Annotated in this window: 35 protein-coding genes (1 of these 35 cut by a window edge); 18 read left to right on the forward strand and 17 right to left on the reverse strand. The window is 73.2% G+C overall.

Annotation, left to right across the window (positions count from 1 at the left end; genetic code table 11):
- The 5 genes from FGW31_RS07685 to FGW31_RS07715 form a co-directional block, all read right to left on the reverse strand.
- On the reverse strand, positions 1 to 16,891 hold the start of the coding sequence (locus tag FGW31_RS07685; RefSeq protein WP_233452440.1) for a lonely Cys domain-containing protein. It extends 23,273 nt beyond the left edge of the window; only the first 16,891 of its 40,164 coding nucleotides appear in the window; the start codon lies at positions 16,889 to 16,891; the stop codon falls past the left edge of the window.
- A gap of 114 nt (positions 16,892 to 17,005) precedes the next feature.
- A complete protein-coding gene (locus tag FGW31_RS07700) occupies positions 17,006 to 17,380 on the reverse strand; it encodes a hypothetical protein (protein WP_142192617.1) in 375 nt (124 codons plus the stop codon).
- A gap of 2 nt (positions 17,381 to 17,382) precedes the next feature.
- Positions 17,383 to 17,838: a YbaB/EbfC family nucleoid-associated protein gene (locus FGW31_RS07705; RefSeq protein WP_142192618.1), complete on the reverse strand. Its 456-nt coding sequence runs from the start codon at positions 17,836 to 17,838 to the stop codon at positions 17,383 to 17,385.
- A 480-nt stretch (positions 17,839 to 18,318) separates the two neighbouring features.
- Positions 18,319 to 19,242, reverse strand: coding sequence for a CPBP family intramembrane glutamic endopeptidase (locus FGW31_RS07710; protein WP_142192619.1), 924 nt, complete (start codon positions 19,240 to 19,242; stop codon positions 18,319 to 18,321).
- Between the two features lie 203 nt (positions 19,243 to 19,445).
- Entirely contained in the window at positions 19,446 to 20,297 is an 852-nt protein-coding gene (locus FGW31_RS07715) for a helix-turn-helix domain-containing protein (protein WP_220450356.1), read from the reverse strand.
- A 266-nt stretch (positions 20,298 to 20,563) separates the two neighbouring features.
- Between FGW31_RS07715 and FGW31_RS07720 the strand changes: the two genes are divergently transcribed.
- Both FGW31_RS07720 and FGW31_RS07725 read left to right on the forward strand, forming a co-directional pair.
- Complete coding sequence (locus tag FGW31_RS07720; RefSeq protein WP_142192620.1) at positions 20,564 to 22,000, forward strand: amidase; 1,437 nt, start codon at positions 20,564 to 20,566, stop codon at positions 21,998 to 22,000.
- A gap of 78 nt (positions 22,001 to 22,078) precedes the next feature.
- Positions 22,079 to 22,468 carry a cupin domain-containing protein gene (locus tag FGW31_RS07725; protein WP_142192621.1) on the forward strand — a complete coding sequence of 130 codons (390 nt, stop codon included), beginning with the start codon at positions 22,079 to 22,081 and terminating at the stop codon, positions 22,466 to 22,468.
- Positions 22,469 to 22,492: 24 nt separating this feature from the next.
- Here FGW31_RS07725 and FGW31_RS07730 read toward each other — a convergent pair whose 3' ends face one another.
- Complete coding sequence (locus tag FGW31_RS07730; RefSeq protein ID WP_308432282.1) at positions 22,493 to 23,542, reverse strand: LacI family DNA-binding transcriptional regulator; 1,050 nt, start codon at positions 23,540 to 23,542, stop codon at positions 22,493 to 22,495.
- 167 nt (positions 23,543 to 23,709) lie between these two features.
- On the opposite strand from FGW31_RS07730, the gene FGW31_RS07735 reads away from it, so the two are divergent.
- The 4 genes from FGW31_RS07735 to FGW31_RS07750 all read left to right on the forward strand — a co-directional run bounded on the left by FGW31_RS07735 (position 23,710) and on the right by FGW31_RS07750 (position 28,662).
- Positions 23,710 to 25,038: an extracellular solute-binding protein gene (locus FGW31_RS07735; RefSeq protein ID WP_142192622.1), complete on the forward strand. Its 1,329-nt coding sequence runs from the start codon at positions 23,710 to 23,712 to the stop codon at positions 25,036 to 25,038.
- A 59-nt stretch (positions 25,039 to 25,097) separates the two neighbouring features.
- Positions 25,098 to 26,015: a carbohydrate ABC transporter permease gene (locus FGW31_RS07740; RefSeq protein WP_233452437.1), complete on the forward strand. Its 918-nt coding sequence runs from the start codon at positions 25,098 to 25,100 to the stop codon at positions 26,013 to 26,015.
- Positions 26,012 to 26,860, forward strand: coding sequence for a carbohydrate ABC transporter permease (locus FGW31_RS07745; RefSeq protein WP_142192623.1), 849 nt, complete (start codon positions 26,012 to 26,014; stop codon positions 26,858 to 26,860). The genes FGW31_RS07740 and FGW31_RS07745 overlap by 4 nt, the downstream gene beginning before the upstream one ends.
- A gap of 110 nt (positions 26,861 to 26,970) precedes the next feature.
- Positions 26,971 to 28,662 (forward strand): glycoside hydrolase family 13 protein, encoded by a 1,692-nt coding sequence (locus FGW31_RS07750; RefSeq protein ID WP_142192624.1) that lies wholly within the window; start codon positions 26,971 to 26,973, stop codon positions 28,660 to 28,662.
- Between the two features lie 89 nt (positions 28,663 to 28,751).
- On the opposite strand, the gene FGW31_RS07755 is transcribed toward FGW31_RS07750, so the two are convergent.
- On the reverse strand, positions 28,752 to 29,627 hold the full coding sequence (locus tag FGW31_RS07755; protein ID WP_142192625.1) for a carbon-nitrogen hydrolase family protein: 876 nt from the start codon (positions 29,625 to 29,627) through the stop codon (positions 28,752 to 28,754).
- Positions 29,628 to 29,844: 217 nt separating this feature from the next.
- Here FGW31_RS07755 and FGW31_RS07760 point away from each other — a divergent pair, with 217 nt between their 5' ends.
- Positions 29,845 to 30,771, forward strand: a complete 927-nt coding sequence (locus tag FGW31_RS07760; protein WP_142192626.1) for a LysR family transcriptional regulator — start codon at positions 29,845 to 29,847, stop codon at positions 30,769 to 30,771.
- Positions 30,772 to 31,297: 526 nt separating this feature from the next.
- Positions 31,298 to 32,659: a histidinol dehydrogenase gene (gene hisD / locus FGW31_RS07765; protein ID WP_142192627.1), complete on the forward strand. Its 1,362-nt coding sequence runs from the start codon at positions 31,298 to 31,300 to the stop codon at positions 32,657 to 32,659.
- 96 nt (positions 32,660 to 32,755) lie between these two features.
- On the opposite strand, the gene FGW31_RS07770 is transcribed toward hisD (FGW31_RS07765), so the two are convergent.
- Positions 32,756 to 33,754 carry a LacI family DNA-binding transcriptional regulator gene (locus tag FGW31_RS07770; protein ID WP_142192628.1) on the reverse strand — a complete coding sequence of 333 codons (999 nt, stop codon included), beginning with the start codon at positions 33,752 to 33,754 and terminating at the stop codon, positions 32,756 to 32,758.
- Positions 33,755 to 33,969: 215 nt separating this feature from the next.
- Between FGW31_RS07770 and FGW31_RS07775 the strand changes: the two genes are divergently transcribed.
- From FGW31_RS07775 to FGW31_RS07805, 7 genes are all read left to right on the forward strand, one after another.
- The gene (locus FGW31_RS07775) at positions 33,970 to 35,109 is read left to right on the forward strand and encodes a cupin domain-containing protein (protein ID WP_142192629.1); all 1,140 of its coding nucleotides are present in this window, start codon (positions 33,970 to 33,972) and stop codon (positions 35,107 to 35,109) included.
- 5 nt (positions 35,110 to 35,114) lie between these two features.
- Positions 35,115 to 35,861, forward strand: coding sequence for an alpha/beta fold hydrolase (locus tag FGW31_RS07780; RefSeq protein ID WP_142192630.1), 747 nt, complete (start codon positions 35,115 to 35,117; stop codon positions 35,859 to 35,861).
- Positions 35,862 to 35,913: 52 nt separating this feature from the next.
- Entirely contained in the window at positions 35,914 to 37,224 is a 1,311-nt protein-coding gene (gene hisD, locus FGW31_RS07785; protein WP_142192631.1) for a histidinol dehydrogenase, read from the forward strand.
- Positions 37,221 to 37,994 carry an SDR family NAD(P)-dependent oxidoreductase gene (locus FGW31_RS07790; protein ID WP_142192632.1) on the forward strand — a complete coding sequence of 258 codons (774 nt, stop codon included), beginning with the start codon at positions 37,221 to 37,223 and terminating at the stop codon, positions 37,992 to 37,994. The genes hisD (FGW31_RS07785) and FGW31_RS07790 overlap by 4 nt, the downstream gene beginning before the upstream one ends.
- Positions 37,991 to 38,812: an HpcH/HpaI aldolase family protein gene (locus FGW31_RS07795; protein WP_233452438.1), complete on the forward strand. Its 822-nt coding sequence runs from the start codon at positions 37,991 to 37,993 to the stop codon at positions 38,810 to 38,812. The genes FGW31_RS07790 and FGW31_RS07795 overlap by 4 nt, the downstream gene beginning before the upstream one ends.
- 310 nt (positions 38,813 to 39,122) lie before the next feature.
- Positions 39,123 to 40,469: an MFS transporter gene (locus FGW31_RS07800; protein WP_142192634.1), complete on the forward strand. Its 1,347-nt coding sequence runs from the start codon at positions 39,123 to 39,125 to the stop codon at positions 40,467 to 40,469.
- A gap of 164 nt (positions 40,470 to 40,633) precedes the next feature.
- Positions 40,634 to 41,632, forward strand: a complete 999-nt coding sequence (locus FGW31_RS07805) for a nuclear transport factor 2 family protein (protein ID WP_142192635.1) — start codon at positions 40,634 to 40,636, stop codon at positions 41,630 to 41,632.
- Between the two features lie 309 nt (positions 41,633 to 41,941).
- On the opposite strand, the gene FGW31_RS07810 is transcribed toward FGW31_RS07805, so the two are convergent.
- From FGW31_RS07810 to FGW31_RS07855, 9 genes are all read right to left on the reverse strand, one after another.
- Positions 41,942 to 42,808, reverse strand: coding sequence for a cytochrome c biogenesis CcdA family protein (locus FGW31_RS07810; protein WP_233452439.1), 867 nt, complete (start codon positions 42,806 to 42,808; stop codon positions 41,942 to 41,944).
- A complete protein-coding gene (locus tag FGW31_RS07815; RefSeq protein WP_142192636.1) occupies positions 42,805 to 43,617 on the reverse strand; it encodes a DsbA family protein in 813 nt (270 codons plus the stop codon). Before FGW31_RS07815 ends, FGW31_RS07810 begins: the two co-directional genes overlap by 4 nt.
- Before the next feature lie 162 nt (positions 43,618 to 43,779).
- Positions 43,780 to 44,217 (reverse strand): hypothetical protein, encoded by a 438-nt coding sequence (locus tag FGW31_RS07820; RefSeq protein ID WP_142192637.1) that lies wholly within the window; start codon positions 44,215 to 44,217, stop codon positions 43,780 to 43,782.
- 94 nt (positions 44,218 to 44,311) lie between these two features.
- Complete coding sequence (locus FGW31_RS07825; protein WP_142192638.1) at positions 44,312 to 45,031, reverse strand: GNAT family N-acetyltransferase; 720 nt, start codon at positions 45,029 to 45,031, stop codon at positions 44,312 to 44,314.
- A 300-nt stretch (positions 45,032 to 45,331) separates the two neighbouring features.
- Complete coding sequence (locus tag FGW31_RS07830; protein WP_142192639.1) at positions 45,332 to 45,679, reverse strand: putative quinol monooxygenase; 348 nt, start codon at positions 45,677 to 45,679, stop codon at positions 45,332 to 45,334.
- A 103-nt stretch (positions 45,680 to 45,782) separates the two neighbouring features.
- Entirely contained in the window at positions 45,783 to 46,808 is a 1,026-nt protein-coding gene (locus FGW31_RS07840) for an NAD(P)-dependent alcohol dehydrogenase (protein WP_142192640.1), read from the reverse strand.
- Positions 46,805 to 47,599: a metal-sulfur cluster assembly factor gene (locus FGW31_RS07845; RefSeq protein WP_142192641.1), complete on the reverse strand. Its 795-nt coding sequence runs from the start codon at positions 47,597 to 47,599 to the stop codon at positions 46,805 to 46,807. Before FGW31_RS07845 ends, FGW31_RS07840 begins: the two co-directional genes overlap by 4 nt.
- A 1-nt stretch (position 47,600) precedes the next feature.
- Positions 47,601 to 48,599 carry an amidohydrolase family protein gene (locus FGW31_RS07850; RefSeq protein WP_142192642.1) on the reverse strand — a complete coding sequence of 333 codons (999 nt, stop codon included), beginning with the start codon at positions 48,597 to 48,599 and terminating at the stop codon, positions 47,601 to 47,603.
- Positions 48,600 to 48,654: 55 nt separating this feature from the next.
- Positions 48,655 to 49,449 (reverse strand): acetoin reductase, encoded by a 795-nt coding sequence (locus FGW31_RS07855; RefSeq protein ID WP_142192643.1) that lies wholly within the window; start codon positions 49,447 to 49,449, stop codon positions 48,655 to 48,657.
- Between the two features lie 218 nt (positions 49,450 to 49,667).
- Between FGW31_RS07855 and FGW31_RS07860 the strand changes: the two genes are divergently transcribed.
- From FGW31_RS07860 to FGW31_RS07870, 3 genes are all read left to right on the forward strand, one after another.
- Positions 49,668 to 51,557: a sigma-54-dependent Fis family transcriptional regulator gene (locus tag FGW31_RS07860; protein ID WP_142192644.1), complete on the forward strand. Its 1,890-nt coding sequence runs from the start codon at positions 49,668 to 49,670 to the stop codon at positions 51,555 to 51,557.
- 222 nt (positions 51,558 to 51,779) lie between these two features.
- Positions 51,780 to 53,009: an NAD(P)/FAD-dependent oxidoreductase gene (locus FGW31_RS07865; RefSeq protein ID WP_142192645.1), complete on the forward strand. Its 1,230-nt coding sequence runs from the start codon at positions 51,780 to 51,782 to the stop codon at positions 53,007 to 53,009.
- 17 nt (positions 53,010 to 53,026) lie between these two features.
- On the forward strand, positions 53,027 to 53,517 hold a 491-nt coding region (locus FGW31_RS07870), incomplete at its 3' end, for a sigma-70 family RNA polymerase sigma factor (protein WP_185907421.1).

The following is a 53,517-nucleotide window of genomic DNA, read 5'->3' on the forward strand; positions in this document are numbered from 1 at the left end:
CGCCGTCCGCGATCCGGCCCAGGGCGTCGGCGAGGTGGTGCGTGCCGGTGACCTCCACCCCGTCGGAGGCGTTGACCGGTGCGGTGGCCACGAGGCCGGTACGGGGATCGCGGAAGACCATGTGGGACGTGCGGGCGTTGTCGGCCAGCATGTCGGCGAAGTCCCGGCAGACCTCCTCCGAGGACTGCCCGGAGCGGGTCAGGAAGTCCGGCGTCACACGGAACAGCCGCTTCGTGCCGCCGTCGGGGGTGGGCAGCAGGATGCCGAGGTCCTCGTCGACCCGCAGACGTAGCGCCAGACCCGCCCGCGCCAGATCGACCGAGGCGCGGGCGACGGCCTCCGCCGTCGCGAAGACCTGCTGCCCGTACGCGCCGTTCTCGACCGCGAGCGTGCGGTCCGAGGAGATCCGCAGCACGGGCCGCTGGGTGGCGAGTATCTCGTGGTACTGCTGCACGGACAGGACCAGTTGGGGGGCGCCCTCCGTGTCGGCCAGCGCCTGCGGGGTCCGCCAGGTGCCTTGGAGTTCGCCGGCGGGCTTGCGGAAGAGCACGCCGTCACCGCTGCGGTCCACGACCCCGTAGTCCCTCGTGGTCAGCGGCTCGGGCCGGCGTGCCTCGATCCCGTCGGCGGGCGCGGACCCGTCCTCGTACAGCTCGACGATGTCCGAGACGTTCGCTTCGCTCGCGCGGTCCGTGTCCGGTCCGACGGAGGTCCATGCCGTGTCGGCGCCGTCGGGGACCGGCCCCAGGGTGATGTGGTCGGTGCCGGACCGCCAGTCCGTCGCCGGTCGGGGGCCGTGTTCCGAGTACCAGACCCTGGAGCCCGTCAGATCGGCGACGTGCCGGGCCAGGAGCGCGATGTCGCCGTGGGGGAAGGCCAGGACGACATCGGCTCCGGGGGGCCGTGCGGGGTCCCGCGCGACGAGCCGTGCGAACTCACCGGCGTCGTCCAGGGTGAGCTCGCCGCCGGGCGTCACCAGGTGGACGGCGTCCGCGCCCGCCCGGGCGAGGACGACGTAGGAGTCGCGCCAGGGCGCGGTCCAGGTGACCAGGCTGCCGTCGTCGCTCTCCACCGCGTACGAGTTCAGGGACGGCACCTGGTCGCCGGTGCCGGTCCAGTTCCGTCCGCCGCCGGCCTCCGGCGGCAGCCGGGTGCCCTCGTCCAGGGCGGTGTCGTACTGGGTCAGGTAGCCGGCGAGGGCGTCGGCGTCGGCCAGTTCGTCCGGAGAGGCGCTCAGGGCCAGGGAGCCGAGGAGCAGCAGGTCCCGTCCGCGTACCGGCGTGTCCGGGCCGAGGCCCAGCACCCGCCTGGTCAGGGCGTGCAGTGCGGCCGGCCCGTCGGGGGCCGTCGCCACGGATGACGGCACCGTCCCGCCCAGCGCGAGTTCCCGCAGGGAATCCACCGTGTCGACGAGTGTCTCGGGCGAGTGGTCGTGCCTGGCCGCAGGTCCGAAGAGGAGGTCGAGCCAGGTGTCCCGGGCTGCTCCGGGGCCCCCGTCATCGCTGTCGGAGTAACTGCTCTCGTCGTCGGTGAGAGGGAGTCCGGCTGCCGTGTCGGGTTGGGAGTACCGGGAGCTGGGGGACGGCGGCACGGGGAACGGTCCGTCCTCGGCGCTCTCCGTCTCCAGGGCCTTGGTGACTCCGGCACCGGAGAGGGTGCTCAGCTCGTACGCCTCCTCCTCCCCGGGGAGCCCCGGGAGGTCGCTGCCGTCCGGGGACGGGGGCAGGGGAACGGAGGCCGGATCCTGACGCGTGCCCGACGGGGCCGGGCGCGGGGTGGGGGACGAGTCCTGACGCGTGCCCGACGACGGGGCCGGGCGCGGGGCGGGGGGCGCGGGGGTGCGCGGGAGCAGGGGGACGAAGTCGCCGCCGCGGCGCCGCAGTCGGAGATGGGGTCCGTCGGCGGACGGACCCGGATAGGTGTGGGCGGTGCCGTTCTCCTCGACCAGGGTGACGGTGGTGCCGGTCACGGCGGCGGCCCACTCGGCCACCGCACGGTCGGCCTCCGGGCCCCACGGCGCCTCGGCGAGGTGGCGGCGCAGGTGTCCCTCACGGGCCTCCGTGCTCGGCGTGGGCGCGCCGCGGCGGACGTTCATCGGTGGCGGCGTGAAGAGCGAGTCGCGTTCGGCCGGGGTGCCGGGCAAGCCGTTCAGGCGCATCAGCTGGGCGGGCGATGCCCCGGCGCGGGTGCGCAGCCGTCCCGCCTCGCGGCGGTCCAGGCCGGGCTGCTCGGCCGCCCGGCGCAGCGCGGTGGACAGCGCGCCGAAGAAGCCGTTGCCGCGGCCGGTGACGGTGCCCTGGGTGTAGGTGGCGCCGTCGGGTGCGGTGAGCACGCCGTCGCGGGCGAGGCGGTAGTGCGGGCCGGTGCTGTCGGCGGGCGGCGTCCAGGGCGGGGTGGCGTGGCTGCGGTGGACGGGCGGCTTCGCGGGCTGCTGCTCGCGGGCGGGGCGCGCGGGGTCCGGGTTCGACGTGTCCGTGGACGCGGGGTCCGGGTTCGACGTGTCCGCGGTCGAGGGGGCCGTGGACGCGGAACGGGCCGGGGCCGGCAGCGGAGTGGCGGCCGGGGGCGGTGTGCCGGGCGGGAGGGCGGCGTGGAAGAAGCCGTCGGCGGTGAACAGCACCGGATCGGCGGCCGGGTCGACGGCGGACGGGTCGGTGCCGGGCGGGAGGAAGAGCTGTTCGCGGCCCTCACCGGTCACCACGGTGAGCGGGGTGCCCAGGACCCGCGCGGCGAGGGCGGGCAGCAGGTCGGCGCCGCCGTGGTCGCCGGCCCGCCGCTCCGGCGGAGCCGGGGAGCCGGCCGCGTCCTGCACGCCACGCCGTGTGCCGTCCTGCGTGGCGTCCTGCGTGGCGTCCTGGCGGGGCTCGCTCGCGAAGGGCCGGGACAGCGCGGCGACGGCTAGCGCGACCCGCTGCCCGGGGTTCGGCCAGAAGGTCACCGGGAGCCGCCCGAACGCGTCGAACTCGGCCTGCTGCGCGGGAGTGAAGGTCACTCCCGCGGCGTCGATCTCCTCCTGGGTGAAGGTGTCCGCGACGTCCAGGGCGAGGGCGTCGAGGAGATCCTGGTTGCGGTCCTCGCCGAGCGCCCACGCCAGCCGGTCCCGGGCGGCACCGACGGCCTCGGCGGTGACCTCCGGGTCGCCGGGTGCCGCGGTGAAGCGGGCGGCGAGGTCGGGGCCGAGCAGCTTCGGCAGCCTGCCGCGCTGCCCGGCGGCGGCGAGCAGCGCGTGGAAGAACGAGGCGCCGTCGTGCGGCACGTCGTGCAGTTCGCGCACGGTCACGCCGTCGGGCGAGGTGAGGGTGCGCGGTGTCGAGCCGGTGCCGTCGCTGATCCGGTACGGCTCCGGCGCCTCGGACCGCCACTCCGGCTCGGTGTAGTCCTGCGGCAGGTCCGGCACCGTGACCGCGGGCGAACCCTGGTGGTGCGCGGTGAGGCGGGAGGCGGCGAGGTGCAGCCGGTGGTGGTCCGCGGCGGCGGCGGCGGTGCGCTGCTGCCAGCGGCGCACGTCGTCGCGGGCGGCCTGCCAGGCGGCGACGGCCGGGGACTCGGCCACCTCCCGCGGCAGGACGGTCGGCCGGTCGGGTTCGCCGTCGCCGAGCGCGGCCTGCTCCTGCGCGCCGAGGCCGAGCCAGGTCTCGCGGGCCCGCGCCCGGGCGTCGTAGTAGCCCTTCTCGGCGGCGACGAGGTCGTCCGCCGCCTTGGCCTGGTCGTCCCAGGCCGCGGCGACCTCGTCGGGGAACGTGGTGTCGTCCAGCAGCCCGTACTCGCGGGCGAGGTCCTCGCGCAGCCACACCAGGGCCGTCGTCCCGGCCTCGGCGGCGCGCGGCCCGCGCCGTGCCTTGCCGAGGGTCCGCAGCGGACGGCTGTCGGTGATCCGGTGGTCCACCTCGGCCACCGACAGCCAGCTCACCGGCAGCGCGAACAGCATGCTGCGGTCGGCGGCCGCCTTCACGTGGGCGGCGACGGTGGTGTCCGTGGCGTCCTTGGCGGTGATGCCGTCGTTGGCGCCGGCGACGGGCACCGTGACTCCCGGGTTGACGACGCCCGCATTGCTGGTGCCCGCCAGCGGCGCGGTGCCCACGGCGGCCTCGGTGTTGTCGGAGGTGCCGCCCTCCAGCGCGTCGGAGGTCTTCGAGCGCCGCATGGCCTCCATGCGCGGCTTGTTCTCCACGGCGAGGAGGCGGGCGCCGGTGCGGTGCATCTTGGCGTAGAGGCGGGAGTCGGCGGTGTGGAACTGGCCGAAGAGGCGGGCGGAGGCCTGGGTGGGCAGCGTCGAACCGTCCGCGCTCAGCGCCTCGCGGAAGCCGGAGGTGAGGCCGACCTGGGTGGTGGCATCCTGCTGGGCCTGGGCGGGTGCGGTGCCGAGGCCGGTGAGCGGGGTGAGGCGGGCCATGCGCACCCGCGCGTCGAGGGGGTCGCCGGTGTACCGGCTGCCGAGGGCGCCGTCGCCCGTGCCGTCCGCGCGGGCGGTGGCGAGGGTGAGGGCGTCCTGCACGTTGGCCGCGCCGCGGATGTCCACGGCGAGGATGCCGGTGCCGATCCGGTGGTCGAAGGGCAGCACGTCCGACACGTCCGGCGCACCGGCAGCCACGCCGGTGCCGCTGCCGGAGGTGCGCCAGGCGGCGACGGCCTCCGGGCGGGCCTGTTCGGCGGTCAGCAGCCGTACCGCGCGCTCCGGTTCCGGCACGTCCTGTTCGGTGAGGGCACCGTCGGAGCCGTCGCCGTCCGGGGTGAGCAGTCCGGCGGGGAGGATCTGGTGGAGGCTGCCGACCCGGGCGACGGCGCGGGGCGGCAGCGGGTCACCGGCCGCGTCCGTCATGGTGACGGTCAGGGTGTAGCCGGTGACGACCTCGGCGTGCGCCTGCGTGGTGGCGATGTTCGGCGTCACGGTACTGCCGCTGGTCTCGGTCCGGGTCGACGACCGCTGCCCGGCGGCGGTGCCCTGCACCGCCGGGTTGGCGAGCAGGGCGCCGCCCGTCGCGCGCTGGCCGACGGCGATCGTCACGTCGCCGCCGCGTTCCTGGGTGACGCCGTCGGCGTGGTCGCGGGCGGTGGTGCGGTAGTCCTCCAGCTCGATGCCGGTGCGCAGCCGCTCCACGGTGGTGGTGACGGGGGTGAGCTTGATCCGGACCTGCGCGGGGCTGCCGCCGGTCGGCAGGTGGTGCGGCCGTGACCAGGTGCGGTAGTGGACCGGCAGGCTCATCCCGTCGGTGGTCAGCTCGTGCACGTGGGAGCGCAGGAAGTCCGGGGAGAGCCGCTGCAGGACCTGCTCGCGGTCGTGCGAGGGAACTCCGGCCTTCTTCAGCCGGTCCATCAGCTGCGGCGTCGCCCCGCTCGCGTCGAGCTGTCCGCTGGAGTGGCCGGCGAACTGGCGCCGCAGGAAGGCGGGCACGCGGTAGCCGCCGCCGAGGTTGCGCGGCGTGTCGGTGCCCAGGCCGTCGGGCGCGAGCCCGGCCTCGATGGCGTCCTGCATGGGCAGGTGGAACATCACCGCGTCGCGGATGCGCTGGAGCGCGGCGGCGGCCCGGCGCGGGGCCAGGCCGCGGCCCAGCCGCTCGGAGATCCGGCCGGCCGCGGAGCTGACACGGGCTCCCGCGCGGGTGCCGACGGCGCCCATCGCGGCCGTCCACCGGTCCCGTACGGCGATGGTCTCGGCGGCGTCGGCGACCACCAGGTACATGCGCCCGGCGAACGTGACGGTGGTGTTGCGTCCCTGGGTGAGGCTGCTGGAGATGCTGCGGCCGGTGGCCCGCGCGTACTGGAGTGCCGTCGAGTAGGAGCCCACGACGGCCGGCTCGCCGGCGTGCTGGAGGGGCATGTCGGCGCCCTGGACGCCGAGGGTGGTGCGCGCGACGGTGCTTTCGCTGCCGGCGATGCGGTGCTCGTTGCCGAGGGTCGCTTCCAGGCTGGACGGTTTCGGGTCGCTCATGACCCGCAGGTTGTGCAGTTCGCCGCGGACCGCGGCCTTCAGGTAGTGGGTGCGGAAGGGGCCGGCGCCGTTGAGTCCGGTGACGCGTGAGCCGAACGGGCCCAGGTACTGGCCGAGTTGCCCGGCGATGGACAGGTTGGCCATCGCCCGGCGCAGTGCGCCGCGCACCGGGGTGCCGGGCGCGCCGACGTGCCAGGAGCCGCCGGTGGCCCGGTCGGCGGTCTCCTGCATGAGCTGCTGCCGCTCCCGGCCGCCCTCGGTGCCGAGCACCACGTGCGGGGCGCGCAGCAGCCGCTGGACGAGCCGCCGGTCCGCGGTGTCCTGACGCGGCAACGGCCGTGTCCCGTCGAGGAGTTGGTCGGCCTCGTCGGCGGAGAGCCGCTGCGGTGCGGGTGCCGGGGCCGGCGCTCCTGCCGGCGCGTCGACGGGGGCGTGGCGCTGCGAGCCGTGCGCCGCGGGCACGGCCAGCTCCACCCGGCCCACGGTCTCGCTGCCCCGGCTGAACAGCGGACGTTCCTCGACCTTGCTGACGAACACGCCGGTGCCGAGCAGGCCGGCCGAGACGAGCCGGGTCCAGCCGCGCGGGCGGCGGTGTCCTTCGAAGGTGGCGTTCAGCTCGACCCGGTAGCTGTAGAGGTCGGCGCCGTTCTGGTACGTCAGGTGGTCGTGGGTGACGGAGACCGTGCTCCGGGTGGCCTTCTGGTCGGTGAGGGCGTAACGGGCGCCGACGGCCACGTTGCCGGTCTGGGCCGGCAGTCCCGCCTCGGGCACCTTGTCGTGGTCGCGCGGCGAGATGCCCACCTCGAAACCGGCGGAGAGCGTGCTGGACGCCTGCTGGCCCTGGCCCGACACCTCGGTGCCGACCACCCCGTTGCGCAGCGACCGTTCGCTCATGGTGGTCTCGAACCGCCGGTCGGTCAGGCGCGCCCGCAGGGTCAGCGTGTGGTGGCCGCGGCTCACCTTGCCGTCCTCGGTGAGCGTGACCGGTACCCCGGTGGTGGTCAGGTCGTCCAGGCTCTGCGCCAGGGTGCCCCGGTTCAGCGCCTCGCGGACCTGCCGGTCGTTGTGCAGCGCGGTCCGCATCCGCCCGTCGCCGTACCAGAACCTGGCCAGCCGCGGGTGCCGCAGCATCGACGGCGGCACGAACAGCGACGGGTAGGAGCGGTGCAGGGTGTCCAGCACGGCGTCCGCGAAGGCACGCAGGGGGTCCTGCGGGTTCTGCGGGTCCTGGGTGGACTGGGGGTTCTGATGGTCGCGGGTGCCCTGCGGGTCCTGGGTGCCCTGCGGGTCCTGGGTGGGCTGCGGGTCCTGGGTGGGCCGCGGGTCCTGGGTGGGCCGCGGGTCCTGGTCCCGGGTGCGGTCCCGGGTCGGCTCCGGTACGGCGTGTGCCGGGTCGTACTGCGGGCGGTCGGGGCGGAAGCCCTCCGCGCGGACCTGCCCGCCCAGGTGGACCGGGTCCTCCCGGGTGAGGTACCACGGCACCGGCGGTTCGGCGTCCGCGTCGGGGCCGGTCTGCCCGGGCGTACGGCTGTCCCAGCCGGCGAGCCGGCGGGCGTCCTGCGTGGACATCCAGTCCAGGCTGACCACACGGACCGGGCGCACCGCCGAGCGCGGCTCGCCGGCCATGCGCACCATCAGGGTGCGTTCCACCCGGTAGAGCGCGATCGGCTGGTTGCGGATGCGGGCGGTGACCTTGCGGGCCGCGTCGGTGCCCAGGTAGTGGCCGCGGCCGGCGCTGAAGTCCGCGCGGACCAGCGGACCGCCCTGGATGCGCACGTCCGTCTCCGGGCCGACGACGGTGTGGTTCGGTCCGGAGGTGACCTGGATGCCGAAGCGGGTGTCGCGGACGTGCCCGCGCTCGTTCTGGTACGTGGTCTGCGCGAGGTCGCGCACCTCGGTGGTGACGGATTCGGTGACCAGGGTGGCCCGGTGCGGAACCGACCGCTCGACGACCAGGTGCCCCAGCGGGTGCTGGCCGCTGCCCCGGGTCAGTTCGGGCCCGCTCACCGGCCCGGCGAGCCGGCCGAACAGGGCGAGCAGCCGTTCGGGACGGACGTAGGAGACCAGTGCGCGGTGCGCCGAACTGCCGGGCCGCGCACCGGAGATGGCGAGCGCCAGGTCCTCGGGCGGGTCCGTCAGGTGCAGCCCGGTGATGTCGGTGGCCCGCGGGTCGACGCCGTCCGGGAACGTGAGCGTCTCCGGTGCCTGCCGTGGACCCGTGAACGGCACGGTGAGGTCGTCGGGCAGGCGCCAGCTCAGGCCGTCCCGCATGGCGAAGTCCGCGGTGTGCACCGGGGTGCGCCGCCAGCGCGGGGCCGTCGCGGGCGTGCCGGTGCCGGTGGCGGTGTCCTGGGTGGCGCTCTTCGGCGCCTCGGTGACCCGGTTGACGCTCACCCGGTAGTAGACGTCGTCCAGGTGCAGGTGCGAGCCGTCGTGCGACCGGTACTCGGACTGGTTGTACGCCTGGGTGCCGAGCGTGTAGTCGGTCCTGCGGGTCCAGCCCAGCGAGAGGCCGATTTTCACCAGCCAGCTGAGCGGCGGACCCATGCTGATCCCGGCGGCGATCCGGCGTCCGAACCCGACACTGCGCCCGCCGCCCGTGGTGGCCTGGCCGCGCCGCATGGTGTCCAGGCGGGTGGTGGCGCCGTTCGTCTCCGCGAAGCGCTCCCAGCGGTGGTACGGGACGGCCTCGACCGTCAACTCGTGCCCCACCCCGGACTTTTCCCGGCCCACCAGGCGGGCGCCGCGCGGCGCGGTGAAGGCGCCGGGCTGCTCGGTCAGCAGGCGCAGCAGTTCCGCCTCGTCGAACTGGCCGCGCAGCGTCTCCGGCAGCTTCCCGAGGATCTCGCGGGCGACCTGCTCGGGCGAGCGCAGGGTGACGACGCCGAGTCCGGTGAAGAGGCCGGACGGCGCGGTCTGCGGGCCGCGGTCGGTGCGCCCGCCGGGACCGCCGCCGTGCGGATCGCCGTCGCGCCGGCCGGTGTCACGTTCGTCGCCGTCGCGCGGGTCGGCGTCCGGGTCGAGCAGGACGGCGGGCAGCCGGCTGCCGTCGTCGAACGTGACGGTGCGCGGGGCCGGGCCCGGCGGACGTGCGTCGGGGCCGGTGAGGAGCCGTGCCGGGCGGTACCGCTCGAGCTGGGTCTCCAGCGGGTAGGGATCGCTCGGGTCGGGTGTCCCGGAGCCGTAGACGTCGGTGATCCCGCCCATGTCCCGCAGCCACTCGCGGAACGGGTCGGAACCGTCCGGGCCCTGGGTGGCAGGCGTTGGCGTCCTGCCGGTGGTGGTGGGCGTGGTGGTGGGCGTGTCGCTGTCCCCGGTTTCGGGGCTGGTCGTTGGCGTGGCCGGGGTGTCGGGGGCCGGTATGAGGGCGTCGTAGTGGTCGGTGCCGTTGTAGGCCAGGTGCAGGGTGCCGTCCCGGCCGCCCGGGTGGAGCGGGACGACGAGGGTGTCTCCCGCTGCCTGCCCGTCGGGCTGGACGAGCCGCAGGTCGACGTCGAGGGTGTGCGCCAGGGCCTGCGGGAGCAGGTCACCGAACGGGGACGCCCACAGCCCGGGGAGTTCGGCCGCCGCCGCCATCAGTCCCTCGGTGCCGAGCCGGCGCGCGGCGGCGGGCGTGGGCGCCACGTCGGCGAGGTGCGGGTAGGCGCTGTCCCGCAGGATCCGCTGCCACCGGCCGGCGTCGCCGTCGGTGACGACCGCCTGCGCGATCGCGTTCCACTGCTGGGTGATCCGTTCGTGCTCGTCCGGGTCCCGCACTCCGTCGAGGGCGTCCATCCGCAGGTCGTCCACCACGGCGAGCACCGGGTCCGGGGTCGCCTCGGCGGCCGCGGCGGCCAGTTCGGACCCGGTGATCCGGTCGCGCAGCAACCGGCGCAGTCCGGCGATGTCGCGCGCCGCCCACGCGGGCGGTACGGGCCGGCTGCGCGCGGCGTCGAGCAGCGCCCGGAACAGGCTGTTCCCGCCGCCGGGTGTGTCCAGCCGCTGGAAGGTGGCGCCGTCCGCGCGCACGGTGTCCGCGGGTCCGGGAGCGGCGGGAACCTTGCTGAACAGGGTCAGGTCGTCGGCCGGGCTCTCCGGCCGGTCCGGCGCGGGTGTCGTCCGGGGCGACGCGGGCCAGGTGAGTTCGGCGTGCTCGTTGTCGGGGCGGAATCGGAGCAGCGGTTCGCCGTCGGGCCCCTGGTGGGAATCGACGATCTTGTCGAAGACGGACTTGTCGAAGGCGGTCGACGGGTTCCAGAACATGTGCGCGCCGTGCATCACGGCGATGTCCTTGGACCGCATCTCCTCGATCAGCGCGTCGTGCCGCGGATGCGTGACACGCGTGCCGTTCGGCGTCGAGACGTCGAAGACGTCGTGATCGCCGGTCAGGGGACGCTGTGCGCCGTCCTCGTCCACACCGTGGACCACACCGTCCTTGACGACGAACCTGTTCTCCGCCTCGTACGCGGCCATCACCGGGGCCAGTTCGCGGAACTCGGTGGACCGCTGGTTGAAACGCGACAGGACCTTGTCCCACTGACCCTCGGGAACGGACGCCGGCTCGGGCAGGACCGGCCTGAAGTAACCGACCAGCCCCACGGTCCCCGGATCCGCACCCAAAAGGACATCGGTCTCGTTGACGGTCTTGGCCTTGATCGCCTGAGGCTTGGCCATCGCCCCGGACTCGAGCCACTTCGGAGCACTGGGATTGGTCGGCCGTACATCGATGACCAGACTGTTGTTCCGCGACACCTCCCGGAAGCCCTTGAAGTTCTTCTCCGGAATCCCGTACGTGTGACGCGCCGTGTACGAGTTGACCTCACCGGTCCTGAGCGGCGCGGGCCAGGTGAGTTCGGCGTGCTCGTTGTCGGGGCGGAATCGGAGCAGCGGTTCGCCGTCGGGCCCTTGGTGGGAATCGACGATCTTGTCGAAGACGGACTTGTCGAAGGCGGTCGACGGGTTCCAGAACATGTGCGCGCCGTGCATCACGGCGATGTCCTTGGACCGCATCTCCTCGATCAGCGCGTCGTGCCGCGGATGCGTGACACGCGTGCCGTTCGGCGTCGAGACGTCGAAGACGTCGTGATCGCCGGTCAGGGGACGCTGTGCGCCGTCCTCGTCCACACCGTGGACCACACCGTCCTTGACGACGAACCTGTTCTCCGCCTCGTACGCGGCCATCACCGGGGCCAGTTCGCGGAACTCGGTGGACCGCTGGTTGAAACGCGACAGGACCTTGTCCCACTGACCCTCGGGAACGGACGCCGGCTCGGGCAGGACCGGCCTGAAGTAACCGACCAGCCCCACGGTCCCCGGATCCGCACCCAAAAGGACATCGGTCTCGTTGACGGTCTTGGCCTTGATCGCCTGAGGCTTGGCCATCGCCCCGGACTCGAGCCACTTCGGAGCACTGGGATTGGTCGGCCGTACATCGATGACCAGACTGTTGTTCCGCGACACCTCCCGGAAGCCCTTGAAGTTCTTCTCCGGAATCCCGTACGTGTGACGCGCCGTGTACGAGTTGACCTCACCGGTCCTGAGCGGCGCGGGCCAGGTGAGTTCGGCGTGCTCGTTGTCGGGGCGGAATCGGAGCAGCGGTTCGCCGTCGGGCCCTTGGTGGGAATCGACGATCTTGTCGAAGACGGACTTGTCGAAGGCGGTCGACGGGTTCCAGAACATGTGCGCGCCGTGCATCACGGCGATGTCCTTGGACCGCATCTCCTCGATCAGCGCGTCGTGCCGCGGATGGGAGACGCGGGTACCGCCCGGCGTCGACACGTCGAAGAGATCGTGATCACCGGTGATGGGACGCTGCTCACCGTTGTCGTCCACACCGTGGACCACGCCGTCCTTGACGACGAACCTGTTCTCCGCCTCGAACGCGGCCATCACCGGGGCCAGTTCACGGAACTCGGTGGAACGCTGGTTGAAACGCGACAGGACCCTGTCCCACTGCCCCTCGGGAACGGACGCCGGCTCCGGCAGGACCGGCCTGAAGTAACCGACCAGCCCCACGGTCCCCGGATCCGCACCCAGAAGGACATCGGTCTCGTTGACGGTCTTGGCCTTGATCTCCTGCGGCTTGGCCATCGCCCCGGACTCGAGCCACTTCGGAGCACTGGGATTGGTCGGCCGTACATCGATGACCAGACTGTTGTTCCGCGACACCTCCCGGAAGCCCTTGAAGTTCTTCTCCGGAATCCCGTACGTGTGACGCGCCGTGTCCGGGTCGACCTCGGCCGGCTCCGGCGGGAGGGACGTCGGCTGGTGCCCGGGGACGGTGGTCGCGGGCGCCGGGTCGTGCAGGCGGCGTGCCAGCTCGGCGGTGTCCTCAGGGCCGAGGCCCAGATCGGACAGCGGCAGCGGTGCGTCCGACAGCGCCCAGGCGACCTCCGCCGAGGGCACGTAGGAGAGTCCGCGCACGTCCTCCCGCGAAACCAGTGTGGACGGCGGCAGTTCGGGCGGCGGCGGGGGCAGCAGGACGTCGAGCGTGGTGTCCGGCCCGGCGGTGGCCCGCAGGTCGGCCGCCGCACGCAGGAACGCGGTGTACTGCTCCGGGGTGGGGCCGGTCGCCGGATCGACGGCGGTGCCGCCCGTGGCGGCGTGCCAGTCGGTGACCATCCGGTCCAGCAGGTCCGGGGTCATTCGGCCGTCGCCGTAGCGGGCCGCGGTGTCGGGGCTCAGCCAGCGCAGGCCGTCCACGAAGGCGAGCCCGGCGAGCAGCTCCCGGTTCTCCGGCCGCTGTTCGGCGTCCTGGCCGAGGGCGCCGCGCAGCGTGCGGACCTGCTGGAGGGTACGGGCCCGGGCGAAGGCGTCGGCGGGGCCGGGACCCGCGTGCAGGCCGGCGTCGCGCGCCAGCGCGTCCAGGTCGGCGCCGGTGGGCTCGGGAGTGAACAGCCGCCAGCGGCCCGGCCCGTCCGCTCCCTCGGTGAGCACCGCGCGGACGTTGCCGTCCCGGTCGCGGGCCGTACCGACCTCGGTGGTCGGCGCGTACACCGGCCGTCCCGTCCGGTTCGCCACGTGCTGCGCCACCGGCAGACCGGCCACCTCCGGCTGCCGTCCCGTCTCGCAGGAGAACAGCACCAGCGGGCGGTCCTGGTCACCGTCGCGCGACCAGGACTTGAGCACCTCGCCGAGCTGCACACCGCTGACCTTCACGGTGGGGCGCGCGGCGTCCTCGGTGCCGAGGGTGACGGTACGGGGGGTGCCGTGTGCGGCGAAGTAGTCGCCGCCCCGCTCACTGTCCGCACCGGGGAGCGCGGCCGGCGGTCCGGTGAACACGGTGCGGCGGGCGGGCGGTTCGGCGGCGGTCCCCGGCGAGGTCCCCGGCCCCGGGGTCGTGGCGGTCTCCGGGGCCGGGCCGACGGTCGGTGCCGGCGTGGCGGACGTGGTGCGCACACCGCGGAACGTGTCCTGCCCGAGCAGCGCGCGCCGCCCCGCGTCCTGCGCCGTACCGTCCTCGGCCGGGCTCTGCGAAATGGTCAACGTCCCTACGGCGCGCCCGGGTTCGGGCCGTACGGCGGTGTCCGGCACCAGCCTCCGCAGTTGTGAAACGGGCACCGACTGGCCGTCCAGCGTGGTCATGACCGGCTCTCCCGCGGGCCGCACCACGATCCGCCCCGACGGCGGAGGCGTCCCCACGGCCGCCGGCGCGGTGGCGCCCGACGGACTCACGGACACGGCCGGCGGAACCGCGCCCCCGTGACCGGGACCGACCCCACCAGGCCCGTCACCACGACCACTGCCGTTGTCGTTGGCGTGGTCGTTGTCGTTGGCGGTGTTGTTGTCGCTCGCGGTGCCGTTGTCGTCGGCCGTGTTGTTGCCGGACTCCAGGTGCAGGTCGGTCGCGGTCTCGGTGGAGGTCAGGGACAGGGTGGCGAGCTTCGAGGGGACGGGGTCGGTGGTGACCGTGGCGTCCGGGGCCACCGCGGTGCTGTGAGCGGCAGGTGCTGCCGTCTCCAGGACCGTCTTCGGCGGCTTGACCGCATCCGGGGTGACCGGATCACTGCCGTCGTCGACCGTCCCGGTGCTCTCGGTGACGGGACGGGGAGCCGGGTCGGCCACCACGCCGAGGGCATCGGCGAGCGGCAGCAGCACATCCGCGCCGGGGAACACGGTGTCGGCGGAACCCCGGGCGTCCGCGGAGCCCCGGATGTCCGCGCTCCCCGGAGTGTCCGTGCCGGTGTCCGTCGTGGCGGCGTCCGTGCGGCCCGCGTCCGGCGCAGTGACGTCCGTGCTGCCGGCGCCCGGCGACACGACCGACGGCGGACCGGTGAGCGGGCGGACCTTGACCGGAGCGCCCGGCGCCTCCCGGGTCAGCTCGACGGCGGCACGCACCGGTCGCCCGGACCCGTCCGACGCGACCGCCGGCCCGAGCACCACGGCCCGGTCGGTCCCGGCCCCGTCCAGCAACTCCGCCGCTTCCGGCGTCCCCACACCCGGCGGCGGCACCTCCGACACCACGATCGTCAACGGCGCCGCGCGCGTGGGCACGTCCTGCCCGACGCGATCGGCATCGACCTTCACGTCACCGCGTACGTCACGTACGTCACCGCGTATGTCACCGGTACCGGCGTGCGAACCGGCGCTGTCCACCTCCGGCGAGGAGGTGACCTGCGGACGCACGGTGCTTTCCGGAACCGGCGCGGTCTCGGAGGACTGCGAAGACTGCGAGGACTGCGAGGACTGCGGGAGGTCGTCCGTCGTCCCGTCCGACGTGACCGTCGTGTTGTCCTGGGGCTGCTCGGTCGAGGGAACCGGGTCGCCGTCCCCGAGGTCGGCCGTCCCGTTCGTCCGCCCACCGGTGCCGGACCCGGCCGAGTTCGCGGACCCGCCCGAAGTGCCGGACACACCATTCGTGTTCGAGGCGCCGGACGCGTTCGAAACACCCGCCGATCCGGTAGCACCCGACGAACTGGATGCCCCCGACGAACCGACAACACCCGGCCCACTCGACGTCCCCGACCCACCGGACGTCACCGACCCACCGGACGTCACCGACCCACCCGGCGCCATCGATCCACCCGGCGTCCCCAACCCACCCGGCGTCACCGACCCACCGGATGCACCGACACCGACGGTGCTCGACCCACCGGGCGCACCGACACCTCCGACGGTGCTCGACCCACCGGACGCACTGACACCTCCGACGGTGCTCGACCCGCCGGAGGTGCCGCCGGAACCCACTCCGACTCCCGGCGTTCCGTTGCCGATCGGCGCGTCCACGGTGACCGGGATGCCGAGGCCCTCGACGGCGCGGCGGACTCCGTCGCTGTCGATCTGGGCGGCGGGGCCGTTGCCGGCCGGGACCACCCGGACCTCCGGCACCTGGGAGAGGCTGCTGTGGAGGCCGTCACGGACGCCGATCTCGACGGCGCCGGGCAGCGGCGACCCGCGCAGGGCGGCGATGTCCCGCAGCGCCTGCTCGCGCACGTCGGCGGGCCCGTCGTGGACCTGCTGCCACAGCGCGTTCTCGGCGGCGGTCACGGGCAGCGTGCCCGGGGTGTACGGCGGCGGGTCCGGCGTCGAGTACGGCGGCGGGTTCTCCGCGACGTAGGGCGGGGGCGCCTCGCTGCCGGTGAAGTCGCCCTGGAGGCCCGTGTTCTGGACGGTGGCGGGCGGCGGCGGGGCGAGGGCGGAGCCGTTGCCGCCCGTGAGGCCCGCACCCGAGGGGCCGCCGGTGCGGTCGGTGCCGTCGCCGTCCGCGTCGGCGTCGCGCGAGCCCGGGGCACCGGCGGAGTCCGGCGTGTCGGCATCGTTGCCGCCGCCGGAGACGGTGGGCGGCGGCTGCAGGCGCAACCTGTCGATGACATGGCGCAGTTCGGCACCGCTGTTCACCGCGATGTCGCTGAGCGTCGCCTCGACCTGGCTGCTGAGGCCCGCACCGACGAAGGTGGACCAGCTCGTGGACCAGTCGCCGTCGAAGGCCCCCTTGATGAGGATCTCCGCGAGCGCCTCACCGGCACCGGCGGCGAGGAAGTCGGCCGTGCCCTTGAGCCCGTAGTGACCGGCCAGCGCGCCCGGCCGGTCGGCGTTGTTGCGCCAGAGCTGGTTGTTCCGCCACAGCTCGGGGTTGTTGCGGAAGGAGAGCGGGTTGTCCCGGAAGGTGACCGGCGTGTGCGTGAGGTCCGGGCCGCTGCCGGCCGGAGTGGGGTCGGGGCGGTCGTGGGGGGTGTCGGGGCCGGGTGCGGGGTCCGGGCCCGGCTTGGAGTCGGGGTGGGGGCGGTTGGACGTGAGGTCGGGTCCGGGACCGTTGTTCTTCAGGTTGGGGTTGTTCTTGAAGTCGAGATCGGGGCCGTTCTTCAGGAAGTTGTTGTCGTAGCTGTTGACGATGTTCCGGGCCCAGCTGTCGAAAAAGCTGGTGAGTCCGCCCGCGGCGGCACCGAACGCGGCGGACTTGAGGATGTCGTTCCAGTCGATGCCGTCGGGGCGGCGGCCGTCCGGGGCGAAGTTCATCATCGCCAGCCGCACCGCGAAGGTGGTGAACGCCTCGGCGAACGCCTCCGTCAGCGACGGCGCCAGGTGCAGCCGCTGGAGCAGATGGCTGAGCGTGGTGAGGATCATGAAGCGGCTGCGCAGCTTGGCCATCATGATCTGGCTGGCCGTGGCGCCACCGGTGAAGAACGACATCGCCAGGTAGATGGCGATCTCGATGAGGAGGCGGATCACCTCGGCGATGACCTGCCACTTGGACTCCATGATGTCCATGGAGGTCTTGCGCCGGCCCTCGGCGATCTTGTCGAGCTGTTCGGCGAACTCGCGCAAGTAGTTCTTGCCGCCGTCGTCGATGAGCATGCCCATCGCCTTGGCGTACGACTTGGACAGGTCGTCCGGCATGGACTCGGCGATGTCGTGGATCGACTTGTCGATCAGCTCGGACATCCGGTCCAGCTTGCGGCCCAGACCGGAGTAGGGCCGCCGGCTCTCGTAGGCGAGGTCCTCGTCGGCGTCGATGAGCTTCTCCCCGGTGAGGATGAAGATCATCGCGTTGACCTCGGGCGACGGCTGGATGCTCACCGAGCGCCGTCCCGCGGGCCGTGCGGGCAGGACGGGGCGACCGCTCCCGGCAGAGTGCGGGAGCGGCCGGCGGTACGCGGGTCAGCGGCGGCCATGCCCGCCCGGGCCGTCGCCGTCCAGGCCGTGGGTCTCGACGCGGTTGTTGCTCCGCTCGATCTCCTCGAGGTGGTGGTCCCGGGTGTCCTTCATCATCCGGACCTGGCTGACCGTGGCGTCCGTGATGCCCACCAGCGCGTCACGGACGGACATCATGGTCTCCTTGGTGGTCTGCCGCTCCTTCTGCTCCTGCGGCTTGGCCTTCTCCGCGAAGTCACCGCTCGTACCGGGCCACGAGACCGTGGGGGCCAGCTCGTCCAGGAACTCCTCGGTCATGCTCTTGGCGAGGGTGCCGATCTCCTCCAGCTGCCGCGCCAGGGCCTCGATGCGGTGCGGATCGACGTAGTACCGCTGTCCCATGGTCAGTCCTCCCCGTCCTCGCCGAGCGCGTCCCGCCAGGCGGGCGTGGCCCGGCCGCCGCGCGTGGTGTCCTCGTCGTCCTCGCGCAGCACCTCGGGGCCGAAGATCCGCTCCCAGTCCAGCTCGAAGCCCTTCAACTCCGGCAGGCTGCTGCTGGGTTCGGTGAAGGGCGCCATCGCCTTCATCACATGCCGGTTCATCTTCACGCGCGCCGCGCTCGCCGCCTCCAGGACGCTGGCGGCCAGCTCCTGCGGAGACATGTCCCGGTACTTGTCCTCCAGGAACTCGATCCCGGTCAGCTCTCCCTGAGGGCCCACGGTGGCGCGGACCGCACGGTCGGAGGAGAGCACCGCGAACGAGGCCTGCCGCAGCTCGCGCTCGGTACGCGCGACCGCCTCCTGCGCGGCGTGGAGTTCGGCCATCGCCTTCTCCAGTCGCTTCTCCAGCGGTTCCGTCACGCCCGTCCCGCCCTTCTCCTCGCTCCGCCACCGCGACAACCACCGTCATCCACCGCGCCGTTCACACGCGGTGGGGCCCCGCCGCGCACGCCGCGCCGGGTCCTGACGGACCGTGTCATGGCGAACCGTGTCATGGTCAGATGCCCCGGACATGAACGCATGTGCCGACGAGGTGAACAGGCCACGACTCCACCAGAACCCTCGACTCCGCAACGCACGCGCGCGCGTCCGTGTTGATCAGCCGGGAGCCCAGAATGCCACACGAACCCTGCACACGGGGGCCCGCACAGGCTCCGCATCGGCCTCTGACGTGCCCGTTTCCTGCCCGCTTGGAGCACGTTCCGGAAGTGGTGTGACAGGGACGGACAAAGCGGCGGATCGGGTGGGACGCGGAAGACGCCACGCCACCCGGTCCGAGGACCGCGCCGCGCGCCGCAGCACTCACGGCGAGCGGTGCACAGCGCCGTGCGGCGGGACCGTTCACGGCGCCTTGCGGCGGGGCGGCCCCGCCAGCCGGCCCCGCGTCGCGACCAGCAGCACCAGCGCCGCCACGGCCGACGCGAGCAGGAAGGCGTGGGAGGCGTACCGGTCAGGCAGCGAGGGGTACATGTCCGACCAGGCCATGGAGATGTAGTTGTTGACGCCGCAGTGGAGCAGCATGACCAGCGGCATGCTCTCGCCCGACTTGTTGAACACCCAGGTCATGACCACGCTGAAGGCGATCGTCGTGACGACGAACTCCACCGGCTCGATCCACGCCACGTCCGGCCCGCCGCCCCACTCGGTGAGGAACAGCGGCAGATGCCACACGCCCCACAGGACACCGACGGTGAAGGTGGCGGTGAGGGTGCCGTAGCGGCTCTGCATGCGCGGCATGGCGAACTCGCGCCAGCCGGGCTCCTCGGCGAGGCCGGTCGTCACCAACTGGGCCAGCAGAGCCGGCAGATAGGCGGCGAGGACCGCAGCGGACGGCACGTCCGGTGCGCGGGCGGCCAGTACGGCGGAGGCGAGCGCCAGCGCGCCCGGCACCGCGAGCAGGACCACCAGGTACCAGCGCCATCCGACCCCGAACCGCGTCATGCGGGCTCGCCAGGTCCGCAGGCCCGCACGGCCCTCGGTGACTCCGGTGACGAGGAGCGCCGACGTGATCGGGCCGAGGTAGGCGCCGGGCAGGACACCGAGCAGTTGGGAGGCGCCCTGCCCGCCGGGGAAGGTGAAGTCCCAGACGCCGATGCCGTTCCGGGACAGGATGTACGGCGTCCAGGCCACCCAGCTCAGCCCGTAGGCCAGCGCGAAGAACCAGGTCAGCGGGCGGCGCCGGATACTGCCGCGCAGCCTCCCGGGCCGGTGCGCGGCCCTGGGGCTCGGCGGGATGCCAGGACTGACGGGGGCGTGAGCGGTCACCGCGGTTCCTTCCAAAGGGGTCTGGTCCGACGTGTTTCAGCACACCAGCGCGGCACCCCGGTGGTCATTGCGGCACACACCCGGAAGCAGGTACAGCAGGCTGTACCCGACGCCCCGACGACCCGACGACCCGACGACCCGACGACCCGACGACCGTCAGGCGCGGGGCCGTTGATGCCCGACCGTGTGGGCCGGCCGCCGTGTCAGGTGCCGGACGTGCGCCGCGGGGCGGCGGGCCAGGCGACGTCGTCGACCGCGAGCCAGGGCGCGGCGGCGACGGCCGTGGGGGTCACTCCGGTGAAACCCATGACGTCCCGGTGCAGGTGGGACTGGTCGGCGTAGCCGGTCTCCGCCGCGACGCGGGCGGCGCTGTGGCCCGCGGCGAGACGGTGGGCCGCATGGTCGAAACGGACCAGCTGCGCCGCGCGTTTGGGCGTGAGGCCGATCTGGGAGCGGAACCGGGACCACAGCCGTTTGCGGCTCCAGCCGACCTCCGCCGCCAGCGGCTCGACCCGGACCCGGCCGCGGCTGAGCACCATCCGCCGCCAGACGTGGCCGACCTCCGGGTCGACCGGCCGGCCCGCCTCATGGGCGCGCAGGAGTGCGGCCTCGGCGATCGCGAACCGTTCCTCCCAGGTGGCGGCGGCCCGCAGCCGCTCCTGGGTGCGCCGGGCATCGCGTCCCCAGAGGTCGTCGAGGCCGACCACGGCCCCGCCCGCCTCCGGTGCGGCGCGCAGCACCGCGTGCGCGACCACCGGGGACAGCCGGATCTGCAGGCCGTCGATGGCCCGGCCGCGCACGCGCACGCCACCGGGCCCGAGGCCGAGTACGACGCTGCCGCGCCACTCCCGGACGGCGGCGTCGTCGACGAGCAGCCCGTCGCCGAAGTCGACGACCAGCGTGACCGCCGGGTACGGGACGATCCGGAGGTCGTCGAGGTACGTCCCGCGGTCACGGAACCCGGCCATACGGACCCCCGGCAGCCGTCCGGGCGCCGACGGCGTGGTGATGTCCCACCTCTCCGCGGCGTCACGGGCCGGCCCTGAAGGTCGCATGGCTCCAGGCTACGAGCCCGCGCACCGTCGCCGCCGCCGGGAAACGGTCCGGAACGCGACCCCGGACGCGGCCGAACGCGCCCGCAGTCCAGGCCCGGGTGCGTCCGAATGCAGGCCGCGGCGCGCCCGAAGCCCCAGCCCCGCTCGTCCGGAAGGCAGGCGGAGCGCGACCGAACCGCCGTCGGGACATTTGTCCAAGACCCGCCCGCGAACCCGCGACGACACTGACTCGCCCAGCCCTTCTTCCAGGAGAGGACAGGTTCGCGATGCGCCACCCGATCGACCCGTTCACGCCGGCCGTCGAACTCGCCGCCGCCATACGCCGCAAGGAGGTGAGCCCGGTCGAAGTGGCCGTCGGCTGTCTGCAGCGGATGGACCGACTCGACCCCCTGCTCAACGCGTTCTGCCACCGGGCCGACGACGACGTCCTCAAGGCCGCCTCCGCGGCGGCCGACGCCGTGGTCCGCGCCGACTCGCCGGACGACCTGCCACCGTTCCACGGCGTCCCGCTGCCCGTGAAGGATCTCCTCGACGTGGCCGGCTGGCCCACGACCCACGGCTCGGCGGGCGCCGACCCGGCACCGGCGGCGGCGTCGGCTCCGGTGGTGCGACGGTTCGTGGACGCCGGGTTCGTCCTGCTGGGGAAGACCACCACCTCGGAATTCGGCACGGTGTCGTTCACCGAGAGCGAGGCGCTGGGCATCTCCCGCAACCCGTGGGACCCCGACCGCACGCCGGGCGGTTCGTCGAGCGGCGCGGGCGTCGCCGTCGCCGCCGGCCTGGCGCCCCTGGCCCACGCCGCCGACGGCGGCGGGTCGATCCGCGTCCCGGCGTCGTGCACCGGCCTGGTCGGGCTCAAGCCGACCCGCGGCCGGGTCACCGACGCGACCGTCGACGTCGAGGGTCTGGGCACCAACGGCGTGCTGACCCGCTCGGTCGCCGACACCGCGGCCGTCCTGGACGTGCTCGCCCGCCACGACCCCGCCGCCTGGTGGTCGCCGCCGGCACCGCGACGGTCGTTCGCCGACGCGGTGACCGCGGCCCCGCCGAGGGGCCTGCGGATCGGTGTGCTGGTCGACCCTCCCATCGACGGACTGGCCGTCGACCCGGCGTGCCTGACGGCGGTCGACACGACCCTGCGGACCCTGGAAGCGGCCGGCCACCACATCGTCGGCGTTCCTCTTCCGCTGCCGCCGGCGGACGAGTTGGTCTCGACGTTCACGACCCTGTGGAACGTCGCCGCCGCCGGAGTGGAACTCGCGCACCCGGACCGCGTGGAGCCCCACAACCGGGTGTTGCGGGAGGCGGCGCGCGCCGTCGACTCCTGGGCCTACGCGGAGGCCGTGAAGAGGTCCCAGCACCTGTCGCGGCGCATCGTCGAGGCGTTCGTCACCGGCTTCGACGTCCTCGTCACGCCCACGATGGCGTGCCTGCCGCCGGCCGTCGGCTTCTGGCGGACCGAGGGTGACGACGACCCCCTGGCGCCCTTGGTGAAGTGCTACCCGCTGGCGGTGTTCACGTCGCTGTTCAACGTGACCGGCCAACCGGCGATCTCCGTCCCCGTCCACCACGACGACGCCACCGGCCTGCCCGTCGGCGTCCAACTCGTCGCCGCACCCTGGCGCGAGGACCTCCTGCTGCAGGTGTCCCGGACCCTCGAACGCGCGCACTCCTGGACCTGCCGCCGCCCGGCACTCGCCTGACGACCCCGCAGCCGCAACGGACCCACCGGACCCACCGGACCTGCCGGACCTCCGAGAACCGCGAAAGGACCCACCGTCGTGACCGTCACCCCGATCGACCTCTTCGCCTCCTTCCTCCACCTCCGCCAGGACGGCCGTGTCAGCGCCGAACAGCCGGTGTTCGAGCCGGAACGGGACGGCTGGCAGGTGATGACCTTCCACGCGGAGACCGACGCCGACGTCCACGGCGACCACTGGGAGATCCACACCTCGGCGGACGAGGTCGTCGCCTGCCTCACCGGCGGCATACGCCTCTTCTTCCGCCCGGAACGGCCGGGCGACGAGGAGGAGACGACCGAGCTGGCGGCCGGGAGCGCCGTCGTCGTGCCGCGCGGGCGGTGGCACCGCATCGCCCTGGACCGTCCCAGCGACATCATGTCCGTCACCGTGCCCCGCGGCAGCCGCCTGGAGCAGCGGACCGGCCTCTGAGGACCGGTCGTACGGTGCTCCCGGTCACCGTTCCCGGGGAGCCGGGGACGGTGCCGGGCCGGTGCTGCCCCGCGGGACGAGTTCCACCGGCAGGACCACGTGCCGCTCCCGGTACGCCTCGGGGTCGTTGATCACGCCGTGGGCCAGCTCCGCCGCCACCTCGCCGAGCCGGCGGGCCGGCTGGGCCATCGTGGACAGGTCCCACGGTTCGGCCATCGCATGGCCGTCGAAACCGAGGATCGACATCCGCTGTGGCACCGGGACGTTGCCGCCGCGCAGCACCGTGAGGAGCCTGAAGGCGATGTCGTCCGTCTCGGCGAAGATCGCCGTGGGCGGCTCGGCGAGGCTCAGCAGCCGCCCCATCGCCGCCTCCAGGCTCGGCCCCTGCCAGTGCGCGACCTGGCAGACCAGGTCGTCGTCCCGGTCGATGCCCGCCTGAGCCAGAGCCGTGCGGTACCCGTCGAGGCGGGCCCTGCTGCTCCAGGCGAAGCCCGAGGCGTCCGCGGGCTCCAGGTAGGCGATGCGCCGGTGGCCGAGGTTGAGCAGGTAGCGGGTGCCGCGCTCGGCGGCCTCCACGTCGTCCACGTAGACGCCGGCCCGGCCCTGTTCGTGCTGGCTGACGAAGACCAGCGGCATGCCCAGGTCGTCCAGGCGGGCGCGTTCCCCGGGGGAGAGCGCGAAGCTGACGACCAGCAGCGCGTCGGCGTTGCGCCGGGCCGGCAGCCGGTCGAAGAACTCGGCGCGCTGCTCGGCGGTGGTGACGCTGTAGACCAGCATGTCCAGGCCGGCCGAGTTGAGCGCGGGCCCCAGGCCGGCCAGCGCCGCCCCCAGGAACCACGAGTCGAGGTTGGGCACGAGCACGGCGACCCGGCCCGTGCGCCCGGTGACCAGGCTCGACGCGCTGCGTGAGATCGCGAACGACAGCTCGCGCGCCGCCTTCTCCACGCGCGCCCTGGTCGCGGGTGACACCGTTGACAGGCCGCGCAGGGTGCGCGAGACGGTCGAGGGAGACACTCCGGCCCGCTGGGCGACATCCGCCAGCGTGGCCCCCTTCGCAACGGGTTCACCGACCATGTGCGGGACGCTAACACAACGGCCGCCGCACCAGGTCAACGCCGTGACAGCACTGTCATAGCGATCTCTTCCAGTGACGGCACCGTCGCGACCGTTGACACACCATCCGGCACATCCCTACGGTGACAGCGCTGTCACGAGGCAGTCAGAGAGGGGAGGAGTACGCCATGTCCCTGCACCGCAGAGCCCTGCTGACGGGCGCCCTGGGCGCCGCCGCGGCAGGTCTGCTGTCCGGCTGCGGCGGGAAGGACCTCGACGACCTGCTCGCGCAGGCCGCGACCGTCCCCCGCAAGCCGGCCCGGCTGACCTGGTGGGTCTCCGAGATCCCCTCACGGCGGGGCGCCGTCGTCGCGGACCTGATCATCCGCGCCTTCGAGCGGCGGCATCCCCGCATCCGCGTCTCGAAGATCAACGCGCTGTCCACCTCGGACGGCAACCGCAGCGCCATCGCCACCCAGCTCGCCGGCGGCTCCCCGCAGCCCGACGTGTACCTGGGCGACACGACGTGGCCCGCGCAGTTCGGTCACTCCGCGCTCGCGCTGCCGGTGGAGAAACTGCTGCCGGACGGCTTCTGGGACTCCTACCCGCAGGCCCTGCGCAGCGGTTCGACGTACCGGGGCAGCGTCTACGCGGTGCCGTTCTTCACCGACAGCACCTACCTCTTCTACCGCAAGGACCTCCTCGCCAAGCACGGGCTGCGCGTTCCCCGCAGCTGGGAGGAGCTGCTGCACACCTCCCGCACGGTGCAGCGGGCCGGTGACACGGAGGCCGGGTTCCTGTGGCAGGCGGCGGTGACCGAGTCGCTGACGGCCAACGTCACCGAGTTCCTCGCCGACGCGGGCGCCGCCGTCCTGGACGAGCGGGGCGGGCCGGCCCTGGGCGGAGCGGAGGCGGAGCGGGCGTTCTCGCTGATGGCCGAGTTCACCTCCCGCGGCGTCACGCCCCGCACCGTCGCCACGTACCAGGAGTCCGACTCGCAGGACGCCTTCGTCAACGGACGCGGGCTGTTCCTGCGCAACTGGTCGTACGCCTGGGTCAACGCCAGTACTCCTCAGGTCTCCCGGGTCGCGGGGAAGATCGGGGCGGTGCCGCGTCCGGGCTTCGAGGGCACCGGCCGCTCCGGCGTCTCCTGCGCCGGAGGCTGGAGCAACTTCGTCAACCCCAGTTCGCAGGAGCTGGGCGCCGCCATGGAGTTCGCCCGGTTCTGCGCCTCCGGCGAGGTGCAGCGCCTGCTGGCCCGGGAAGCCGGTGTCGTCCCCGCGATGACCTCCGTGCTCGACGGCCCGGAGGCGCGCGCCGCCGGCGACCCGACCGTCCTGCGCGCCGCCGACCTGACGCTGGTCTCCCGGCCCGTGCAGACCCCGTACTACCCCCAGGTCAGCAAGGCGCTGTACACGCCGGCGAACGCGGTCGTGCGCGGCAGCCTCTCCCCCGCGGACGGTGTGCGCGCCGCGCGCGAGGGGCTGCGCACGGCCCTGGAAGGAAAAGCGCTGTGAGTTCCGTACTGCACAGGAAGACGGCGAGGACGCCGTCGACAGGCGACGGTGGCGGCCCCGTGACCGGGCGGAGCGCGCCGCCGGACTCCGTGGCCCGCCGTCGCGCCCGCGCCGGCTGGCTGTTCGCCTCGCCCGCTCTCCTGGTCGTCGCCGCGGTGACGGTCTTCCCCGTCCTCTTCTCGCTGGTGCTGTCGTTCAGCGAGGTCCGGCTCGAGTACGGCGGCCTGCGGCTCGGCTCGCCCACCCTCGCCCACTACGAGGCGCTGCTGACGCACTCCGAGTGGTACCGGGCCCTCGCGTTCACCCTGGGCTTCACCGTCGTCTCGGTCTTCGTCGAGCTGGTCCTCGGCACGCTCGTCGCGCTCGTCCTGGAGCGGCTCGGCGCCGCCCGCGGCTGGATCCTCGCCCTGCTCCTGCTGCCGTGGGCCCTGATCAACGTGATCGCCGCACAGTTGTGGTCGTACCTGTTCAACGGGACGTACGGCGCGGTGGGCTGGCTGTGCGAGCAGGTGTTCGGCACCCGGCCCGACATCCTCGGTGAGCCGCTGCCCGCGATGGCGGCGATGGTCGTGGTCGACGTGTGGAAGACGACGCCGTTCGTCGCCATCGTCGTTCTCGCCGGTCTGATGCTGATCCCGGGCGACGTCTACGAGGCGGCCGAGATCGACGGCGCCTCGGCGTGGACCACGTTCTGGAAGGTCACGCTGCCGCAGTTGCGGCCGATCATCGCCATCGCGGTCCTCTTCCGCATCCTCCAGGCGTTCGGGATCTTCGACCTGCCGTTCGTGCTGACCCAGGGCGGTCCGGGCACGGCCACCCAGTCGGTGGCGATCCTCGGGTACCGGATCCTCTTCCAGAACCTCGACTTCGGAGGCGGCGCCGCGGTCGCGGTCACCACCGCCGCCATCGTCCTGGGCTGCTGCCTGTTGTTCCTGCGCGTCTTCCGCGCCCAAGCCGACGAAGGGGGCCGGGCATGAGCCGCAGCGTCCCGCGCACGGGCGTGCGCCGTTACGTCAATGTCGTCAACCTCGGCGGACTGCTGATCGCCGGGTGCGCCACACTGCCCCTGGTCTGGATGGCGTCCGCCTCCCTGAAGGGGCCCGGCGAGATCAGCGCGACGCCGCCGACCCTGCTGCCGAAGGACGTCACGCTCGGCAACTACGAGACCGCTTTCACCCGCAACGGGATCGGCCACTACTTCCTCAACAGCGTCGTCGTGGCCTGCCTGTCCACCGTGCTGATCCTGTCGCTGGCGTTCTTCGCCGGATACGCCCTGGCCCGGATGCCGCTTCGCGGACGCGGGCCCGTCATGACGGCGCTGCTGGTGCTGTCGGTGTTCCCGCCGATCGCCCTGCTCGTCCCGCTGTTCCTGATGGAGCGTCAGGCCGGGCTGCTCAACAGCTATCCGGGCCTGGTCGTCCCGTACGTGGCGCTGAACCTGCCGTTCGCGATCTGGATCATGCGGAACTACCTGAGCGGTATTCCGGGCGAGCTGGAGGAGGCCGCCGTCGTCGACGGCGCCGGACCGCTGCGCACCGCCCTGACGGTGATCCTGCCGCTGGCCAGGCCGGGCCTGTTCACGGCCGGCGTGTTCTCCTTCACCGCGACCTGGTCGGAGTTCCTGCTCGCGCTCACCTTCAACGGCTCCGACGACCGCCGCACCGTCTCTGTCGGCATCGCGCTGTTCACCAGCCAGTACCAGGTCCCGTACGGAGTGATCTTCGCCGGTGCGATGGTGGCCACCGTGCCGATCGCGGTCCTGGTGCTGATCTTCCGCCGGTCGGTCGTCTCCGGCATGACCACCGGCGCCGTGAAGGGCTGAGCGGCTCCGCTCGCAGCCCTGTTCCCCGGGTGACGGCCGCCTGCGGCCGTCCCCTCCGTCTGTCCGCACACCCGCACTCCATCCTGGGCACGCGCCCGAGAGGTTCACAGATGCCCCACCACGACTCCCCCGCCCCCTCCGCCCACGACGCGGACTGGTGGCGGCAGGCCGTCGTCTACCAGGTCTACCCGCGCAGTTTCGCCGACTCCGACGGCGACGGCATCGGTGACATCCGCGGCGTCACCTCCCGTCTGCCCTACCTCGCCGAACTCGGCGTGGACGCCGTCTGGCTGAGCCCGTTCTATCCGTCGCAGCTCGCCGACGGCGGCTACGACGTCGCCGACTACCGCGATGTCGACCCGCGGCTCGGCACCCTCGACGACTTCGACGAGATGGTCGCCACCGCCCACCGCCTCGGCTTGAAGATCATGGTCGACATCGTCCCCAACCACTCCTCCGACCAGCACGTCTGGTTCCAGGAGGCGCTCGCGGCCGGGCCCGGCTCGGCCGCCCGCGACCGCTACGTCTTCCGCGACGGCCGCGGCAGCGACGGTGAACTGCCGCCCACCGACTGGCCGTCCAGCTTCGGCGGCCCCGCCTGGACCCGGGTGCCGGACGGCCAGTGGTACCTGCACCTGTACGCCCCGCAGCAGCCCGACTTCAACTGGGACAACCCCGAGGTCCGCGAGGACTTCCACACCACCCTGCGCTTCTGGTCCGACCGGGGCGTCGCCGGTTTCCGCGTCGACGTCGCCCACGGCCTCGCCAAGGACCTGCGCGCACCGCTGCGCGACCTCGGCGAGCAGCGGAGCTACCAGCCCGACGCCCTGCCGGACGACGGCAGCCACCCGTTGTGGGACCGCGACGCGGTGCACGAGATCTACCGCGGCTGGCGGCAGGTCTTCGACTCCTACGACCCGCCGCGTTTCGCCGTCGCCGAAGCCTGGGTGCGTCCCTCGCGGCGTACCGCCTACGCCTCCGCGGCCGGGCTGGGGCAGGCGTTCAACTTCGACTTCCTCGGCGCGCGGCTCGACGCCGCCGAACTGCACACCGTCATCGACGGCTCGCTGGCCGACGCCCGCCGCGCGGGCGCCACCAGCACCTGGGTGCTGTCCAACCACGACGTGGTGCGTCATGTCTCGCGCTACGCCCTGCCCGCCGACTGCACCAAGCAGGACATCGAGGCGTGGCTGCTCACCGACGGCCGGGAACCGGTCCCGGACCTGCCGGCGGGTGTGCGCAGGGCGCGCGCCGCGGCGCTGCTGATGCTGGCGCTGCCCGGGTCCGCGTACCTCTACCAGGGCGAGGAGCTGGGCCTGCCCGAGGTCGCCGACCTGGACCGTGCGGACCTGCGGGACCCGATGTGGGTGCGCAGCGGCGGACGCGTCAAGGGCCGCGACGGCTGCCGGGTGCCGCTGCCGTGGACGCGGGAGGGGAGCAGTTTCGGGTTCGGGCCCGGCGGGTCGTGGCTGCCGCAGCCGGCCGACTGGGGCCGGTACGCGGCCGAGGTGCAGAGCGGTGACAAGGAGTCCGTCCTGGAGCTGTACCGCGAGGCCCTGCGGCTGCGCCGCACGCTGGTCGCGGACGAGGAGCTCGAGTGGGTCGGCCCGCGGGAGCGGACGCGCCGGGGGCTGCTGCACTTCGCCCGCGCCGGCGGCTGGCACACCGTCAGCAACCTCTCCGACGAACCCGTTGCGCTGCCGCCGGGTGAGGTGCTGCTCGCGTCGGCGCCGCTGAACGGTGACGAGCTGCCGCCGTGGACCACCGCCTGGCTGCGCACCGGAACCGCGTCCGACCGCTGAGCGACAACCGCCGCCCGGCCCCGCGCGTCCACGGGACGAACGGGCGGGCGGCGGTTGCCGCTCAGGCCGTCACCGTGAGGCCCGCCGGCTCACGGTCGGGCTCCGCGGCGCCAGCGCTCGGGGTCGATCCGGCCCGCGTACAAGGGGAGTTCGAGCGGCTGCTGACCGTCCTCGAACGGGTCCCACACCCGGGTGAGGCCCGCGGTTCCGCGCGTGCGCACCCGGCGGGCCTCGGCGAGGTCGAGCACGTCCGTGAGGACCTCCTGCGGGCCCGGCCCGGCCTCGGCGCGCACGTGGCCCTCGGGATCCACGACGACGCTGCGCCCGACGCCGTCCGGCGCCGCGGCGTTGAGGCTGGCCATGAACACCTGGTTCACGATCGCGTTGGCCTGCGCCAGCACGACCTCCTGTGCACGGTCGACGGTCGGCGTGCGCACCAGGTTCAGCACCAGGTCGGCGCCCTGCCACGCCAGGTGGCGGGTGGTCTCGGGGAACCAGGCGTCGTAGCAGATGGTGAGCCCCACGCGGCCGTGGTCCGCCATGTCGAAGACCACGAAGCTGCCCCCGGACGCCGTGGTCTCGTGGGGCCGCCACGGGAAGATCTTGCGGTACTCCGCGACCCGTTCACCGGTGGGCGAGTAGACGGGAGCGGTGTTGTAGATCCGGCCGTCCGCGCCCCGCTCGTAGACGCTGCCGGGCACGAGCCAGATGCCCAGCTCGCGGGCGAGGGCGGCCAGCCGGGTGCCGCGCGGTCCGTCCAGCGGCTGGGCCGCCGCGGTCATCACCGTCACCGGGTCCTCTCCGGGCCGGTGGCCGCACAGGTGCAGTTCCGGGTAGGCGAGCAGCCGGACACCGGGGTGCGCCGCGGTGACGCGTCGTACGTCCGCGGCGAACGCGTCCGGATCGTCGGCGGCGTGGTGCCGTGCGGCCGTCTGGACGAGGCCGATCGACAAGGGGGTCGTCATCGCTGGTGACCTTCCGCGCTCGGTGGCGTGCCGGGGGTGCGGCCGAGCCAATCATCGGGCCGTCCCCGGGACAAGATCCCTTCGTCCAGCGGCAACCACAGGAAGAACCTGCGGATCGCACGGCGGCCCCCGGTGCGGCCCCGGACCATCGTGGTAGAACCAGGCACCGGCGCGTCCGCGACACGGAGGCGCCGACTCGACAGGACACGGACAACGTATGACCCTCAATCAGCTGAGGGCCTTCGTCGAGGCGGAGCGGCTCGGGTCGTTCACCGCGGCGGCGCGGGCCATGGACATCGCCCAGGCGTCGGCCTCCGAACTGGTACGCCGTCTCGAGGCGGAACTGGACGCCGAACTGTTCGCGCGCGGCAGCCGCACGCTGACCCTGACCTCGGCCGGCCAGGAACTGCTCCCGTACGCCCGGCAGGCCGTGGAGGCCGCCGACAGCGGGACCCGGGCGGTGCGCTCGCTGGGCTCGCTGGGCGGCGGGACCGCCACGTTCGGGGTGCTCCGCAACGCGGACTACTACCTGCTGTCCAACCTGGTGCAGCTGTTCCACGCCCGGTACCCGTCCGTCCGGGTCCGGCTCGTCGGACAGAACTCGGCCGAGACCGCGGCGGCCGTGGCGGCGGGACGGATCGAGGCCGGCCTGGTCGTCCTGCCGATCGACGACGAGGGACTGGCGGTGACCCCGCTGCTGCGGGACGAGGTGCTCTACGTCAGCGCGAGCGAGGAACGCACCCGCACACCGGTCACCATGGAGCAGTTCGCCCGCGCACCCCTGGTCCTCTACGACGCCCACTACGGGTGGCAGGACCCCACCCGGCGGCAGCTCGCGGAACGGGCCCAGTTCGCCGGGGTCACCATCGATCCGCTGATCGAGCTGGAACACGTCGAGGCCGCGCTGGGCCTCGTGGCCGCCGGGGTGGGCGACACGATCGCCAGCCGTGCGGTCGTCTCCGGCCCGGCCTTCCCCGCGGGGCTGCGCACCGTCCCGTTCGCCGACCCGCTCCACGACACGATCGCGCTGGTCAAACGGCGCGGGCATCCGCTGTCGCGGGCCACCAGGGAGCTGGCCCGGATCGCCGAGGACACCTTGCGCGAGCTGCGTACCGACCTCGGCCCGGGAGACCTCGGCGCCTGACCGCGCCCGGGCGGCGAGGCGAGAGCGCTCGCACGGCGGCAGGGTGTGGGTGACTCGCACGGCAGCACAGGTGCGGGCGGCTCGGCGCGCACGGCGACAGGCAACAGCGTGCGGGCGGTCCACGGCAGCGGGCTTCGGGCGGCTCGGCGCGCGCGGCGGCAGGCTGCGGGCGGCTCGCGGCAGCAGCGTGCGGGCGGTCCACGGCGGCAGGCTGCGGGCGGCTCGCGGCTCGCGGCAACAGGCTGCGGGCGGTCCACGGCAGCGGGCTTCGGGCGACTCGGCGCGCACGACGACAGGCTGCGGGCGGCTCGCGGCTCGCGGCAGCAGGCTGCGGGCGGCTCCACGGCAGCGGGCTACGGGCGGCTCGGCGCGCACGAGGGCAGGCTGCGGGCGGCTCGCGGCGGCAGGCAGCGGGCTGCGGGCGGCTCCACGGCCACGGCGGCAACGGCGCCACAGGGAAAGCCTGTGGTTCGGACAGGAAGTGCCCCTCTGGTCCTGTGGCCGCGTGGCGTCTAGCGTCCTCGCCATGCAGATCACGCACGCCGAAGCACAGGCCCTGCCCCCGTTCCAGTGGCTCAAGAAGCCGTCCGTTGACGGCCCTCCCGCCCAGCGCGACCCGGCCGTGGTCGAGCGGGTCTCGCAGATGCTGAAGGAGATCGAACGCAAGGGCATGGACGCGGTGCGCGCCTACGCCCAGGAGCTGGACGGCTGGTCCGGCCCGCTGGAGATCGACGCCGCCGAGCTGAAGAAGTCGGGCGACGCCCTCCCGCCGGACGTCCGCACCGCGCTGGAGATGGGCTGCGAGCGCACCCACCGGTTCGCCGCCGCGCAGCGCGAGCACCTGACGGACTTCGAGATCGAGGTCGCTCCCGGTGTCGCCGCGGGCCAGCGCTACGTCCCCGTCTCCCGCGTCGGCGCCTACCTGCCCGCCGGCCGGTTCCCGCTGCTCGCCAGCGCCTTCATGACGGTGAACGTGGCGAAGACGGCCGGCGTCCCGACCGTACTGGCCTGCACTCCCCCGTCGGGCGAGCACGGAGCGCACCCCGCCGTGCTGTACGGCGCCCATCTCTCGCGGGCCGACCGGGTGTTCGCGCTCGGCGGTGTCCAGGCGCTCGGCGCGATGGCGTTCGGTCTGCTCGGCGAGGCCCCGGTCGACATGCTGGTCGGTGCGGGCAACGCGTTCGTCACGGAGGCGAAGCGGCAGCTGTTCGGCCGGGTCGGCATCGACCTGCTGGCCGGCCCGTCCGAGGTCGCCGTCATCGCCGACGACAGCGCCGACCCGGTGTGGGTCGCGGCGGACCTGCTCGGTCAGGCCGAGCACGGCCCCAACTCCCCGGCCGCCCTGATCACCACGTCCGAGCGGCTGGGGCACGCCGTCATCGCGGAGATCGAGCGGCAGCTCGCCTCCCTGGCCACCCGGGACATCGCGGGTCCGGCGTGGCGTGACTTCGGTTCCGTGGTCGTGGTGGGCGACCGGGCCGGCGCCGTCGCCGTGGCCGACGTGATCGCTCCCGAACACCTGGAGATCCAGACCGAGGACGACGACTACTACCTGGAGAACCTGTCCAACTACGGCTCGCTGTTCATCGGGCCGTGGTCGACGGTCGCCTACTCCGACAAGGGCATCGGCGGCACCAACCACGTGCTGCCCACGGGCAAGACGGCCCGCTACAACGCCGGGCTCTCCGTCTCGCGGTTCCTGAAGCCGCTCACGTACCAGCGCGCCGCGCAGGAGGGGACCGCCGCGCTGGCGCCCGCCGTCGAGCGCGTCTCGGCGTTCGAGGGGCTGGCCGCCCACGGCGCCACGGCGACCCTGCGCATCGACCGGATCGGCCGGACGTCGGGCGCGTTCGACGACATCCCGGCCGCCCTGCGCGACCAGCTCTGATCCCCGGCTGCTCTGCCGTCCGGTCCCCGGCGTCGCCGCCGCGCCGCGCGCGGCGGCACACGGCCGGCCGGTTGCCGGGCCGGGGGCCCCGGCGGGTCAGCGGGCGTGGGCGTGGGTGGCGCGGGGGACGAACTCGGTCGGCAGGACCAGGCGTTCCCCGGCCGGGTCGACCTCCTTGGCGATCCGCCGGACCAGCAGGCGCGCCGCCTGGCGTGACAGCTCCTGGAGGTCGTGCCGGACGGTGGTGAGCCGGAACACCTCCCAGGCGGCCATCGGAAGGTCGTCGAAGCCGATGACGGTGAGGTCGTCGGGGACCTTGACGCCGGCCGCGAGGGCCGCGTTCAGGACGCCGATGGCGACGACGTCGTTGCCGCAGAACACCGCCGTGGGCGCCTCGGCGGCGTCGAGCAGGACGGGCAGGGCCCGGTAGCCGGTGTCGTACTCGAACGCTCCGCGCACCACTCGGTCCTCCGGCAGTCCCACGCCCGCCTCGGCGAGAGCCAGCCGGAAGCCCATTTCGCGTTCGCGGCCCGTGGTGGTGTTGGCCGCGCCGAAGACACCGGCGATGCGCCGGTGCCCGAGCGCCACGAGCTCCCGGGCGACGAGCCGCCCGCCGCCCTCGTTGTCCACGACGGAGGCGAAGTCACCGGCCCGGCCGGTGTCGCGGTTGAGGAAGACGTAGGGCATGCCGCGCCGCTCGAGCTGGGCGGGCAGGCGGGAGTCGGTGGTGGCGGTGGCGAGGACGACACCGTCCATCGACTGGTCCAGCAGCTTCTCCTCGGCGACCGCCTCGTCGGACCGCTCGGTGATCAGCATCATGCGGTAGCCGAGGCTGCTCAGCTCGTCGTGGAGCGGTGCGATGACGTGCGGGTAGAACGGGTTCGTCAGGTCGGTGACGATGACACCGACCCGTCGTGTGGCACGCGTCGAGAGGGTGCGTCCGGCCTCGCTCGGTACGTAGTTCAGCGCCTGGGCGGCGCGCTTGACCTTCTCGCGGGTGGCCATCGACACGCGGGGGTCGTCGCGCAGCGCGCGGGAGACGGTGGGCTGCGAGACACCGGCCAGTCTGGCCACGTCGTGACTGGTGATCCCCATCGGCTCTCTCCTCGTCGCACTCCGGCGCGACCACCATGACGCACCCCCGTTCAGTATACGTATGCCGATTGCCGGGCCGCCGAGCTGCACGGAGTCCGCCCGCTCGGCTCCCGCACGCCCGCATCGATCCCGGCCGCCGGGCCCGACCCCTTGACATCCCGCCGGTCCGGAGCCTGTCATGGAATACATACGTATTCACAAGTGAAGGAGCGGTCATGTCCGATGCCGTCGTAACCCCCAGTGAGCTGGCCCGCCGCACGGTGCGCCGCAGCGGCTTCGTCTCCTGCGACCAGGCCTTCATCGACTGCCGTACGCCCGGATCGGATCGCAAGGAGAACTACGCGATGATCGGCCCGGGCGTCTCGCAGTCCGCCGGCCAGTACGTCAACCTGCGCGAGCCGCACGGCTACAACATCGGCGCCGCCGCCATGCCGCACGGCATCACCAACAGCCTGCACCTGCACTACACGGCCGAGGTGTTCGTCTGCACCGCGGGCGAGTACCTGCTGCGCTGGGGTGCCGACGGCACCGAGGGCGAACTCACGATCCGGGCCGGCGACATCGTCTCCGTCCCGACCTGGATCTTCCGCGGGTTCACCAACACCGGCCCGGACGACGGCTGGCTGTTCACCGTGCTCGGCATGGACGACACCGGCGGCATCATCTGGGGCCCGTCCGTCCTGCGGGAGGCGCGGAAGCACGGCCTGTACCTCACCGCCGACAACCAACTCCTCGACACCGTCGCCGGCGACACCCTGCCGCCGGAGGTTGAGCTCGTCGCCCCGCTGGCCCAGGAGCACCTCGACCGCCTGCGGCACTACACCCCCGAGGAGATGAGGCGCCGCGTCGCCGCCGCGGACGAGCTGGAGTTCTCCGAGCACCCCTTCCTCGACAGCACCCTGCCCGGCGGCGGCGCCCGGCTCAGCTGCGTCATCGGCTACGGCATGACGGAGGACCCGCACCAGGAGCCCCGCATCTTCAATCCGCACGGGCACAACGTCGCCTGGCTCCGCGCCGACCCCGGGCAGGGCATCTCCACGCACCGCCAGCACGAGACGCAGACCCTGATCGTCAAGGACGGCCTCTGGGAGGTCACCCTCAACCGCACGGACCCCGTCTCGGTGCGCCTCGGCCCCCGCGACATGCTCTCCGTGCCGCAGGACGCCTGGCGCACCGTGCGCAACGTCGGCGACGAGCAGGGCGACCTCCTCGTGGTCAACTCCGGTGACGGGCGGGTCCGTCTGGAGTGGGACGAGGAGGTCCTCAAGAGCGCGGCGGACGCGGGCCTGGGCATCGACCACAACGGCTACGTCGCCCCGTACGCGCTGCTGCCCCGCTCGGCACGCTCCTGGTGACCGGCATGCCGAACGAGGACACGCCCGGTCCGCTGCCGTTCGTCGTCGTGCCCGGGATGCTCTGCGACGCGAGCCTGTGGCGCGACGTCGAGTTCCCCGAGGGCCACGACGTCCACCACGTGGAGCTGCGGCGGGCGGACGTCGGGGCGCTCGCCGAGGACGTACTGGCCGCGGTCGCGGGCCCGTTCCTGCTGGTCGGGCTCAGTCTCGGGGCCATCGTCGGCTTCGAGGCGCTGCGCCGGGCACCCGAGCGCGTCGCGGGCCTGTGCGTGATGGCGACCAACGCGGGAGCGCCGCGGCCCGAGCAGTACGCGGCCTGGCGGGCGATGGACGAGCTGATCGCGGCCGGCCGGTTCACGGACGTCGTCGAGCGGACGCTGCCGGACATGTTCCCCGACCGGCGCCCGACGCCCGGCGACGAACGGCGCTACCGCGCCATGGCGCACGCCGTGGGCGCAGGCGCCGCCCGCGCCCAGCTCGCCGCGCAGGCGACCCGCACGGACGCGGCCGACGTCCTGCGGGCGGCCCGCTGCCCCGCCGTCGTCCTGGCCGGAGCGCGGGACGTCCTGTGTCCGCCCGCCTTCCACCGGGCGATCGCGGACGCGGTCCCCGGAGCCGTCCTGACGCTGCTGCCCGACGCGGGACACCTGCTGCCGTGGCAGCGGCCCGACGCGGTGACGGCCGCACTGCGCGACCTGCTCGCGGCCACCGCCGGCACGGCACCCGCGAGCACCACGGCCACCACCCCCTGAACCCTCCCCCACCGCCCCCTTGCCCCTTCACCCGTAGTGGAAGAGAGCCGTCATGCCCCGACACCTGAAGTCCCCCGTGCCCGCCGCGCACGTGACCGCGGCCCGGGCGGACGTCGCCGAGCGCGTCCGCGACATCCTCGACGACGTCCGCCGCAACGGCGACGAGGCGGTCCGCCGGTACTCCGAGAAGTTCGACCACTGGAGCCCCGAGTCGTTCCGCCTGGCCCCGGACGAGATCCGGCGGATCGTCTCGCAGGTGCCCGACACGGTCCTGGACGACATCCGCTTCGTCCAGCAGCAGGTCCGCACGTTCGCCCAGGCACAGCGTGACGCGCTGGGCGACGTCGAGATCGAGACGCTGCCCGGCGTCCACCTCGGCCACCGGCACGTCCCCGTGTCCGGCGCCGGCGCGTACGTGCCCGGCGGCCGGTACCCGCTGACCGCGTCGGCCCACATGACGATCGTGACCGCCAAGGTGGCGGACGTCCCCCGCGTCGCCGCCTGCACCCCGCCCATCCGCGGCGAGGTCCCCGCGGCGACGGTCGCGGCGATGCACCTCGCGGGCGCCGACGAGATCTACCTGCTGGGCGGCGTCCAGGCCGTCGCCGCGCTGGCCCTGGGAACCGAGACGATCGGGCGCGTCCCGATGCTCGCCGGCCCCGGCAACGCGTACGTGGCGGAGGCCAAGCGGCAGTTGTTCGGTGAGGTCGGCATCGACCTGTTCGCCGGGCCGACCGAGATCCTGGTGATCGCCGACGAGCACGCCGACCCGTTCGTGGTGGCCGTCGACCTGCTGTCGCAGGCGGAGCACGGCCCGGACTCCCCGGCCGTGCTGGTCACCACGTCCGAGGAGCTGGGCCGCGAGGTCGAGCGGCACGTGGAGCGTCTGCTGCCCGGCATGCCCACCCGGGACTTCGCCGCGCCGGCCTGGCGCGACCACGGCGAGATCGTGGTCGTTGACACCCTCGACGAGGCCTTCGCCGTCGCCGACTCCTATGCCAGCGAGCACGTGGAGGTGCTGACCGAGAACCCGCGCCAGGCGCTCACGCAGATGCGGGACTACGGTGCGCTCTTCCTCGGCGAGGGCACCTGCGTCTCCTACGGCGACAAGGTCATCGGCACCAACCACGTCCTGCCCACCCGCGGCGCCGCCCGCTACACCGGGGGCCTGTGGGTCGGCAAGTACCTCAAGACGGTGACGTACCAGGAGGTCACCGACACGGCGTCCTCCGCGCTGCTCGGCGAGGTGTGCGGGCGGGCCGCGCGCGTCGAACTCTTCGAGGGCCACGCCCGCTCCGGTGACGTCCGCGCCGCCAAGTACGGCAAGGGCAGCCTGCCGTGGAACGAGGAGGGCGCCGCATGAGCGGCCGCACGGCACCACTGGCCGGCCGCACCGCACTCGTCACCGGCGGAGGCAGCGGACTCGGCCGGGCCGTCGCACGCTCCCTGCTCGCCGACGGCGCCCGGGTGGTGATCACGGGCCGCGACGAGAGCAGGCTCGAGGAGACCGCGTCACGGCTCGGCCCGCAGGTGTCGTACCGCGTCTGCGACGTCTCGAGCCCCGACGACGTCGAAGAACTCGCCCGGAGTCTGGCCGGCGAGGAGATCTCGATCCTGGTCAACAACGCCGGCATCGCCGGCCCGGTGGCGCCGCTGACCGAGATCGCACCGCGGGACTGGGACGAGGTCTTCGACGTGAACGTGCGCGGGGTGTTCCTGATGTGCCGGGCCTTCCTGCCCGCCATGACCGCGCGCGGCGCGGGCGACGTGGTCAACATCGCCTCGGTGTCGGGCAAGCGTCCGTTGCTGCGCCGCACCCCGTACTGCGCGTCGAAGATGGCGGTCATCGGTCTCACCGCCACCCTGGCCGGTGAGGTCGGCCCGCTGGGCGTCACGGTCAACTCCCTCTCTCCCGGGCCGGTCGAGGGCCCGCGCATGGAGCGCAACTTCCGTCTGGAGGCGGAACGCACCGGCAGCACCTACGAGCAGGCCGAGCAGGCGTTCGTGGCGCGCTCGGCGCTGGGCCGGATGGTCACCGAGGACGAGGTGGGCGAGGCCGTCAGCGCGATGCTGCGCATGCGGGGGCTGTGCGGGGCCGACATCGACCTGTCCGCGGGGATGGTGGCACGGTGATCGCGTGGAGCACGGCGCACCGCAGCCTCAAACGGCGCCTGGCGGACGGCGAGCACCTGCGGGGCGCCCTGCTGCGGCTTCCCTCGGAGACGCTGGTGGAGATGGCGGGGGTCGCGGGACTGGACTTCGTCGTCATCGACTGCGAGCACGGGCCGGCCGACACGGCGCTGCTCCAGCAGCACCTCACGGCCGCGGCAGCACACGGGATCGACGTCCTGGTCCGCGTCGGGTCGAACGAGCCGGCGCTCGCGCTGCGCTGCCTCGACCTGGGCGCCGCCGGGCTGATCCACCCGCACGTGGACAGCCGTGAGGACGCCGCGCGGGCGGTGGCCGCCAGCCATTACCCGCCGTGGGGGAATCGCGGTTTCGCCACGTACAGCAGAGCGGGCCGGTTCGGCACGGTGACGGCGGCCGACCATGTGGCGGCGTCCCGCGAGACCCTGGTCGTGACGATGATCGAGACGCGGCGCGCCTGCGACGACGCCGACGCGATCGCCGGCACCGACGGAGTGGACGCGGTCCTGGTGGGCCCCGCCGACCTGGCCGCGGACTGCGGCTTCCCGGAGCCCGCCGTCGTCGACGGGCTGATCGCCCGGGCGCACGACGCGGCCCGGGCCCACCGGCGCGCGATCATGACGATCGTGCCGAGCCTCGACGCCGCCCTGGCCGCCGAGCGCCAGGGCTGCCGGCTGATCGTCTACAACATGGCGCACGTGCTCATGGACACCCTGCGCGTCCTGGCCGCGACCGGGACGACGGGCCCGTCCGGCAGGACAGGTGCGTCCGGTACGACAGGCACGACCGCCGACCCCGTCTGAGGGCCGGACGCGGCCCGGGCCCTCCGGCAGGCGGCGTCCCGCACCCTGCGGGACGCGCCGCGCCGAGCTCTCGGCTGCCGTCTTCCGGTGGCGCCGAATCCGGTGCGCACACCCCTTGACGCCCCACATCCGGATCCTTAGTGTTCCCGACCAGTTCATACGTATGCACCGCCTTGCGTACGCCACACTCCCCAGCCCCACCCGAGTCCCCACCCCCGTCCCACACCTGTCCCCTCCCCGCTCCCCTCTCCCTCCCCGCTCCCCCCTCCCTCCCCGCTCCCCTCCCCGTCCCCGCGCGATCGGAGAACCCATGTCCGCCGCAGCGCCACCCACCCAGACCCCCGACTCCACCCAGGTCGATCCGCACAAGCGGAAGGAGATACGCCGAGCCATCGGCGCGGGCAGCATCGGCAATTTCGTCGAGCAGTTCGACTACGGCCTGTACGGCTACATGGCGCCGATCATGGCCCCGGCGTTCTTCCCCGAGAGCGACCGGACCGTGGCGGTGCTCGGCACGTACGCGATCATCGCCATCGCCTGCCTGTTCCGTCCGCTCGGCGGCACCCTCGTGGGCCGCTGGGGCGACCGGGTCGGCCGCAAGAAGACGCTGCTGTGGACCATCGTGGTCATGGGCGTGACCACCGGCCTGATCGGTCTGCTGCCCACGTACCAGCAGATCGGCATCGGTGCGCCGGTCCTGCTCCTGCTGCTCCGCGTCGTGCAGGGCGCGGTCTCGGGCGGTGAGTACGTCGGGGCCGTCGCGTTCATCGTGGAGTGGGCGGAGCCGAACCGGCGGGCCTACTACACGTCGTACGCCTCCAACAGCTGCTTCGTCGGCATCCTGGCGGGTGCCGGTACGGCGGCCCTGACCAGCTGGGTGTTCGACGGCCAGGCCCTGGACTCCTACGGCTGGCGCATCCCGTTCCTGCTGGCGGTGCCGCTCAGCCTGGTCGGGATGTGGCTGCGCCGGCACATCGAGGAGACCCCGGAGTTCGTGCGCGCCACCGAGGAGGGCACGGACGTCGTCAAGGCGCCGGTCCGGGAGGCGCTGCGCTCGCAGTGGCGGCCGATCCTGGTCTTCTGCGGCGTCTCGATCATGCTCGCGATCCTCTCCTACACCTGGGTCACGTTCTATCCGCAGTACCTGACCGACACGCTCGGCCTGCCGCGCTGGATGGGCCTGGCCTCGAACGCCATCTCCATCGCCGTCCTCATCCCGACCCTGCCGCTGGCCGGCATGCTGTCGGACCGCATCGGGCGCAAGCCGATGCTGGTCACCGGCGCCATCGCCTGCATCGTGCTCGTCCCGGTCGCCTTCCGGGTCGGCGAGCAGGGCACCTTCGGGGCGGCCGTGGCCAGCCAGCTCATCTACATCGTCCCGGAGTTCTTCCTCACGGGCATCGTCACCGTCTGCGCGGCCGAACTCTTCTCCACCCGCACCCGGTTCAGTGCCAGTGCCATCGCGTACAACAGCTCGTTCTCCATCTTCATGGGCATCACGCCGTTCGTCGCGACGCTGCTGGTCAGCACCTTCGGCACGATCTACGCCGTCTGGGCCTACCTGGCGGTGGGTGCTCTCCTGGCCCTGGTCGTCGTGAGCGCCTTCATGACGGAGACGTACCGGAGCCAGCTGGGCGCGGACAAGTTCGCCCGCTAGCGCGACCGGAAACCCGGTCCCCGGCGCCCCGGCCGCCCCCGGGCAGCCTCCCCCGGCGACCCGGCGGGCAGCCTCCCCCGGCGACCCGGCGGGCGGCCTCCCCGGCTACCCTCCCCTTCAGCCACCTACATACGCATTCACATCACTACCGGAACGGAAGCACCATGCCTCTGGACCCCGTCGCGTACCTCCCCTACAAGGACCCGGACGACTTCATCCGCGAGGTGACCGACCGCATCTGGGTCGACCGCGACATCGCCTACATCGTCGACAACTACGAGCCCGACTCGATCGTGCACACCAGCCTCGGCACCGTCGTGGGCCGGGACGGTGTCATCGAGGGCAGCACCATGCGCATGGGCAGCACTCCGGGGCACATCGGCCAGGCCGAGGACGTGGTGTGGGAGGCGCGCGGCGACGACGCCTTCCTCAGCTCCCACCTGGTCTTCTCCGCCGACGAACACCTCGTGGACGGCCGCAACATCCGCATCCGCAAGCGCACGGTGGCCAACTGCCTGTACCGGCGCGGCCGGATGGTCGAGGAATGGGTGGTGCGCGACGACCTGGCCGACTGCCTGCAGAGCGGCCTGGACCCGGACGAGGTGGCCCGCGGGCTGACCTTCCAGGGGTACAGCGGCTCGATGCTGGAGGAACCGCCGGCGGACGTGCTGCGGGCCGGGGTCAGCGGTGCGCGTCCGGACGAGTTCCGTCCCGAGTGCGAGATGGTGCTCGAGTTCATCGACGAGGTGTGGACGCAGCGCCGGCTGAACAAGGTCAAGGACTTCATGGACCGGGACCTGTTCCTCCACACGATCGGCGACCACACCGTCATCCGGCCCGAGCGCTACCAGAGCGACCTCCTCACCACGGTCGCTCCGTTCCCCGACGCGCGGTTCGCCGTCCGCGACATCCAGACGAACCACTCCCCGCGGTACGCGGGCCTGCGCGTCGCCGTGCTGTGGACGATGCACGGCACCTACCGCGGCGTCGCGACCTTCGGTCCCCTCACCGGCCGGCCGGTCACGGTGCTCGGCGTCTCGCAGTTCCTGATCCAGGAGGGCCGCATCGTCAAGGAGGTCCGTGTCTACGACGAGATCTCGCTGCGTGCGCAGATCAACGCGGGCCGCGGGGACGGTCCCCAGGTCGAAGTCAACATCTACTGAGCGTCGCTGACGCGGCCGGGCCCGCCACCGGAAGGCCGGTGGCGGGCCCGCGTGCGCCGTGCCCGCACGGTCGGCCCGGTTCCGGCCACGGCAGAACGCCGGTCGGCCTGCGCGTGGCGCACGGGGACAGCGCGGGAGCACAGCGAGGGCAGTGCCGAGGGCTGTGCGGGAGCGGTACGGGGGGCAGTGCGGGAACGGTACGGGGGCGGTGCGGGGGCGGTCGCCTGGGCTGGATGCGCCGAGAGCCCGGGCAGTGCGGGGGCGGTTGCCCGGGCTGGATGCGCCGGGACCGCCCCCGCTCGCCGTGTTTCAGGCGCCGGGCGAAGACGGCTCCTCGGTGCGGGTGTCCGTGCGTGCTCCGTCCCGGCGCAGCAGCAGGACCACGGCGGTGACCGCCGCCACCGCGGCGAGGACGAGCAGCAGGACCCGGTCCGGCACCGCACTGCCGATGCGCAGCAGACGCTCCTCCAGTCCCGCTTCCGTCTCGACGCTGATCGGTGACGGCAGCGCCGCGGTGCCGTCGAAGGCCAGGAAGAGCACTCCGAGCAGGATGAACAGCGTGCCGCCGGCGAGGGACGTGGTGTGCCAGGACAACGGCCCGAGCCGCAGGGTGCGTCCCCGCAGCCAGCGTTTGCGGCCGAGGTCGAAGCGGTCCCACAGCAGGGCCAGGACGAACAGCGGCACGGCCATGCCGAGTGCGTACACCGCCAGCAGCAGTCCACCGTGGACCGGTCGTCCGCCGAGCGCGGCGATGGTGAGGACGGAACCGAGGACGGGCCCGGCGCAGAAGCCCGCCAGGCCGTAGACCGTTCCGAGGGCGAACACGGACAGCACCGACCCGGACCGCCGTGCGCCCGCGGCTTCCTGGAGCCGGCGCACCCCGAACCCGAACCCGAGGATCTGCGCCACGCCCAGCACGATCACGGTCCAGCCGCCGACGGTGACCAGCAGGTCACGGTGACCGTAGAAGAGGCGGCCGGCGAACGACCCGGCGACGCCGAGCGGCACCAGGGTGGTGCACAGCCCGAGGTAGAACAGCACGGTGCGCGCCAGCAGTTTCGTCGCGCTGGTGAAGGAGTAGGCGAAGAAGGCCGGCAGCAGCAGGGCACTGCACGGGCTCACCAGGGCCAGCAGGCCGCCGAGGAACGCGGCCAGGACACTCGCGTCGCCGTTCACCGGGCGTCCTTTGCCGCTGCCTCGATGGCCTGCCTGAAGGTGTCGACCGGCTGGGCGCCGAGCACGGGAACGTCGTTGACCAGGAAGGCGGGTGTGCTGCTGACGCCGAGGGAGTAGCCCTCCTCCTGGTCCCGCCGGACGGCCTCGGCCGCCTCGTCGGACGCCATGTCCTTCCGGAACCGGTCGAGGTCCTTCACCCCGGCGGCCCGGGCCATGCCGGTCACCTTGTCAGCGGCGAAGGCACCCGAGTTCCGCTTGTGTGTCGTGCCGTACGCCTGGTCGTGGAACTCCCAGAACCGGTCCTGCTGTCCGGCGGCCCAGGCCGCGCGGGCGGCCTGCTCGGACTCCTCGCCGAAGATCGGGAAGTTGCGCCACTCGATGCGCAGGAGCCCCTTGTCGACGTAGGAGCGGATCAGTTCCGGCTCGGTGTCGCGGGCGAACTTGCCGCAGTAGGGGCACTGGAAGTCCGAGTACTCGATCATGACGACGGGAGCGTCGGCGCGTCCCACGGCCAGGGGGTCGTCGGCGTCCCGGCGGGCCAGTGCGCGCAGCGCGTCGGCCTGGGCGTCGGCCTGGGCGTCGGGTCCGGTGGTCTCGGTGGCGGCCGCGTCCCGGGAGGCGCCGCCGGACGAGGTGTCGTCGAGGGTGAAGGCCAGGACCGTCGCGACGACGGCGGTCAGTGCGGCCACCGCCGCGGCGACCGTGCGGCGGCGCCGGCGACGGACGCGGGCAGCGGACGGAGAAGAGGACGAAGAAGACGAAGAAGACGAAGAAGACGAAGGGGAGGCAGGGGAGGCAGAGGACGGCATGAGGGCAACCTTGTGCTGGGTACGAGTGGTGGACAGCGCTCGGCACGAGCGGGCGGGCGGCATCACCCGGGGTCGGGCGCACGGCGGTCCTGCCGTGCGAGCGGCCCGCGTCCGGTCGGGTCCGGGCGGCGCGCGGCGCGCGGGAACGCGCGGGCGCTCGGCCTACATCCGCAAGCGGTCGAGTACGGACGGCGCTGTCGGCGGGGAGAGCCCCGAGATCACCACGTCCCGGCACACGTCGGCCCACACCGTGGGCGGTGTTTCGGCCGGCGGTCCGACGGCCCAGAGCACGATGTCCGTCGCCTGCGCGAGGCGCAGGTCCGGCTGGGCGACGAAGACCTTCCTGCACGGTGCGGGACTGCCGGGTGCCTCACAGCGGGAGGAGCCGTCGCGCGCCGTCTCGGCCGCGCCGCCGGCCTCCTCGGCGGTGACGTCCGTCGAGGCGGTCGCGATCACCCGGCTCTGCTGCGCCGCGGCGTCGGCGGGGTCGACGTAGGACAGTGCACGTGTGCCGCACGCCCACGCGCCCACGACGAGGAGCAGCGACAGCAGCGCGAGGAGGCGGCGGCGCGCTCCCGCGTGTCGCGTCGTCGCGGTCACCGCCCGGCTCCCGGAGGCTCCGGAAGGAGTCGGCAGCGCCTCGCACCGCACCCGGCCGCCACCGGGCCGGCGGCCCGCCCGGGCCCCGTCACCGTCATGGCGTGCGGAACCCCCGGAACGTCACCTTCCTGCGGGTGGTGAAGCCGAGCCGCTCGTACAGCGCGATCGCGCCGGTCTTCGCCTCGGCCACGTGGAGGAAGGGACGCTCGCCGCGGGCCACGATCCGCGCGACGAGCGCGGCGACCAGGCGGGCCGCGTGGCCGCGTCCGCGCGCCTCGGGAGCGGTGCAGACGGCGCTGATCTCGGTCCAGCCGGGAGGCTTCAACCGCTCCCCCGCCATGGCCACCAGTACGCCGTCGTCCTGGACGCCGAGATAGGTGCCGAGTTCGTGGGTGCGCGGCCAGAACGGGCCCGGCGAGGTCCGCGCGACCAGCCCGAGCATCTCGGCGACACGGTCCGCGCCCAGTTCTACGACGCCGGTCTCGGCCTGCGCGGGGAGGTGGCCGGGCCGTGCGGTGCCGGACCAGATCATCTGACGGCCCTCGAGCGTGAAGACCGGCTCCCAGTCCGGCGGTGGAACGGCCGGGCAGGAGAACATGTCGGCGAGTTCCCCGGGGCCGAGCAGCGCGGCCAGATCGTCCCACTCCGCCGCGTCCGGACCGACGGACACCGAGGCGAAGGTCGCCACTCCCGGCAGGTAGGTGGCGGCCCGGCCGAGTCGGCGGGCGAGGTGCGCGTGCCGGCCACGCAGCGCCTGCCCCACCGGATCGTCGAGTGCGGCCGTGTCCCGTCCCGCCAAGGTGCTGTCCGTCATCCCGGCACATTCTTCCACCGGCCCCGACGGCTCACGCAGCGGCCCCGCCGACGCCGTCCCGAGCCGGCGGCCAGGGGAAACGGCGGGCGGCGGGCGATGCGCACGTGTCCGTGCGCGTCCGGGAGTCGCCGACGGCCCCGGCCCTGACCCGCTCGCCGTGCCGGAGCGGGGCTCACGCCGCACCGACGCGCGCGCCCACGCCCACGCCGACGCCGACGCCCACGCCGACGGGGAACGTCGTCGGCCTGCCGTCGAGCGCGGCAGGCCGACAGGCGTTCCCCTCAGCGGTCACGGCCCTCGTCAACCGCCGCGCACCGTCTCGCCGTTCCGTACCGTCATCTCGCCGAGTGGTGACCAGTCGTCCTGCGGCACCTTCACGTTGACGATCCTGGGCGTCTCCACGAGGTGCGGCGGCAGGGTCCGCTGCGCCTCCTCGAAGTGCGCCGAGCCCACGTGCGCCGCACCGGCCTCGTCGTCCCGGAAGGCCTCCACCAGCACGTACTCCTGCGGGTCCTCGACGCTGCGGGACCAGTCGAACCACAGGCATCCCGGCTCGGCGCGCGTCGCCCGGGTGAACTCCTCGACCACCTCGGGCCATTGGTCGGCGTACTCGGGACGGACACGGAACTTCACGGTGATGAAAATCAAGGCGTCACTTCCTTCGTCACGTCCTGCGCCGCTTCCTGCGCCGCTTCCTGCGTCGCTCGCTGCGAGGCTCGCTGCGCCGCTTCGTTCGTCGTCCGGGGCGGGGTCACGGGGTGAGGATCGCCCGGCCCCGGATCCGGCCGCCGGCGAGATCGTCCAGGGCGTCCTGGAAACGGTCGAGCGGGTACTTGACGGTGTGCAGGCGCACGCGGCCCTGCGCGGCGAGGACCATCAGTTCGCACAGGTCGTTGTAGGAGCCGACGAGGTTGCCGATGAAGTTGATCTCGGCGGAGATGATGTCGATGGTCGGGACGTCGATGTTCTCGCCGTAGCCGACCACGTGGTAGTCGCCCGCGCGGCGCAGCATGCCGACGCCGTCCCGGGTGGAGCCGCCCTCACCGACGAAGTCGATGACCGTCTCCGCCCCGTGACCGCCGGTCAGTTCGCGTACCCGGTCCACCTGGCCGCCGTCGGCGACGACACCGTGGTCCGCTCCGGTGGAGACGGCCAGGGCCACCGCGTCGGGACTGCGGTCCACGACGACGATCTCGGCGGCGGTAAGGGCCTTGAGTACCTGGACACCGATGTGCCCCAGCCCGCCCGCGCCGATCACCACGCACCGGTCACCGGGCCGCAGCCTCCGGGCCGCCTTGGCCGCGGCGTGGTACGCCGTCAGCCCCGCGTCCGCGAGCGCCGCGACATCGGCCGGCTCCAGGGAGTCGTCGATCCGTACGACACTGCGCGCGGAGGTCCTCAGGTACTCGGCATAACCGCCGGCCGTGTCGATACCGGGGAAGAGGCTGCTCTCGCAGTGCACGTCGTCACCCGCCCGGCACGCCCGGCACAGTCCGCACGTGATCAGCGGGTGCACGATGACCTTGTCACCCTCACGGACATGGCTGACGGCGCTGCCGACCGCGTGGACCCAGCCCGCGTTCTCGTGCCCGATCGTGTAGGGCAGCGCCACACCGGACTTCTGCGCCCACTGCCCCTCCAGGATGTGGATGTCGGTGCGGCACACACCGGCGCCGCCGATGCGGACGATCACGTCGTACGGGCCGGTGATCCGGGGTTCGGGGACCTCGGCCATCTTGAGGTCCTGGCCGTAGCCGACGACCTGAACTGCTTTCACGAGACGTTCTCCTTCGACGGGACGACGAGTGGGATGGGCTCGCCCGCGCGCACGGGCCGGCCGGGCGTCGCCACGTCCCCGGCGCGCGGGGACTGGTCGGCCGCGGACTCCGGGTACCGGGTGCGCAGCAGGCCCCGGCAGAAGTGGGCGTTGCCGTCGATCGACACCCGCACCGCACGGGCGAACCGCAGCCGGAGCGGGATCTCCGCCGGTGGGAAGCGCCGCCCGTCCTCGTCCACCAGGACCGGTTCGGACGGTGCCACGCCGAGTCCGAGCGCCGCGCGCCGCCGCAGCAGCGCACGGGAGGCCGCCGCGTCGGGGAGGTCGCCGAGCACCACACCGTGGAGGTCCTCCTCGGTGAGGTCCGGGTTCTCGCGGAGCAGGCCGGCCAGCGCGCGCTCCATCGCCGCCGCATGCGCCTTGCGGCGGAACGTCAGCCGGAGCTCCTCCAGGTCCTTCTCCGCCTCCGCCCCGAACGTCCCCCGGTAGCCCGCGTCCGCGGCCAGCCCCTGATTGATCAGGTCCGAGTCGTGGTGGTCGTCGAGCAGCACCACGACCTCGCGCGTCCAGGGCAGTGCCGTGAGCGCGTCCTTGGCGTCCGAGGCCATCAGATAGGCGAAGTTCGGCGAGCAGAACGAGGTGGGGAGCCGGAGACGGACGGTGAGCGCGCCGTCGCCGGTCACCGTGACGGAACGGACGAAACCGAGGTCGGTGATCGGCTCGTCCAGCTCCGGGTCGAGGACCGTGTCCAGCGCCGCGCGGGCGGACCGCTCCCGGGCGTCGGCGGGCATCTCAGGCCACCGCCGGTTCGTCGACGCCCAGCCCGGCCGGCACCTCGATGCCGTACATGGCGGCCGCGTTCAGCCCGAGGATCTTCTTCTTCTGCGCCAGGGTGATCGGCGCGTATTCGGTCATGTCCTCGGGGATCTGGAAGTCGACGAACCGCTCGATCAGCCACCGGGGCGTCCACAGCGCGTAGTCGCTGGAGAACTGGATGCGGTTCTCGTCCAGCCAGTACAGCAGTTCACCGATGATCTGCGCGAAGTACCGCGGCCGGCTGTGGATGAAGGGCATCGCCACCGCGAGACCCGCGTGCACATTGGGCTCCTGCGTGGCGATCCAGCAGAAGTCCTCCAGGCGGGGCAGGCCACAGTGCTCCACGACGAAGTTCATCTCGGGGAACCGTGTGGCCGCCTTGTCGACGTCCGCCACGTCGAACGCGTCCCGGTCCAGCGGCCGGATCGTCGGCCCCTTGTGGATGTGGATGTTGGTGATGCCGAGTTCCTGGCACGCCTCCAGGTAGCGGTACGTCCACGGGTCGTCGAGCTTGTAGCCGCGGCTGTCGCCCTTCCACTCGGCGGTGTACAGCTTCACGCCCTTCAGTCCGAACCGCTCGGCGTCCCGCCGCAGCCGGTCGAGCCCCTTCTGCTCGTACCGGGGGTCCCAGGAGTGGTTGTACGTCAGCTTGTCCGGGTGCCGCCGGGCCAGCGCGTGGGCCTCCTCCGTCCGCCCGAAGCCGTTGCGGTAGAACGCGCCCAGCCGGGCGGGCTGGAAGATGGCGTGGTCGACGTACCCGTCGACGAAGAGGTCCTTCATCAGACGCTCGCCGCCGTAGTAGAGGTACTCCTCGTACGGCCACAGTTCCGATTCCGGGCTCAGATTGCGGTGGTAGTCGTAGAAGCAGTCGATGAACTGCTTGCCGTGGATGTTCAGCTGGTTCTCGGGGCGCGCGTCCCAGAGCGCGACGTGCGCGTCCACGATGAAGTAGTTCTCGCCGTCCTTGGAGTACATCTCACTCCTCGATTCCCGATGGATGGTTGACCGAGTGGGTGCTCGACGGCCCGCGTCAGGAGAACTGGATCCCGCCGTCGATCATCACGGACTGGCCGGTCATGTAGTCCGAGTCCCGCGACGCCAGGTACGAGACGAAGGACGCGACGTCCGCGGGCTCCTCGATCCGGCCGAGCGCGATCGCCTCCGCGTACTTCTTGATGGCCCGGCCCTTCTCCAGGCCCTCGGCCTGAGCCAGCCGCTCGTCGATCAGGTCCCACATGTCGGTGCCGACGATCCCCGGGCAGTACGCGTTGACGGTGATGCCGTGCCGCGCCCACTCCATCGCCGCGGCCTGGGTCAGCCCGCGTACGCCCCACTTCGACGCCGAGTAGGCGCCGAGCAGCGCGAACGGGCGGTACGCGACGATCGACGCCGCACCGATGATCTTGCCGCCGCCGCCCTGGGCGATCATCTGCCGGGCCGCGGCCTGGTAGGAGAGGAAGACGCCGCGCAGGTTCACGGCCATGATCTGCTCGAACTCGTCGAGCCCGGTCTCCAGCAGCGGAGTGACCCTGGCGATCCCGGCGTTGGCCACGAACACGTCGACCCTGCCGAAGCGGCCCGCGACCTCCTCCACGAGCGCGTCGGTCTGCTCCTTGCTGGTCACGTCGGCGTGCACGGCGAGGGCCCGGCGGCCCGTCTTCTCGATGCCGGCCGCCACCTCGCTCAGCTCCTCGCCCATGGCCGGGAGGTCGGCGACGGCCACATCGAGGCCGTCGCCGGCCAGCCGCTCCGCGATGCTGCGGCCGATGCCGCGGGCGGCGCCGGTGACGATCGCGGTACGGGGTGCGGTGCCTGCGGAAGTCATGGGTGCTCCTGTGGTCGACGGTGAGCCGCCGCACCCTGTGCGCGGCGCCGACCATCAGCGTGGGGGCGGGGAGCGCCGTCGAGTTTTTCAATGTGGAACACACCCGGAGCCGCCCCGGATCAGGGCGCGGCGAACGCCCGGAAAAGCCGTACGGAACGACCCGTTGACAGGTGCAAACGCGTTCGTAATATGGCGGAAACACGCTCATCGGAGGCGCCATGCTCAGTGACGGCACAGCGCGGGACCGGGACATCGCACGAGCGCGCCTGCAGTTCCTCGAGAACGAGGACCCCCCTCCGACGATCGTGCCCGAGGGCATCCGCAACTCCTGGCGGCGCTGCAAGTACCTGGGGATCGGCACGGACGAGGTGGTCGTCCCGTACCAGCCGGACTACGACCGGGAGAGCCGCCTGGTGCGCGCCGCCGCGCCGATCATGGACCGTCTGGAACGGGCGCTGGCCGGTTCGGACGCCTGTGTGATCGTGACCGACCGGGAGGGCTGGGTGCGTGACCGCCGTGTCGGGGAGAAGCGGCTGTCGGCGCACCTGGACCGGGTCCACCTGGCGCCCGGCTTCAACTACGCCGAGCAGTTCGTCGGGACGAACGGCATCGGGGTCGCGCTGGAGGAGCGCCGGCCCAACGTCGTCCTGGGCACCGAGCACTTCAACGAACGCCTGCAGAACGTCTCCTGCGCGGCCGCCCCGATCCGCAACTCGGTCACCGGGCGCCTCGCGGGAGCCATGAACCTGACCTGCTGGAACGGACCGTCGCGCACCCTCATGGCGGCCCTGGTGCAGGAAGCCGCCGCCGACATCGAGCGCGTGCTGTACGAGTCCAGCAGCTCGCACCAGCGGGCCCTGCTGGAGGCGTTCCAGCAGGCGACCCACTACGGTGACCGGCCGGTGCTCTGCCTCGGACAGGACCTGGTGCTCGCCAACTCCGCCGCCAGTGCGCGGCTCACCGGTGACGACCACCGGCTGCTGCACCGGGCCGCCGACGAGCTGGGGCACGCTCCGCGCAGCCGCAAGGAAGTGCAACTGACCGGCGGGACCACGGTGTTGATGCGTTGCCGCCGGGTCGACAGCCCGGCGGGCGCCGCCGGGTACCTGCTGGAGCTGGCCTTCACGGACGGCCCCTCCGACCGCGACCGCTCCCCTTCCGGCACTCGCTCCCGTACCGGTGCCCGCTCGGGATCCGGCGCACGCTCCGGGTCCGGTGCTCGCTCGGGTTCCGCTGCTCGTTCCGGCTCCCGTGCGGAGCGGGACGCCACCCGCCCGTGGCCGCTGCCGGGTCTGGCCGGGACGGACCCGGCGTGGAACACCGTCTCCCGCACGGTGTCGCGCTGCGCCCGCGACCGGACACCGCTCCTGCTGCACGGCGAGACCGGGACGGGGAAGTCGGCCCTGGCCCGTGCCGCGCACGCACTCACCGGCGCGGCCTCGGCGCCCCTGGTCGTGGACGCCCTGGACCCGCAGGCCGCCGACGCCGGGGCCGGGGCCGGCCTGCCGGCGGTCCTGCGCGCGGCTCCCGCCGGGCCGGGCCGGGCTCTGGTCCTGCGGAACGTCGACGCCGTCACCCCGGAGCAGGGGCCCGCCGTCGCCCGCGCCCTGGAGGCCGCGGCGGCACAGGGCACCTGGATCGTCGGCACGCTCCACCGCGCACCGGGCGTACCGGAGCCGCTGAGGCGCTGTTTCGTCGAAGCGGCCGCGGTCCCCGCGCTGCGGCACCGCCTCGCGGACCTTCCGGCGCTGGTCGACTGCCTGCTGCGGCGCATCGGCGCGGGCGTGGAGTGCGCGCCGGAGGTGCTGCCGCTGCTGCGCCGGCACGACTGGCCCGGCAACGTCCGCCAGCTGAACGACGTGCTCGGCCAGGCCGCCGCGGGCCGTCGCACGTACCGGATCGAACTCCGCGACCTGCCGCCGTTCCTGCACAGCGCGGGCAGCCGGAGGCTGAGCGCCTGGGAGGCGTCCGAGCGCGACACCCTGGTCCAGGCCCTGCTGGAGACGGACGGCAACAAACTGCTGGCGGCCCAGCGGCTCGGCATCTCCCGCACGACGATCTACCGCAAGATGCGGGCCTACGGCATCACCCTCCCGACCCGCCCCTGAGACGGCCCGGGCCCACCGCCGGACGGACGGCAGGGCACCACCGTCCACCGGCACCACCGTCCACCGGCACGACCGTCCACCGGCACGGCCGGTCGGGGCCCTCCTCCGGCACACTGCCCGCTCCCACCATCATGTGACCTACGTCACACACGGTTCCTGTCAGCAATCGGGGCGCTGTCCCGCTCAACCCACAGGGAGCAAGCGAACCGACAGGAGCCCCACATGAAGCACCGCATCGTCGTCATCGGCGCCGGCTACGCCGGGACCCACGCGGCCGGGCACCTGGCCCGCCGACTGTCCCCGGCGGACACCGCAATCACCGTGGTCAACGCCGAGCCGGACTTCGTCGAACGGCTGCGGCTGCACCAGCTCGCGGCCGGCCAGGACCTCCCGGCACCGACACTCGCCGACGTCTTCGCGGGCACGGGGATACGGCTGCGCCTCGGCCGTGTCACCACCGTCGATCCCGAGCGCGGGATCGTCACCGTGGCCGACGCCGACGGCGGCGCCGAACTCGCCTACGACACGCTCGTCTACGCGCTCGGCAGCCACGTCGCCGACCACGGCGTCCCCGGCGTGGCCGAGCACGCCTTCGACGTCACCGGCCGGCCCTCGGCGCTGCGGCTGCGCGAGCACCTGGACGGCCTGGGCCGGCGGGGCGGAGGCGGGAGGGTGCTGGTCGTCGGCGACGGGTTGACCGGCATCGAGACCGCCACCGAGATCGCCGAGTCCCGGCCCGCACTGTCGGTGGCGCTGATCGCCGACGGCGAGCCGGCCGCCCGGCTCTCCCCCGGCGCCCGCAGCCACCTGCGCCGGGCCTGCGACCGGCTGGGCATCACCGTCCTGGAGCACACCCGGGTCGAGGCCGTCGAAGCGACCCGGGTGCGGTGCGCCGACGGCACCGTCCTGGCGTCCGACGCGACCGTGTGGACGGCCGGGTTCACGGTCGACCCCATCGCCGCCGCCGGCGGTCTGGAGGTCACCGACAGCGGACGCATCGTCGTCGACCGCACCATGCGGTCCGTCTCGCACCCGAACGTCTACGCCGTCGGCGACAGCGCCTACGCCCTCGGGGACAACGGACTGCCGCTGCCGATGTCCTGCGCCACGGCCGGCTACACCGGCCGGCAGGCCACCGAGGCGATCGTGGGACACCTCACCGGCCGCAGGATCGAACACGTCAAGCTGTCGTACGCGGGCAACCACATCAGCCTCGGACGGAAGGACGGGATCCTGCAGATGGTCGACGACGAAGCACGGGCCAAGCCGACGTACGTGGCGGGCCGGAAGGCCGCGCGCATCAAAGCGGGCATCCTCGCGATGTCACGGTGGGCCGTCTCGCACCCGACGTTCGGCATGCCCACCCGCAGGCACCGCCTGGCCGCCACGGCGGGCACCGCCCCGGCCGGCTCCGCCGCACCGGACGCGGCCACCGAGACGACGACCGCGTAACAGCCCGGGGGATCCGCGTGGACGACACCACCACCGACCGCTTCGACACCCGCCGGTTCGAGGCCGGCCGGGACCGGCTGGCCTCGCTGGCGTACCGGCTGCTGGGCTCCGCCGCCGACGCCGAGGACGCCGTCCAGGACGCGTTCCTGCACTGGCAGGCCGCGGACCGGCAGCGGATCGCGGTGCCCGAAGCATGGCTGACCAAGGTCGTCACCAACCTGTGCCTGGACCGGCTCCGTTCGGCCCGGGCCCGCCGTGAACGCACCGCCGGCGCATGGCTGCCCGAACCCCTGCTCGACGGCGACCCGATGCTAGGCCCGGCCGACACGTTCGAGCAGCGCGAATCGGTGTCCCTGGCGGTGCTCACCCTCATGGAGCGCCTCTCGCCCCTCGAACGCGCCGTCTACCTCCTGCGCGAGGCGTTCTCCTACAGCCACGCCGAGATCGCCGACATCCTCGACATCACCGAGTCCGCAAGCCAGCAGCACCTCCACCGGGCCCCCCCGGC

It is taken from the genome of Streptomyces calvus (assembly GCF_006782915.1).
Lineage (GTDB): Bacteria > Actinomycetota > Actinomycetes > Streptomycetales > Streptomycetaceae > Streptomyces > Streptomyces calvus.

Coding starts and splice junctions, on each gene's coding strand:
- FGW31_RS07735 (WP_142192622.1), top strand. CDS start 23,710: ATGTCCCTGCACCGCAGAGCCCTGCTGACGGGCGCCCTGGGCGCCGCC.
- FGW31_RS07750 (WP_142192624.1), top strand. CDS start 26,971: ATGCCCCACCACGACTCCCCCGCCCCCTCCGCCCACGACGCGGACTGG.
- FGW31_RS07865 (WP_142192645.1), top strand. CDS start 51,780: ATGAAGCACCGCATCGTCGTCATCGGCGCCGGCTACGCCGGGACCCAC.
- FGW31_RS07745 (WP_142192623.1), top strand. CDS start 26,012: ATGAGCCGCAGCGTCCCGCGCACGGGCGTGCGCCGTTACGTCAATGTC.
- FGW31_RS07715 (WP_220450356.1), bottom strand. CDS start 20,297: ATGCGACCTTCAGGGCCGGCCCGTGACGCCGCGGAGAGGTGGGACATC.
- FGW31_RS07855 (WP_142192643.1), bottom strand. CDS start 49,449: ATGACTTCCGCAGGCACCGCACCCCGTACCGCGATCGTCACCGGCGCC.
- FGW31_RS07780 (WP_142192630.1), top strand. CDS start 35,115: ATGCCGAACGAGGACACGCCCGGTCCGCTGCCGTTCGTCGTCGTGCCC.
- FGW31_RS07760 (WP_142192626.1), top strand. CDS start 29,845: ATGACCCTCAATCAGCTGAGGGCCTTCGTCGAGGCGGAGCGGCTCGGG.
- FGW31_RS07850 (WP_142192642.1), bottom strand. CDS start 48,599: ATGTACTCCAAGGACGGCGAGAACTACTTCATCGTGGACGCGCACGTC.
- FGW31_RS07700 (WP_142192617.1), bottom strand. CDS start 17,380: ATGGGACAGCGGTACTACGTCGATCCGCACCGCATCGAGGCCCTGGCG.
- FGW31_RS07755 (WP_142192625.1), bottom strand. CDS start 29,627: ATGACGACCCCCTTGTCGATCGGCCTCGTCCAGACGGCCGCACGGCAC.
- FGW31_RS07845 (WP_142192641.1), bottom strand. CDS start 47,599: ATGCCCGCCGACGCCCGGGAGCGGTCCGCCCGCGCGGCGCTGGACACG.
- FGW31_RS07770 (WP_142192628.1), bottom strand. CDS start 33,754: ATGGGGATCACCAGTCACGACGTGGCCAGACTGGCCGGTGTCTCGCAG.
- FGW31_RS07790 (WP_142192632.1), top strand. CDS start 37,221: ATGAGCGGCCGCACGGCACCACTGGCCGGCCGCACCGCACTCGTCACC.
- FGW31_RS07730 (WP_308432282.1), bottom strand. CDS start 23,542: ATGGTCGGTGAACCCGTTGCGAAGGGGGCCACGCTGGCGGATGTCGCC.
- FGW31_RS07825 (WP_142192638.1), bottom strand. CDS start 45,031: ATGACGGACAGCACCTTGGCGGGACGGGACACGGCCGCACTCGACGAT.
- FGW31_RS07860 (WP_142192644.1), top strand. CDS start 49,668: ATGCTCAGTGACGGCACAGCGCGGGACCGGGACATCGCACGAGCGCGC.
- FGW31_RS07775 (WP_142192629.1), top strand. CDS start 33,970: ATGTCCGATGCCGTCGTAACCCCCAGTGAGCTGGCCCGCCGCACGGTG.
- FGW31_RS07815 (WP_142192636.1), bottom strand. CDS start 43,617: ATGCCGTCCTCTGCCTCCCCTGCCTCCCCTTCGTCTTCTTCGTCTTCT.
- FGW31_RS07805 (WP_142192635.1), top strand. CDS start 40,634: ATGCCTCTGGACCCCGTCGCGTACCTCCCCTACAAGGACCCGGACGAC.
- hisD (WP_142192631.1), top strand. CDS start 35,914: ATGCCCCGACACCTGAAGTCCCCCGTGCCCGCCGCGCACGTGACCGCG.
- hisD (WP_142192627.1), top strand. CDS start 31,298: ATGCAGATCACGCACGCCGAAGCACAGGCCCTGCCCCCGTTCCAGTGG.
- FGW31_RS07800 (WP_142192634.1), top strand. CDS start 39,123: ATGTCCGCCGCAGCGCCACCCACCCAGACCCCCGACTCCACCCAGGTC.
- FGW31_RS07720 (WP_142192620.1), top strand. CDS start 20,564: ATGCGCCACCCGATCGACCCGTTCACGCCGGCCGTCGAACTCGCCGCC.